At 34.5% G+C, this 55,654-nt stretch carries 66 protein-coding genes and 1 pseudogene (1 of these 67 cut by a window edge); 25 read left to right on the plus strand and 42 right to left on the minus strand.

The annotated features are described in order from the left end of the window. Positions 1 to 56 precede the first annotated feature (56 nt). The 3 genes from D778_RS07075 to D778_RS07085 form a co-directional block, all read right to left on the minus strand. The gene (locus D778_RS07075) at positions 57 to 1,097 is read right to left on the minus strand and encodes a retron St85 family RNA-directed DNA polymerase (RefSeq protein WP_007649144.1); all 1,041 of its coding nucleotides are present in this window, start codon (positions 1,095 to 1,097) and stop codon (positions 57 to 59) included. A gap of 181 nt (positions 1,098 to 1,278) precedes the next feature. After that, positions 1,279 to 1,635, minus strand: a complete 357-nt coding sequence (locus D778_RS07080; protein ID WP_040491795.1) for a hypothetical protein — start codon at positions 1,633 to 1,635, stop codon at positions 1,279 to 1,281. Next, the gene (locus D778_RS07085; RefSeq protein ID WP_007649150.1) at positions 1,635 to 2,492 is read right to left on the minus strand and encodes a phosphoribosyltransferase-like protein; all 858 of its coding nucleotides are present in this window, start codon (positions 2,490 to 2,492) and stop codon (positions 1,635 to 1,637) included. Before D778_RS07085 ends, D778_RS07080 begins: the two co-directional genes overlap by 1 nt. Positions 2,493 to 3,148: 656 nt before the next feature. On the opposite strand from D778_RS07085, the pseudogene D778_RS07090 reads away from it, so the two are divergent. After that, positions 3,149 to 3,550, plus strand: a pseudogene (locus tag D778_RS07090) (GDSL-type esterase/lipase family protein); the annotation flags it as partial. A gap of 93 nt (positions 3,551 to 3,643) precedes the next feature. On the opposite strand, the gene D778_RS07095 reads toward D778_RS07090, so the two are convergent. From D778_RS07095 to D778_RS07105, 3 genes are all read right to left on the minus strand, one after another. Beyond that, entirely contained in the window at positions 3,644 to 3,835 is a 192-nt protein-coding gene (locus D778_RS07095) for a cold-shock protein (protein ID WP_040491837.1), read from the minus strand. Positions 3,836 to 3,921: 86 nt separating this feature from the next. Further along, a complete protein-coding gene (locus D778_RS07100) occupies positions 3,922 to 5,019 on the minus strand; it encodes a fatty acid desaturase family protein (RefSeq protein ID WP_007649156.1) in 1,098 nt (365 codons plus the stop codon). Between the two features lie 361 nt (positions 5,020 to 5,380). Continuing rightward, on the minus strand, positions 5,381 to 6,250 hold the full coding sequence (locus tag D778_RS07105; protein WP_007649158.1) for a winged helix-turn-helix domain-containing protein: 870 nt from the start codon (positions 6,248 to 6,250) through the stop codon (positions 5,381 to 5,383). 131 nt (positions 6,251 to 6,381) lie between these two features. On the opposite strand from D778_RS07105, the gene D778_RS07110 reads away from it, so the two are divergent. From D778_RS07110 to D778_RS07125, 4 genes are all read left to right on the plus strand, one after another. Next, on the plus strand, positions 6,382 to 6,954 hold the full coding sequence (locus tag D778_RS07110; RefSeq protein WP_040491796.1) for a hypothetical protein: 573 nt from the start codon (positions 6,382 to 6,384) through the stop codon (positions 6,952 to 6,954). A 249-nt stretch (positions 6,955 to 7,203) separates the two neighbouring features. Next, entirely contained in the window at positions 7,204 to 7,680 is a 477-nt protein-coding gene (locus D778_RS07115) for an Hsp20/alpha crystallin family protein (protein WP_007649161.1), read from the plus strand. 112 nt (positions 7,681 to 7,792) lie between these two features. Next, entirely contained in the window at positions 7,793 to 8,026 is a 234-nt protein-coding gene (locus tag D778_RS07120) for a YodC family protein (protein WP_007649163.1), read from the plus strand. 44 nt (positions 8,027 to 8,070) lie between these two features. After that, positions 8,071 to 8,562 carry a hypothetical protein gene (locus tag D778_RS07125; protein ID WP_007649168.1) on the plus strand — a complete coding sequence of 164 codons (492 nt, stop codon included), beginning with the start codon at positions 8,071 to 8,073 and terminating at the stop codon, positions 8,560 to 8,562. A 56-nt stretch (positions 8,563 to 8,618) separates the two neighbouring features. Here D778_RS07125 and D778_RS07130 read toward each other — a convergent pair whose 3' ends face one another. From D778_RS07130 to D778_RS07150, 5 genes are all read right to left on the minus strand, one after another. Next, on the minus strand, positions 8,619 to 9,224 hold the full coding sequence (locus D778_RS07130; protein WP_007649169.1) for a peptidase associated/transthyretin-like domain-containing protein: 606 nt from the start codon (positions 9,222 to 9,224) through the stop codon (positions 8,619 to 8,621). A 176-nt stretch (positions 9,225 to 9,400) separates the two neighbouring features. Further along, a complete protein-coding gene (locus D778_RS07135) occupies positions 9,401 to 9,883 on the minus strand; it encodes a CIA30 family protein (protein ID WP_007649170.1) in 483 nt (160 codons plus the stop codon). A 14-nt stretch (positions 9,884 to 9,897) separates the two neighbouring features. After that, entirely contained in the window at positions 9,898 to 10,380 is a 483-nt protein-coding gene (locus D778_RS07140; protein WP_007649171.1) for an SRPBCC family protein, read from the minus strand. Positions 10,381 to 10,399: 19 nt separating this feature from the next. Then, the gene (locus D778_RS07145) at positions 10,400 to 10,861 is read right to left on the minus strand and encodes a TspO/MBR family protein (RefSeq protein ID WP_040491797.1); all 462 of its coding nucleotides are present in this window, start codon (positions 10,859 to 10,861) and stop codon (positions 10,400 to 10,402) included. Then, positions 10,858 to 11,340, minus strand: coding sequence for a glutathione peroxidase (locus tag D778_RS07150; protein WP_007649173.1), 483 nt, complete (start codon positions 11,338 to 11,340; stop codon positions 10,858 to 10,860). Before D778_RS07150 ends, D778_RS07145 begins: the two co-directional genes overlap by 4 nt. 388 nt (positions 11,341 to 11,728) lie before the next feature. Here D778_RS07150 and D778_RS07155 point away from each other — a divergent pair, with 388 nt between their 5' ends. Beyond that, the gene (locus D778_RS07155) at positions 11,729 to 12,628 is read left to right on the plus strand and encodes a peptidoglycan DD-metalloendopeptidase family protein (protein WP_040491799.1); all 900 of its coding nucleotides are present in this window, start codon (positions 11,729 to 11,731) and stop codon (positions 12,626 to 12,628) included. Between the two features lie 6 nt (positions 12,629 to 12,634). Here D778_RS07155 and arsB read toward each other — a convergent pair whose 3' ends face one another. From arsB to D778_RS07175, 4 genes are read right to left on the minus strand one after another with little or no spacing between them, the layout of a single operon-like run. Next, positions 12,635 to 13,672, minus strand: a complete 1,038-nt coding sequence (arsB, locus tag D778_RS07160) for an ACR3 family arsenite efflux transporter (RefSeq protein WP_007649176.1) — start codon at positions 13,670 to 13,672, stop codon at positions 12,635 to 12,637. A gap of 1 nt (position 13,673) precedes the next feature. Next, the gene (locus tag D778_RS07165) at positions 13,674 to 14,285 is read right to left on the minus strand and encodes an arsenate-mycothiol transferase ArsC (RefSeq protein ID WP_007649178.1); all 612 of its coding nucleotides are present in this window, start codon (positions 14,283 to 14,285) and stop codon (positions 13,674 to 13,676) included. Between the two features lie 26 nt (positions 14,286 to 14,311). Continuing rightward, positions 14,312 to 14,779, minus strand: coding sequence for a DUF6428 family protein (locus D778_RS07170; RefSeq protein WP_007649180.1), 468 nt, complete (start codon positions 14,777 to 14,779; stop codon positions 14,312 to 14,314). A 44-nt stretch (positions 14,780 to 14,823) separates the two neighbouring features. Then, positions 14,824 to 15,156 (minus strand): ArsR/SmtB family transcription factor, encoded by a 333-nt coding sequence (locus tag D778_RS07175; protein ID WP_007649182.1) that lies wholly within the window; start codon positions 15,154 to 15,156, stop codon positions 14,824 to 14,826. A gap of 147 nt (positions 15,157 to 15,303) precedes the next feature. On the opposite strand from D778_RS07175, the gene D778_RS07180 reads away from it, so the two are divergent. Beyond that, a complete protein-coding gene (locus D778_RS07180; RefSeq protein ID WP_007649183.1) occupies positions 15,304 to 17,613 on the plus strand; it encodes a DNA topoisomerase 3 in 2,310 nt (769 codons plus the stop codon). Between the two features lie 31 nt (positions 17,614 to 17,644). On the opposite strand, the gene D778_RS07185 is transcribed toward D778_RS07180, so the two are convergent. After that, a complete protein-coding gene (locus D778_RS07185; RefSeq protein ID WP_007649184.1) occupies positions 17,645 to 18,811 on the minus strand; it encodes a porin in 1,167 nt (388 codons plus the stop codon). 261 nt (positions 18,812 to 19,072) lie between these two features. Here D778_RS07185 and D778_RS07190 point away from each other — a divergent pair, with 261 nt between their 5' ends. From D778_RS07190 to D778_RS07250, 13 genes are all read left to right on the plus strand, one after another. Further along, positions 19,073 to 19,687 (plus strand): TetR/AcrR family transcriptional regulator, encoded by a 615-nt coding sequence (locus tag D778_RS07190; RefSeq protein ID WP_007649185.1) that lies wholly within the window; start codon positions 19,073 to 19,075, stop codon positions 19,685 to 19,687. 1 nt (position 19,688) lies between these two features. Further along, positions 19,689 to 20,942 carry a TolC family protein gene (locus tag D778_RS07195; RefSeq protein ID WP_040491803.1) on the plus strand — a complete coding sequence of 418 codons (1,254 nt, stop codon included), beginning with the start codon at positions 19,689 to 19,691 and terminating at the stop codon, positions 20,940 to 20,942. 2 nt (positions 20,943 to 20,944) lie between these two features. Continuing rightward, on the plus strand, positions 20,945 to 21,832 hold the full coding sequence (locus tag D778_RS07200) for an HlyD family secretion protein (protein WP_007649187.1): 888 nt from the start codon (positions 20,945 to 20,947) through the stop codon (positions 21,830 to 21,832). Positions 21,833 to 21,858: 26 nt separating this feature from the next. Continuing rightward, complete coding sequence (locus tag D778_RS07205; RefSeq protein ID WP_007649189.1) at positions 21,859 to 22,371, plus strand: hypothetical protein; 513 nt, start codon at positions 21,859 to 21,861, stop codon at positions 22,369 to 22,371. Positions 22,372 to 22,387: 16 nt separating this feature from the next. Then, on the plus strand, positions 22,388 to 22,846 hold the full coding sequence (locus tag D778_RS07210; protein WP_007649191.1) for an OsmC family protein: 459 nt from the start codon (positions 22,388 to 22,390) through the stop codon (positions 22,844 to 22,846). A gap of 6 nt (positions 22,847 to 22,852) precedes the next feature. Beyond that, positions 22,853 to 23,788: an ABC transporter ATP-binding protein gene (locus D778_RS07215; protein ID WP_007649193.1), complete on the plus strand. Its 936-nt coding sequence runs from the start codon at positions 22,853 to 22,855 to the stop codon at positions 23,786 to 23,788. Positions 23,789 to 23,801: 13 nt separating this feature from the next. Further along, positions 23,802 to 24,530, plus strand: coding sequence for an ABC transporter ATP-binding protein (locus D778_RS07220; protein WP_007649199.1), 729 nt, complete (start codon positions 23,802 to 23,804; stop codon positions 24,528 to 24,530). Further along, a complete protein-coding gene (locus tag D778_RS07225) occupies positions 24,527 to 25,633 on the plus strand; it encodes an ABC transporter permease (protein WP_007649200.1) in 1,107 nt (368 codons plus the stop codon). The genes D778_RS07220 and D778_RS07225 overlap by 4 nt, the downstream gene beginning before the upstream one ends. A gap of 92 nt (positions 25,634 to 25,725) precedes the next feature. After that, the gene (locus D778_RS07230) at positions 25,726 to 26,847 is read left to right on the plus strand and encodes an ABC transporter permease (protein WP_040491806.1); all 1,122 of its coding nucleotides are present in this window, start codon (positions 25,726 to 25,728) and stop codon (positions 26,845 to 26,847) included. 10 nt (positions 26,848 to 26,857) lie between these two features. Next, positions 26,858 to 27,607, plus strand: a complete 750-nt coding sequence (locus D778_RS07235; protein ID WP_007649202.1) for an LOG family protein — start codon at positions 26,858 to 26,860, stop codon at positions 27,605 to 27,607. A gap of 5 nt (positions 27,608 to 27,612) precedes the next feature. After that, complete coding sequence (locus D778_RS07240) at positions 27,613 to 28,026, plus strand: hypothetical protein (RefSeq protein WP_040491808.1); 414 nt, start codon at positions 27,613 to 27,615, stop codon at positions 28,024 to 28,026. Between the two features lie 165 nt (positions 28,027 to 28,191). Next, positions 28,192 to 29,034, plus strand: a complete 843-nt coding sequence (locus D778_RS07245; RefSeq protein WP_238307609.1) for a phospholipase A — start codon at positions 28,192 to 28,194, stop codon at positions 29,032 to 29,034. Between the two features lie 12 nt (positions 29,035 to 29,046). After that, on the plus strand, positions 29,047 to 29,886 hold the full coding sequence (locus D778_RS07250; RefSeq protein ID WP_007649206.1) for a restriction endonuclease: 840 nt from the start codon (positions 29,047 to 29,049) through the stop codon (positions 29,884 to 29,886). A gap of 60 nt (positions 29,887 to 29,946) precedes the next feature. On the opposite strand, the gene D778_RS07255 is transcribed toward D778_RS07250, so the two are convergent. Together D778_RS07255 and D778_RS14175 are read right to left on the minus strand one after the other, a co-directional pair. Then, positions 29,947 to 30,408 carry a cold-shock protein gene (locus D778_RS07255; protein ID WP_007649207.1) on the minus strand — a complete coding sequence of 154 codons (462 nt, stop codon included), beginning with the start codon at positions 30,406 to 30,408 and terminating at the stop codon, positions 29,947 to 29,949. Between the two features lie 302 nt (positions 30,409 to 30,710). After that, on the minus strand, positions 30,711 to 32,057 hold the full coding sequence (locus tag D778_RS14175) for a T9SS type A sorting domain-containing protein (RefSeq protein WP_007649209.1): 1,347 nt from the start codon (positions 32,055 to 32,057) through the stop codon (positions 30,711 to 30,713). A gap of 232 nt (positions 32,058 to 32,289) precedes the next feature. Between D778_RS14175 and D778_RS07265 the strand changes: the two genes are divergently transcribed. Beyond that, positions 32,290 to 32,580, plus strand: coding sequence for a DUF3817 domain-containing protein (locus D778_RS07265; protein WP_007649211.1), 291 nt, complete (start codon positions 32,290 to 32,292; stop codon positions 32,578 to 32,580). Continuing rightward, complete coding sequence (locus D778_RS07270; RefSeq protein WP_007649213.1) at positions 32,580 to 33,827, plus strand: mechanosensitive ion channel family protein; 1,248 nt, start codon at positions 32,580 to 32,582, stop codon at positions 33,825 to 33,827. Before D778_RS07265 ends, D778_RS07270 begins: the two co-directional genes overlap by 1 nt. On the opposite strand, the gene D778_RS07275 is transcribed toward D778_RS07270, so the two are convergent. Then, positions 33,820 to 34,215, minus strand: coding sequence for an acyl-CoA thioesterase (locus D778_RS07275; protein WP_007649215.1), 396 nt, complete (start codon positions 34,213 to 34,215; stop codon positions 33,820 to 33,822). The two genes, D778_RS07270 and D778_RS07275, sit on opposite strands and share 8 nt — an antisense overlap. Before the next feature lie 183 nt (positions 34,216 to 34,398). Between D778_RS07275 and D778_RS07280 the strand changes: the two genes are divergently transcribed. Beyond that, positions 34,399 to 34,800 (plus strand): hypothetical protein, encoded by a 402-nt coding sequence (locus D778_RS07280; protein ID WP_007649217.1) that lies wholly within the window; start codon positions 34,399 to 34,401, stop codon positions 34,798 to 34,800. A 3-nt stretch (positions 34,801 to 34,803) separates the two neighbouring features. Next, positions 34,804 to 35,250 (plus strand): GreA/GreB family elongation factor, encoded by a 447-nt coding sequence (locus tag D778_RS07285; protein ID WP_007649219.1) that lies wholly within the window; start codon positions 34,804 to 34,806, stop codon positions 35,248 to 35,250. Here the strand turns inward: D778_RS07285 and D778_RS07290 are convergent. The 5 genes from D778_RS07290 to D778_RS07310 all read right to left on the minus strand — a co-directional run bounded on the left by D778_RS07290 (position 35,243) and on the right by D778_RS07310 (position 38,386). After that, positions 35,243 to 35,920 (minus strand): DUF2461 domain-containing protein, encoded by a 678-nt coding sequence (locus tag D778_RS07290; RefSeq protein WP_007649221.1) that lies wholly within the window; start codon positions 35,918 to 35,920, stop codon positions 35,243 to 35,245. The two genes, D778_RS07285 and D778_RS07290, sit on opposite strands and share 8 nt — an antisense overlap. 78 nt (positions 35,921 to 35,998) lie before the next feature. After that, a complete protein-coding gene (locus tag D778_RS07295) occupies positions 35,999 to 36,547 on the minus strand; it encodes a hypothetical protein (RefSeq protein WP_007649223.1) in 549 nt (182 codons plus the stop codon). A 45-nt stretch (positions 36,548 to 36,592) separates the two neighbouring features. Further along, positions 36,593 to 36,796: a hypothetical protein gene (locus D778_RS07300; RefSeq protein ID WP_007649224.1), complete on the minus strand. Its 204-nt coding sequence runs from the start codon at positions 36,794 to 36,796 to the stop codon at positions 36,593 to 36,595. Positions 36,797 to 36,936: 140 nt separating this feature from the next. Then, positions 36,937 to 37,443, minus strand: coding sequence for a Dps family protein (locus D778_RS07305; RefSeq protein WP_007649226.1), 507 nt, complete (start codon positions 37,441 to 37,443; stop codon positions 36,937 to 36,939). A gap of 160 nt (positions 37,444 to 37,603) precedes the next feature. After that, positions 37,604 to 38,386, minus strand: a complete 783-nt coding sequence (locus tag D778_RS07310) for a tRNA pseudouridine synthase A (protein ID WP_007649228.1) — start codon at positions 38,384 to 38,386, stop codon at positions 37,604 to 37,606. Between the two features lie 98 nt (positions 38,387 to 38,484). Here D778_RS07310 and D778_RS07315 point away from each other — a divergent pair, with 98 nt between their 5' ends. Beyond that, the gene (locus D778_RS07315) at positions 38,485 to 38,922 is read left to right on the plus strand and encodes a hypothetical protein (RefSeq protein WP_007649230.1); all 438 of its coding nucleotides are present in this window, start codon (positions 38,485 to 38,487) and stop codon (positions 38,920 to 38,922) included. Positions 38,923 to 38,958: 36 nt separating this feature from the next. Here the strand turns inward: D778_RS07315 and hisIE are convergent, their stop codons facing one another. The 18 genes from hisIE to lpxD all read right to left on the minus strand — a co-directional run. Further along, a complete protein-coding gene (gene hisIE / locus D778_RS07320; protein WP_040491812.1) occupies positions 38,959 to 39,555 on the minus strand; it encodes a bifunctional phosphoribosyl-AMP cyclohydrolase/phosphoribosyl-ATP diphosphatase HisIE in 597 nt (198 codons plus the stop codon). Between the two features lie 62 nt (positions 39,556 to 39,617). Next, positions 39,618 to 40,373, minus strand: a complete 756-nt coding sequence (gene hisF / locus D778_RS07325; protein ID WP_007649232.1) for an imidazole glycerol phosphate synthase subunit HisF — start codon at positions 40,371 to 40,373, stop codon at positions 39,618 to 39,620. 1 nt (position 40,374) lies between these two features. Then, entirely contained in the window at positions 40,375 to 41,106 is a 732-nt protein-coding gene (gene hisA, locus D778_RS07330; RefSeq protein WP_007649233.1) for a 1-(5-phosphoribosyl)-5-[(5-phosphoribosylamino)methylideneamino]imidazole-4-carboxamide isomerase, read from the minus strand. A 1-nt stretch (position 41,107) separates the two neighbouring features. Then, positions 41,108 to 41,704 carry an imidazole glycerol phosphate synthase subunit HisH gene (gene hisH / locus D778_RS07335; RefSeq protein ID WP_007649234.1) on the minus strand — a complete coding sequence of 199 codons (597 nt, stop codon included), beginning with the start codon at positions 41,702 to 41,704 and terminating at the stop codon, positions 41,108 to 41,110. A 104-nt stretch (positions 41,705 to 41,808) separates the two neighbouring features. Beyond that, complete coding sequence (hisB, locus tag D778_RS07340; RefSeq protein ID WP_007649235.1) at positions 41,809 to 42,942, minus strand: bifunctional histidinol-phosphatase/imidazoleglycerol-phosphate dehydratase HisB; 1,134 nt, start codon at positions 42,940 to 42,942, stop codon at positions 41,809 to 41,811. Beyond that, positions 42,939 to 43,970 (minus strand): histidinol-phosphate transaminase, encoded by a 1,032-nt coding sequence (gene hisC / locus D778_RS07345; RefSeq protein ID WP_007649237.1) that lies wholly within the window; start codon positions 43,968 to 43,970, stop codon positions 42,939 to 42,941. Before hisC ends, hisB begins: the two co-directional genes overlap by 4 nt. Then, complete coding sequence (gene hisD, locus D778_RS07350) at positions 43,967 to 45,250, minus strand: histidinol dehydrogenase (protein ID WP_007649239.1); 1,284 nt, start codon at positions 45,248 to 45,250, stop codon at positions 43,967 to 43,969. Before hisD ends, hisC begins: the two co-directional genes overlap by 4 nt. Position 45,251: 1 nt before the next feature. After that, the gene (gene hisG, locus D778_RS07355; RefSeq protein ID WP_007649241.1) at positions 45,252 to 46,109 is read right to left on the minus strand and encodes an ATP phosphoribosyltransferase; all 858 of its coding nucleotides are present in this window, start codon (positions 46,107 to 46,109) and stop codon (positions 45,252 to 45,254) included. Between the two features lie 279 nt (positions 46,110 to 46,388). Then, the gene (locus D778_RS07360) at positions 46,389 to 47,204 is read right to left on the minus strand and encodes a prohibitin family protein (protein WP_007649243.1); all 816 of its coding nucleotides are present in this window, start codon (positions 47,202 to 47,204) and stop codon (positions 46,389 to 46,391) included. A gap of 14 nt (positions 47,205 to 47,218) precedes the next feature. After that, positions 47,219 to 49,252 (minus strand): hypothetical protein, encoded by a 2,034-nt coding sequence (locus D778_RS07365; RefSeq protein WP_007649244.1) that lies wholly within the window; start codon positions 49,250 to 49,252, stop codon positions 47,219 to 47,221. A gap of 5 nt (positions 49,253 to 49,257) precedes the next feature. Next, a complete protein-coding gene (gene fabG / locus D778_RS07370) occupies positions 49,258 to 50,004 on the minus strand; it encodes a 3-oxoacyl-[acyl-carrier-protein] reductase (protein ID WP_007649246.1) in 747 nt (248 codons plus the stop codon). A 178-nt stretch (positions 50,005 to 50,182) separates the two neighbouring features. After that, positions 50,183 to 51,055, minus strand: coding sequence for a succinate--CoA ligase subunit alpha (gene sucD, locus D778_RS07375; RefSeq protein WP_007649247.1), 873 nt, complete (start codon positions 51,053 to 51,055; stop codon positions 50,183 to 50,185). A 70-nt stretch (positions 51,056 to 51,125) separates the two neighbouring features. After that, positions 51,126 to 51,533, minus strand: coding sequence for a nuclear transport factor 2 family protein (locus D778_RS07380; RefSeq protein WP_007649248.1), 408 nt, complete (start codon positions 51,531 to 51,533; stop codon positions 51,126 to 51,128). Beyond that, positions 51,534 to 52,469 (minus strand): UDP-3-O-(3-hydroxymyristoyl)glucosamine N-acyltransferase, encoded by a 936-nt coding sequence (locus D778_RS07385; protein ID WP_007649249.1) that lies wholly within the window; start codon positions 52,467 to 52,469, stop codon positions 51,534 to 51,536. A gap of 88 nt (positions 52,470 to 52,557) precedes the next feature. After that, positions 52,558 to 53,124, minus strand: a complete 567-nt coding sequence (gene efp, locus D778_RS07390; RefSeq protein WP_007649250.1) for an elongation factor P — start codon at positions 53,122 to 53,124, stop codon at positions 52,558 to 52,560. A gap of 57 nt (positions 53,125 to 53,181) precedes the next feature. Then, positions 53,182 to 53,967 carry an acyl-ACP--UDP-N-acetylglucosamine O-acyltransferase gene (lpxA, locus tag D778_RS07395; RefSeq protein ID WP_007649251.1) on the minus strand — a complete coding sequence of 262 codons (786 nt, stop codon included), beginning with the start codon at positions 53,965 to 53,967 and terminating at the stop codon, positions 53,182 to 53,184. A 26-nt stretch (positions 53,968 to 53,993) separates the two neighbouring features. Beyond that, entirely contained in the window at positions 53,994 to 55,400 is a 1,407-nt protein-coding gene (locus D778_RS07400) for a bifunctional UDP-3-O-[3-hydroxymyristoyl] N-acetylglucosamine deacetylase/3-hydroxyacyl-ACP dehydratase (RefSeq protein ID WP_007649252.1), read from the minus strand. Then, positions 55,387 to 55,654 carry the end of a UDP-3-O-(3-hydroxymyristoyl)glucosamine N-acyltransferase gene (gene lpxD / locus D778_RS07405; RefSeq protein WP_007649253.1) on the minus strand. 761 nt of this gene lie beyond the right edge of the window, so only the last 268 of its 1,029 coding nucleotides appear in the window; its start codon lies beyond the right edge, outside the window; its stop codon occupies positions 55,387 to 55,389. The genes D778_RS07400 and lpxD overlap by 14 nt, the downstream gene beginning before the upstream one ends.

The following is a 55,654-nucleotide window of genomic DNA, read 5'->3' on the forward strand; positions in this document are numbered from 1 at the left end:
TGTTTTTATAAAATCATGGGGTTGTGCAACGGTTACCATTGTTGTGCAAAGTGTTTTTAACTATCAAGTTGTATTGAATAGTCTTTTAGTTTTTTTAATGACTCCTTTACATACTTATTATTTGGTTCAACCGAATGCCAAAAATGTAAATAGCCAATCATTCTTTCTGTATAAATAGGGTCATTGATTCTATTATGTTCTAAATGTTTAGATAATCCATTTTTCAATAAATAATGAACATTCTTTCTCAATTCCCTTTTAGTTTTTCTAGGTATTGTCATTTTACCTGAAGAAATTGAAATACCTGTAACTATTTTTTGACGCTTACTGCCTATCATTTTAGTTTTACTATCTTTTATTTTAAATCCTTCATTAGAAACAATGGATTTAATATAATCTATAATCTTAATAGGTAGATATTCACCTGAGAATGTAAAATCGTCAGCATATCTGGTGTATTTTAAATCAAATTTTGATGCCAAACCATTTAATCTGTAATCTAAACGTTTAGTTATAATATTACTTAGACTTGGACTTGTTACTCCACCTTGGGGAAGTGCTCCTTTGTAGCAACATATTGAAGCTAGATAATAGGATATTTTCTTAGTATAACCCAACACGCGGAAAACTGAAATTACTCTGTTTAATTTTATTGAAGGGAAAAAATCTTCAATATCCATTTTAAGCAATATTTTTTGATTTAAATGAACTTTTGCATTGTCGACAATAGATGTATTTTTTTTGAATCCTTTTGAACAGTCATGAATAGGTTGCTTACTTAGAATATTTTTGTAAATCCATCTTTGAGATTGCAATAGAACAGGATATGGTGCTGAAATATTTCTTGATTTACCATCACGTTTTGGTATTTCAAAGTCATAATAAAATGACTCTGAATGAGATGTTATTCTTGCCAAAACGTCCACTTCAATTCCTAGCAAAAGTGCCAAATGGTTAAAGTCTAGAATTACAACAGTATTATTGCTAATTAATTTATTGACATAGGTCTTGACAGCAATTTGAGTTTTAGCACCTCTTATATTCTCGGATATAAAGGCATCCCATTCTTTGACCAGTATGTTTTTATTATCGTTCATTAAGTAATAAAAAAGAGGATGGGAAAACTACTTTCATTGTAATTTATTCTAACTGCTAAATACTACGAAGTAGATTTAGTAGTATAGTTCCGTTAGGAACTATACTAGTGCCTTTTAAGGCACTAGTATGGTTAACGCCAGCGTTAATCTAAGAGGCGAATACACCTCCAACGTGCTAGTTTCATTCCCCATCCTCAAATATTTCAAATAATTCTGAATCTAAATTTTTTCTAATAGGTTTGTATACTTCATTTATTTCAAGAGGTTCTTGCTGCATATATTCAGGAACTTGTTTCCAATATTTGTTAGATTTCATGAATATTTTCTTCCTATTTCCAATTATCCAAGATTCACCTGTTTTCGTCAAGACAGCCTCATCATCATTAAATTCAATTACTTCTAAATTCAAAAATTTTCTTAGCGTCCTAGCCATTTGCGCAGGTGACAGCAAATACTTTTGGTGAAAATGATATGGTGATATCTTTTTTACCTCAAATATCTCTCGTAAGAATTCTATGTCTTCACTAAAAAAAATCATTACACTCGTTTAAAAATAGTTTTTCGTGGAATTCCTCCTTTTAAAAATGGCCACCAGAAAATCGGGAATACATTGTTAGGAACGTTGTATGATTCTAGTGCAAACAAACTTTCTGATTTTTGATAACCAAATTTTGGCAGGTATTTTCCGTGATACTTTCTTTTGAGTTTTTTTTCAAGGGCTTCCATCGATTTTACGGCATCATCTCTATTTTCTTCAGGATGCGATTCACTGATACCTTTTTTTAACCAGTATACACTAAAATACTCAACATTTAATTTGTCAAGAGCCTCTTTTGCAAAAAGCATGGAAGCCAAACTGACTATCTTTATGTCTATGTTTTTTAACTTTCTTTCAGTGATAACTTTATTGACATAATTAAGCTTACGATTTATTGTATTCCCTGTTCCTATAAAGTCATCAACAAGAATAATAGTTGAATCATCAGGTACTTCATGGACACCAGTGGGAAGAGAATTGTAAAAATTCGATGCTTTCCATTCCACTGAAAATTTATTCTTTAAATTCTGAATTAGACTTTGTGAACCATCGGGTTCTTTGTCATCGCAAGTCGCTAATAAAAATGAATTTTTAGAGCTTAATTTCCATTCATTTTGAATGTGCTCAGAAATAGTTTGGCAACCTTTTGTTAGTTTCTTTGAATCTATATATTCATAATTGTTAATCAAGAATTCAATAAGCTGTTTTTGATTTTCCTCGTCACTAAGACACCACAACTCAAATAAAGCATCTGGTTCATATGTCAACCATTCATGGTCTAAATGTAGGCTGGTCAGTCGCCTGAAGTCATCTACATCTATTGTTGAATCAGCTCTATTTAAAATTTTTTCATTCATTTTTTACATTTTGCACAACTCCTTATACCTTCTCAAATATAATTATATAACGGTTAAAATTCCTGGATAACAACAGGTTTTTATTGCTTTTATCCTTTGCGTTAAGTTTCAAACCTAGCTATTTTTTAGCAGCTTTGCAATACGTGGTACTACGTATATCTACTAACTCCTGCCCTTTTGTTTGCGGGTTTGTTTTGTAAAGAAAAGCAAACTTTTGGTGGCATCCTTACGGCTTTCCGTAAAACCCAACTAGCTTATAAAAAAAACCCATAAAAAATGTTTCTTCACTTCACACCTGTTTCAATAAAATGAAGCTCATAATAACAAAACGTCTTAAAAAAACAAGTCAAATGTAGTACATTACTTACGAAAAAACGCACCTCAAACCTAATTTCCCATAGGGTCTCCTTCGGGTCTAGTTCGGGTTTCCTTCGGTGTTTTACCTGCAAGTACTAGTATCTTTGTCGGAATTGGTATTGTGTTTTACCAGGATGCTAATGGCGAATTGTATGAGTTGGCACAAGGTAATACCATGATTATTCCTGTTACCGGTTAAACTGGTATTACATAAGCATAAAACCCTACTCTGGTTTCTTGGGAGAATGTCTGGAGTAGGGTTTTTTCTTTAGTGTTGTTTCCCTCTATGGCTCCTGCACGGAGGAAAAAGCCGTATTACCTGGGTTATCAAGCAGGCACCCGACATTTTTTTATTGGAACTGGGTGCAAATGATGGTCTAAGAGGTGTGCCTTTAACCGAAACCCGAGCTAACCTTCAAGCCATTATTGATGAGGTACGGGAACAAAGCCCCAAGACCCTTATAGTTTTGGCTGGAATGGAATTGCCTCCAAATATGGGCGAGGATTATACCACAGAGTTCAGACAACTTTATGCTGATTTAGCAGAAATAAACAAGTTGGCTTTTATCCCTTTTATCTTAAAGGATGTTGGTGGTATCCAATCCTTAAACCTCAAAGATGGCATTCACCCCAACAAAGCAGGACATAAAATCGTGGCAGACAATGTTTGGGAGGTGATTGGCCCTTTAATCAAATCCTAATTTGCCACATCAAATAAAACCTGATATCCCTAACAAATATTAATAAAAAAACCATCCGTGTTAGGATGGTTTTTTTTCAAAGTAGCCTATAACTTAGAGCAAACTAACCCTTACGGCATTAAAGCCTTTGTCCCCTTTTTCCACGTCAAATGTTACAAGGTCATTTTCCTTGATGTTATCTATCAGATTTGTGGAATGCACAAAAATCTCTTCTTCAGAATCCTTTACGGTAATAAAACCAAATCCTTTGGCATTGTTAAAAAACTTTACGGTACCTTCTTTCATGTTATTTACTTTATTAGTGTTCATTAATTTATCAATCATTCTTTTTATCATCATTTCTATGGTTTTATAGGTTGTAATATTATTGGTTATACTCTGCTTAGGTTTTGTTGTTTGCCCAATGCTTTAAGCATTTTCATATGATCCTTAATGGCATGCAGGATGCTTTTTTTTACATGATAGGGCATGCCAAACTCTTTGGCTGTTGCAACTACTATACTGTTTATTTTTTTATAATGCACATGGCACACATCTGGTAGGACATGATGTTCCACTTGATAGTTCAACCCTCCAATCAACCAAAACAGGAGTTTGCTTTTGGGCGCAAAATTACTGGTAGTAGCCAACTGGTGTTTGTACCATTCGTTGTCCATAACACCCTGTTTATTGGGTAATGGGAAATCGGTTTCAGGCATGATGTGTGCAATTTGAAAAACCACACTAACCAATAAGCCTGTAATAAGATGCATGCACAAAAACCCCAATAAAACTATCCACCAAGCCAGTGGCACCATGATCATGGGAAGTACCAATGCATAAGAATAATAAAAAAGCTTCCAGCTGGTCATGCTAAGCAATACGCGTTTAAATTCATTTTTTTTGGATAGGAAACCCATGTCCCGATAACGTTTTAAATTCACGAAATCCTTGACTGTAATCCATAGTAAGGTTGAAATACCATAAAAAAACCAAATGTATATATGCTGGAATTTTTGAGACCAATGGTGTTTGGCATGAGGGGAAAAACGCAAAAAAAATGGCGTGTTTATGTCATCGTCTGCATGCTCAATATTGGTATAGGTATGATGTAAAATGTTGTGCTGTATGTTCCAGATTTTTGCATTGGCCCCAATAAGGTTGAAAGTATAACCCAATAAGGTATTGACCCTTTTGTTTTTAGAATATGCGCCATGTATGGCATCGTGCATAACACCCATTCCTATACCAGACATGCCTAAACCACAAATCACATACAAGGTGAAAAGCAGCCAAACACTGGTAACCAAACCTGTGGAAAGTAACATTAAAGGACCAAAAAACAGCGTAAGCATGACAATGGTTTTAACAACCATTGTGGCATTGGCTTTTTTACTAATGTTATTTTCTTTAAAGTAACTGTTTACCCGACGTCTTAAAGTTTTGGAAAAATCCTTATCAGTTGCTCTTGAAAATCTAAGATGCTCCATAGTGTGCTATTATTGAAATTATAAACTTACTGCACATGACATCTATTTTTTTAAATTTTATGTAACCAAAAGATGCGTGGCAATCCTGTTTGAGCATAAGCCTGATATTTTTAAAGTATCACAAGGAATGGTTGGGGTTTTATTTCCTTAGTACACTTTGACAAATAGTCTGTGATTATACTACAGTTTTAAAGTATTGAAGAGAGCAAAGAATTAATTAAGATTGAAAGGAAAATTAAAAAAAGAAAAGCAGTCCAAATAATTTATCATAAAGATAAGCTAATTAAAACCAAGCAAGCACAATTTAGTGTTAAAGTATGGAAAACATAAACACTTTATAACATATGCATCATCGGGCTTATTAAGTATTTATTTCTAGCTTATACCCTACGCCATGTACATTGATGATTTTAATAGAGCTATCTGCTTCCAGTTTTTTACGTAATTTAGAAATGTACGTATCCAAACTCCTACCTACAATGACACCATGGTCTTCCCACACTTTTTTAGTGAGTTCGTCACGTTTAATGACTTGGTTGGGTTTGGCTGCAAAAATTTCCAGAAGCTCACATTCTTTTTTGGAAAGACTGATTTCTTCAGCCTGTTTCACCAATTTATTTTGTTCAGGATAAAACCGGAAACTGCCTATGGTTTCAAAAGCAGGAGTATCCAAGGCCTTAGACTTTTCATCTTGCGTTTTCTGTTTAAAACCCAGTAACAACAAAACAAAACCACATAGCATTAAAGCATAAGAAATATATTCTTTGTTTATGGATTTTGTACCTAAAGGTTTAAAACTTAAATGAATGGCATAACAGTTTTCCGGAAGGATCCTGCCTGCACAAGGCACAATATTATTTTCCACTTGATTGACTATCTGATAACTGTAAGCTACCTCCTGGGCTTCACAGGCAAGCGTTTCCACCAAATAATCTTTAGGCAATTCTGCTTTTTGAAATACCGAATCGATAACAACTACCAAAGCGCTTGGATCCAAACTTAAGGGTTTTTGAAAAGAAAGTTGGTAGGTGTTTTCGGTTAAGGATGTAACAGGCATGACCAAGGATGTAGAGTCGCCATGTGCCAATAACAATTGATGACCCACAGCCCGTAAAGCCACTTTCACCTTTTGTGAAAACAGCTGGTTTGGTTCTTCTGACGACATCAAAAACCAAAAAGAAAACGCCAGCACACTTAAGCCACTTAATATAAAAAAGATTCGTTTTTTCATTCCAAGTGTAAAGAACTCAATTTTTCATGACTTTTTACAGGAGTTGACACTTCTTTTGCATTTTTTTGACATTCTTTAAACATGTTTCATCTAATTTTATCCTTGCTAATAATTTTAAAATCAATTACATAATGAACAAAATCGTTTTAAGTTGCTTCTTGCTCTTATGCTTGAACTGTTCCACCAACAGTCAGCAAGCAATGAAGGACACAGCCGTCCCTGAAGTTATGTTACCATTAAATCCTTTTGAAACCATCTCATACAAAGAACCTTATAATCCCCACAGTCCATATCATTTAGACTTAAAGATGGAAACCACGGAAACAGGCACCAAACAGCTTAACTTATTCATCACCTTAAAAGATAATGCTTATTTTGTGTCTCCACATGCCAAAAAGGATTTTAAAGGAAAATTCAGCATGACCATAGAAGACTCCAACAAACTAAGCATGACCGATGATATTATTGAAATACCCCGTTCGGTGGAAGAAATGGACACCCATCCGTTTGTAGATGGCAAGGTGAATTGGGTAAGGGAAAATACCTTATATAAACAAAATTTAAACATATTGACAAAAGATGACTTTGAAGTCACAGGCTTTATTAGGTTTACCATAGAACCCCGTTGCACTTATGAGGAAATTCCTTTTAAAGTCACACAAAACTCTGGTGTGTTACAGGTAACACTTGCTGCAGGCTGCTAAGTGTTTTCCTTAATTAAAAATTGTCAGCAAGCAACTGTAAAAATTTCAGTTTTAAAATGTCAATTTGACATTATAAAAAGTATTTGACCTTTTTTTAGACAGGGTTTTTAACGAAAAAGCCAACAAATCTTTAAAGATTCGTTAAAAATATTCCCATATTTTTATTTGGTATTTTATTTGCAATATAACTATCAGAATCGTTAAGATTGAAACTTTTGATTTATTGTTTAACTTAAAATTTTTATTATTATGAGCACTTTAGTAACTGTTCCTAAAAATGGAAGTTTAGCAAGCACTAATTCAAATACAAACTTCCCAAGTTGGTCCAATTGGATTGAAGACCTATTCAATAGAGATTTACCAAGTGTATTTACCTCAAACTTCAACACAGGCATGTCTTTGCCAAAGGTAAACATTAAAGAAACCACAGATGCATTTGTGGTGGAAATGGCCATACCAGGTCTTAAAAAATCCGATTTACAAATAGACCTAGATAATGACACCCTTTCCATTTCAACAGAAATGAAAGAGGAAAAAGAAGAAAAAGAAGCGAATTATACCCGAAGAGAGTTTGGTTATTCTTCTTTTAAAAGAACCTTTACACTTCCAGAAAGTGTAGACGACAACAAGATTGACGCCAGCTATCAAGATGGCATACTTAACATCCTGTTGCCTAAAAAAGAAGAAGCCAAGAAAAAGCCTATCCGATCCATTAAAATCTCTTAATTTTTGTAGGCTAAATAGTTGAAGATAAAAGTTGAGGCTGTACTTACAGCCTCTGCTTTTCATTGTTTGTTTGCTGTTTAAACCAATGTTTCACCTAAAAAATTATTTTACCATGATGTCTAGAAAATTTAAACCTGGAGATTGGGTAAAAGTTAAAGGGACACCCAACAACCAGAAAATGGAAGTTTTAAAATACATAGTTAAAAAAGATCCCTTTTTTGGAACTACAAACAACCATAGCTACTTAGAATGTGTTTGGTATAAAAATGGCGAACGCCTGTCCGGTATTTATCACCAAAACAAGTTGTTGAAACTAAAGGATACTGGAGGCATTTACAAAGCCTAAAACAATAGGAATTTATTAATAAAACCCTTAAAAAATGAAATGTTATGAAAGCTTATCTATTTTTAATGTTGCTGTGTTTGTTACACACAGGTTGTCGTGGTCAAAATAACGATTCCAACACAACAGATAGTCAAGAAAAGATAGCACAGAACAACAAGCAACCCAAAGGCTCCTGGACCGTAAATAAAGCGTTTGACGAAAACGGAAACCTTATTCAATACGACAGCATCTATTCCTGGTCTTCCAACGAAACATACAAAGATTTAAGTGCCGAAGACATGGACAGTGTGCTGGAATCGTTTAAATCGAAATTCTTTAAACACTACTCGCATTTTGAAGACGAAGGTTTTGATGATGTATTTAGCAAAGATTCCTTATTTAGCAAACGCTTTTTTAATGATGATTTTTTTAACAGTGACTTTGGGCAGGACTTTATGGACATTGACAAACTGACCCAACAAATGCTTGCCAGACAAAAAGCACTTTTGGAAAAGTATCAACCAAAACTTATAGAACCTGTGGAACCACAGGAATAACAAATTTATGATGTACTTGAGTTAAAAAAAAAAGACCAGATAATGGTCTTTCTTTTTTATTTTAAAACAATATTGTAGTTGGCCACATACATATCTTCCTTTTTCAAGGTCGTAAGGATGCTGTCTATCCCTTTTTTCTTGAGTTTCTTTCTACAGGCTTTGGTTAAAAATGGATCGTCTTCAAACATCAAGGAATTTAATTTGTATTCTGGTTTTCCAGCCTCTTTCACCACTGGATGAATATGTCTCAATTCTTTACTGTGCCTGTATGAACCAGGAATAAAGGTATAGAAGGTATATTGACCCTGTTCGTTGGTTTTAACCCAAGCCCTATGTGTAACAAATCGTTTGTTGTTTTCAAACTGCAAATCGTATTCGCCATCTTCATTGGGCTGTTCTATAAACAAAATAACACCTTTAGCAGGAGTGACACCATCACTAAGATAGATGGTTCCTGTAAGTTTTAATTTGTTTTCCTGGGTTTCAAAACCAGGAATAGTATCAGTAGCGTTTAGGTTTTTTTCAGTAAAATCGTAAAGAGGGCTTCTGGTCAAGTAATCAAAAGGGATTTCTTCTAAAACATCGGCAGAATCCTGTGCTTTTAAAGAGTCACTAAAACCAAAAACGGTTATCAAACAACTAATAAAAAAGAGCTTTTTCATAAGGCTTTACATATATAATTTGCTTAAAACTATATATTTAGCCCTATTGCTTCATAAAAAATCTTATGAACTATAAAATTTTACGATAAACTGAAAAAAAAATGCAAAAGCATCGATGTAATGCACTCTTAAATTGTGAGTTGCGAAGTTTGAAATGAATTTATGAAATAAACTTTTTAAAGAAGACGTATTTGTGCTATTTCCAATTTAAAATCCTGTGCTTTCTTATTGGCAATCATAAAACCTAATTCTTCCATTTGCTCACCCGGAAAATTTGGGAGTTCCAAACGTCTGCCACGATACGTTGGATAGAAATCAGCAAATAGAAACTCAAGTTCTTGCCATAAACCAGAGGTTTCGAAGTAAGTTATGTAACTATGCGCATCCAATTTATTGGTTTTTAAGCGCAATTGATACCTTTTGTTGTCTCCTTTAATTTTTATAACCAGTTTGTTAAAGTTAGTGATATCTATTGGGCTTAATGGATATTTTACACTGGAAAAACCACCATTGTTTTCCAAGGACACGTGACCAGAAAACTCAGCAAACCCCTGATTGTTAACACCAAAATTGGCTTGAGAGCGACCTCCCATCACCACATCGTTAAGTACTTGCCATTGGGATAGATTGCTGTTGTTTTGAGAATGAAATAGAACCATGACACATTAAGGGTTTACAGGAATTGACCAAACAGTTCGGAAAGTTTTTGTCTGCGATAATTAAAAATTTCGGTCAGCTTGGGTTTCACTAAAATAGGATGCAACCACCTACCTAGAAAACCAAACGGAAGTTTGTAGTCGATTACATCTTCCATTTCCACACCACCTTCCACTTCCCTAAGAAAATGTTTGTGGTGCCACAAAGCATAAGGGCCAAAACGTTGTTCGTCCACAAAATAGGTCTTATCAACCACATGTGTAATTTCGGTTACCCAATGGGTTTTAATACCAAAAACCGGTGTCACGATGTATTGAATGATTTGTCCTGCAAACATGGGTTTCTCTGCTCCTGAAAGAATATGAAATCCCATATAATCTGGCGTGATGGTTTTCAGGTTTTTGGGACTTGACAAAAATTGCCAAGCCTCTTCCAAGCTGATGGGTAACTTTTGTTTGGACGATAAGGTATAGACCATGCCTTTTGTGGAGAAATTCATTGGAAACTAAAATTAATATTTAATTGTTAAAAAGGATGTAGGCATTTAAACTGGTAGCGATTAAAAGCCAAACTGCATACGGAACAAGCAGCCAGGTTTTGGTTTTTAAAGCGTCTTTGAACCTAAACAGAACATAAGTGACCACTAGTGTTAACAATACAATGTTTATTAAGCCCAATGCCACTAAATGCTGATTGAAAAAAACATAATTCCAAGACACATTTAAAAGAAACTGAACTGTAAAAAGACTGAGTACCAAGGTCTGCTTTTTCAATTGTAGCAAATGAGCCATGTAAAAGGAAAAACAAATCATAATGGTTGTCCAAGCTGCACCAAAAACCCAGCCTGGAGGAGTCCATGGGGCTTTGTTTTGCTCCAAATACCATGACGAACTTGGACCATTGCCCATGAACCAACTTCCAATTCCCAAAGCTGCAAAGTTTATGACCAAGAACAGAATGACCAGTTGGTACTTTTTCATTTTAAATGTTTTGTTATTTTAGTACTGGTTGGACTGGTTATGGAATAATAATAATCTATAAGATTCCCTTTTTCATCAATGAGGTATTTTTGAAAATTCCATTTTACGGAAGAACTGCTTACTCCATTTAATTCTTTAGATGTTAACCATTTATACAATGGATGTTGATTCTCTCCTTTAACATCCACTTTTTCTGTCATTAAGAAAGTAACCCCATAATTCTGTTTGCAAAACGATTGAATTTCGGTAGCTGTTCCTGGTTCCTGACCACCAAACTGATTGCAAGGCACGCCAATAACCACCAACTTATCTTTGTAGGTGTTATACAGTTCCTGTAAACCTTCGTATTGTCCTGTAAAGCCACATTCGGAAGCTGTGTTTACAATTAGGATTTTTTTCCCTTTAAAAGAACTTAAATCAATAGGTTCGCCTGTTAGACTATTGATGGATATGTCATAAAGAGAAGCTGACGCTTGCATAGACTTATTGGTTTTAAGATTGTTAAAAAATATCAGGCTAATCATAATCAATACTATTTTATACATTATTCAAGTTTTAAGTAAAGAAATTTTTGTTCAACTTATAATGTTGCAAAGTTAGACAAAATAAATGTTTTAAACTACAAGTTCTAAATAAAGTTTAGACTAAAAAAGCAAAATCCATAAAAACCAAGTTCCTAGGAACGAAATAGGCATTTAAAAAGTAGCCATTAACATTAAAAATGTTAAAGTTTAGCAAAAAACAACATTGAGTTGCAATACACAATCCATTTAATCGTTGTTTTTATTATTTTCGACGACAAGAAAAGTTTAACCCTAAGACAAATCATTCAAAAATATCAAATAATGATTTGACAATGAATAATTTATGAAGTTAGTTTTTGCCCTATTATTTTTGTGTGTAACCTACAGTTCCATCGCACAAAATAAATCACCTGAAGTCTACTCACCAGAATCAACCCAATTTATAGATGATTTGGAGGCCTATTTAACCTCCATCCACACTGAAACGGAAACTATGGATATTACTTCTGAGTTTTGGGATACCAGTAAAATAAAAATAGATTATGATACTGAGGTTGCATATCCCATACATATCCAATTTAAAGACACAAATTATGTGTCCCCTATTCCAAGGAACAAAGTAATTACCTCTAGATATGGTTGGCGCAAAGGCAGAGCCCATAAAGGTATTGATATCGATTTGATTACAGGAGACAGTTTATACGCCATGTTTGATGGTGTGGTTAGGTTTGCCAATTACAGTTCAGGACATGGAAGGACTGTTGTGGTTAGACATTTTAATGGCTTGGAAACCGTTTATGCACATTTATCCAGATATGGTGTTAAGGAAAACGATACGGTTGTCGCTGGGTCTTATTTAGGTAAAGGTGGCACATCTGGAAACGCAAGGGGAAGTCATTTACATTTGGAAATGAATTATAAGGGCATCCCTGTAAACCCAGAGTATCTTTTAGATTTCAATGAAAATAATGAGATCAGGGCAAAAGATATTTGGATTACCAAAACCTGGACACGTCCTGAACTGCACAGTAGCAAACGCCAAAGCAAACTGGAGATATTTTCTACTGAAGAAGAAGCCATAGCAAGCATGAATAGAGAGCCTAAGGTTTATATTGTAAAAAAAGGGGATACATTATCCAAAATCTCTTTAAGAAACAATACCAGTATTACTGCCATTTGCAAAAGCAACCACATGAAACGCAATAGCACTTTGCGTATAGGACAAAAATTGATAATAGAATAACATGTATCAAGCGTAGTATTTTTTACGCAACCAAAAAGCAACACGAACCAACAGAATTAAAGCTGGTACTTCTACCAAGGGACCAATAACACCTGCAAAGGCTTGACCTGAATTCAAACCAAACACCGCAATAGCTACAGCTATGGCTAATTCGAAGTTATTTCCTGCTGCTGTAAAGGCAATGGCTGCATTTTTATCGTAAGTTGCTCCCATGGCTTTACTAACAAAAAAGCCAATTACAAACATCAAGGTGAAGTAAATTAACAATGGAATTGCAATAATGACAACATCCATAGGGATTTCAACTATTAATTCACCTTTCAAAGAAAACATGACTACAATTGTGAACAATAAGGCTATCAAAGTTATTGGTGAAATTCTAGGAATAAACACTTCGTTGTACCATAATTCTCCTTTTAATTTCACTAAAATTTTTCTACTTAAGTATCCTAATAAAAATGGAATTCCTAAATAAATAGCTACACTTTCAGCGATGGTAGCTATAGAAATATCAACAATGGCTCCTTCAAAACCAAAATAAGGTGGCAATATTGTAATAAAAATCCAGGCATAAAAACTATAAGCAAATACTTGAAAAATACTATTTAAAGCTACTAAACCAGCTCCATATTCGCTGTTACCTTCAGCTAAATCGTTCCATACTAAAACCATAGCAATACATCTGGCTAGACCAATCAATATCAAACCTACCATATATTCTGGATAATCCTGAAGAAATGTAATGGCCAAAATAAACATTAAAACAGGTCCAACAATCCAGTTTAAAACCAAGGAAATAGATAAGATTTTTATATCCTTAAAAATCTTTGGTAATAAAGCATAATTCACTTTTGCTAAAGGTGGATACATCATTAAAATGAGTCCAATAGCAATTGGAATATTGGTTGTTCCACTACTAAAAGAATTGATATAATCTGGAATAGATGGCATTAAATAGCCAAGTCCTACTCCAATTCCCATGGCAATAAAAATCCAAAGGGTTAAATAACTATCTAGAAAACTTAATTTTTTGGTTGATGACATCTTATTTTTTTATTTGAGAAAAAACATAAAACATTTCTGTTGCAATTTGCAAACTTCTGTTTGAATAAACTTCTTTTTGGCCTGGTGAACCATCTGATACTTTAGGATCTTCATAAGTTATAGGAATGCGTTTTTCAGCTCCTGCAATAAATGGACATCCAGCATCTGCCTGAGAACAAGTCATAATGGCTACAAATTGTGTTTCCGGATTAAAAACATCATCAAATTTTTTAGAAAAGCCAATAATTGGATGTTCATTTTCTGAAAACTTCATGCTATAAACCGGATTATTCCCTTCTGATAATTTCTGAATCTGAAACCCTGTTTCCTCCAAAGTTGTTGCAACTACAGGATATAAAGCTGTTGCTTCTGTGCCTCCTGAATAACAGGTTACTTGTTTAATTTGAAAATAATACGCCATAACCTGAGCCCAAACCTGTGTTAAATGACTGCGTCTTGAATTATGCGTACAAATACAATTTATGCGAATGGCTTCTTTGTTAGAAACTTTTCCTTGAATGAAATCGGTTAGACTATTAAGAACCTCTTGACGCTCTTTAGGAATACTTGAAACATCTATGGTTTCTATAAAATTTACTAAAGTTTTATACATCTGAATATATTATTATCGTTTAAAAATTAACAACAACCAGATTCTGGTGTACAACAAGATGCGTTTTGCAGTTCTGCAAGTTTTACTTTTGGTTTTTCTGCAGGAATCCCACATTTATCTTTAGCTAAACAGTCTGTTTGCTTATTCGTTAATAAAAAATGTTTGCCATCAAAGTCTAAATTGAATTTCCCAATAGTTTCTCCTTGATATTCTACTTCTATTTCCAAATCTTCAAGTCCTAAAACTTTTTCAGATAATTCTATAATATGAACCAATTTTTCTGGATGCAATCTGTGGTCGTAATCGTTTTCTTCCCATAATTGGAAATTAATTACAGACTCTTTTCTAACGGTTCCTCCACAATCGATGAAGTGTTTGTCTATTTTCCCAACTTCTGTTACATGAAAATGACTTGGAACCAATGTTCCGTTTGGTAATTTAAAAGCAATGGTTTCTAAAGTACTTAAATGTTGTTTAATTTCTGAAAGTTTCATAATATCAATGAATTATTGAATAAATGTTATAATGATTTATTGCTTTAACAACAGGTTCCATCGTCAATTAGTTCTTGATCTAAAAACTGGGAGAACATGTGTTTTATGTTTTGCCATTCCTCTTGATTGATGCAATAACAAACACTGGTTCCTGAAATATCTCCTTTTATAATTCCTAAGTTTTTTAGTTCTTTTAAATGCTGGGAAATGGTTGGCTGTGCCAATCCTATCTCATTTACCAAATCGCCACAAACACAGCTATTCAGTTTAAACAAATGTTGCAAAATAGCTATTCTAGCAGGATGTCCAAAAGCTTTGGCCACTAAGGCTAGCTTGTTTTGTTCTTCAGTAAATATTTCAGATTTTGTGAGTCCCATAATATGTTATTGATTTGTTTATTGCAATATTACGATTAAGTAAATTATCATACAAGGATTATTTAAAAATAATTCATAATTGATTAGAATTATAGGTCATCCTTTTTATAAAAAAATGTATTTTGCATCACTCTAAAAAAGTAATAAATGAAAGTATGCATTGCCGAAAAACCTAGTGTTGCCAGAGAAATTGCTTCCGTTCTTGGAGCAAATAATAAACATGATGGTTACTATGAAGGCAATGGTTATGCAGTAACTTATACATTTGGACATTTGTGCACACTCCTGGAGCCAAACGATTACAAACCACACTGGAAAAGCTGGGATTTAAACAATTTACCCATGCTTCCAGAAAAATTTAAAACCAAGGTAGTTAGCAATTCGGGAATACAGAAACAATTTAAAATTGTTAAGAGCCTTTTTGATAAAGCTGAAGTCGTTATAAATTGTGGTGATGCTGGCCAGGAAGGTGAACTTATACAACGTTGGGTTTTAGATCAGGCCAACTATAAAGGCAAAGTACAGCGTTTGTGGATTTCTTCACTAACTACCGAAGCCATTAAAGAAGGTTTTGAAAATTTAAAACCATCTGAAAAGTATGATAACCTGTATTATGCCGGTTTTTCCAGAGCTATTGGAGATTGGTTGTTAGGTATGAATGCTACCAGACTTTATACAGTAAAACATGGTGGCTACAAACAAGTGCTTTCTGTTGGGCGTGTGCAAACGCCTACGCTTGCTATGGTTGTCAACCGTTTTAAAGAGATAGAAAACTTTAAGCCACAACCTTATTGGGAATTACAGACCATGTATCGTAACACCTTGTTTGCTTATGAAGAAGGTCGTTTTACCAAGATGGAAGATGGCGAAGTTTTGGCTAACAAAGTCAAAGAACACGACTTTGAAATTGTTTCAATAGAAAAAAAGAAAGGAAAAGAATATGCACCAAAACTCTTTGATTTAACGGGTTTACAAGTGTATTGTAATACGAAGTTTGGTTTCTCTGCAGATGATACTTTAAAAATAGTTCAGAAGTTATATGAAATGAAAGTGGTTACCTATCCAAGAGTTGACACCACCTTTTTACCAAATGATGTGTATCCTAAAGTAGCTGGAATTCTTCAAAAACTGACTAATTATGCGACTTTAACACAACCACTTTTAGGAAAGAAAATTAAAAAATCGGCTAAAGTATTTAACGATAAGAAGGTAACAGATCACCATGCCATTATTCCAACAGGTATTCAAACCAATTTACAATACAATCAGCAACAGGTTTACGATATAATTGTAAAGCGTTTTATTGCTGTATTCTATCCAGATTGTGAGGTTTCAAACACAACTGTTATAGGTCAAGCAGCTGATGTTAACTTTAAAACCACAGGAAAAGAAATTCTGAAAAAAGGATGGCGAGAAGTTTTTGACACTTCGACTGCGCTCAGTGTGACAGAAAAAGAGAAGAAAGAAGCTGACATACTACCAACCTTTGTTAAAGGAGAAAAAGGACCACATGAACCAAGTTTTTTAGAAAAACAAACCAAACCACCTAATCAATTTACTGAAGCTTCCCTCCTACGTGCTATGGAAACAGCAGGAAAACAGGTAGATGATGATGAACTACGCGATTTAATGAAGGAAAATGGTATTGGAAGACCTTCCACAAGGGCCAACATTATTGAAACGCTTTTTAAGCGTCAGTATATCAAACGGAATAAAAAACAAATTCTACCAACAGTAACTGGCATAGCATTAATAGATATCATACAAAACGATCTATTGAAATCGGCAGAATTAACCGGTTTGTGGGAAAAACAATTAAAGGACATAGAAAAAGGGGAATTCAGTGCCAGTCAGTTTATCATTAATATGAAAAAAATGGTGGATGACTTGGTGTATGAAGTACGAAGCGAAACCACCAGAGCGAACATTTCACAGGTAGCCATAGTGAAACACCGACAAGCTAAAAAAGAGCAAAAAAAGAAAGCTGGTTTGACAGCAGAAACCTGTCCCAAATGTCAAAAGGGAACCCTTTTAAAAGGAAAATCGGCTTATGGTTGCAGTGCATACAAGGAAGGCTGTACGTTTATACTTCCGTTTAAGGTTTATGAAAAAAAAGTATCTGACAAGCAATTTTTAAGATTGCTCCAAAAAGGATCTACTGTCAATTTAAAAGGATTTAAAAAAGATGGTCAAGAAGTTGAAGGTTTGTTGAGATTTAACGACCTGTTCCAACTTGTTTTGGAACCTAAGAAAACAAAGCTTAAAACTATTCCAGACACATTGGCTTGTCCTAAGTGCCAAAAAGGTACTGTAATTAAAGGTAAAACAGCTTATGGATGTTCAGCCTATAAAGATGGTTGCGATTTTAGGTTTTCATTCGATGATTTAAGAAAAAAAACTGGAGATAAAAAGTTAACCAAAGAGTTGGTTTATACCATTTTAAAACAAGGTTTGTAATTTGTTTTAAAAAACACAACAACCTCACCATTTAAAAGGAAATATCCCATTGTAAGCGAAATCGCCATTCACTTGGGTTTTGCCCATCAGCTCCTTGAAACGTAAAGTTGGTACATTCCATAGACAATTTGTTTCTATGTTCCTTAAAAAACCAATTAAAAACCATACCCAATTCTCTTTGGTAATTATTGCCTATATCAACATCTGGTCTGTATTTTGTATAAATACCAGCAATTTCAAGAGGTTCTGGAACAAAACTCCACAAATTAGAAAAGAAATAACCTGCTTGAAAATAATGTCCAGAGAGCTTTCTTGTATTATCATTTACATTATCTTCTATAGTTTTTACATGAAACTCATTTTGCCAAGAAAAGCCTTTATATTTAAAAGCAGTTTCCACCAATGCCTGTTTTACATGATATTGTCCTGGAATACCTTGCTCATAGCCAAATAATTCTCCACCTCCAGATTGAGAAAAACGCGTGTAAGGGCTTCTATTGGTAGCTGCTGCCAAAGCAAGCAAGCCAGTAGGTTTGGTGTGATATTTTAAATCAGATCCAGTCATTTCCAATTCCCTACCAAACATGTTCCACTGTAAACGTCCCACATACATTAAATGTCCATCATCATTTTCTGTGGCACCTCTTCCAGCTCCAGTCAATATGGATATATGGTATGTAAAATCTGCCAAGGTTTGAGGAAACACTCGACCATAGAATTCAATACCTTGCTGTCTATCTAAAGTAAAAGGCCTATTAATAATAGATCGATCCACCATTTGTTGCTTTCCAGAAGAAATTACACGTTCTCGGTTATAGTACGTTTTCCATTGACCAACCTTGATTTTAAAAAAATCCCAACGTTCAATCATAATTCGAAAATCCAATAAGTTACCTTGTGAAAGTTCGTATTCAAAAAAATATTTTAACCAAGGTTTATAGGCATGACCACCAATTTTTAAACGCGCTCTATTAATCTTGAACGTAGTTTGTTTTCCTTCATGAAAATCATCAATCGTTACTGGATTTTGGTCATTAGGTGTTGCAAACCTAAATTGTAATCTAGACTCTATATGTAGCAAATACTTATTGTCTGCAGTACTAAATGCAAAGCCTTTATCTGTATACTTCACATTGATTTTACTTTCAGATATCGTGTCGTTTTGCGCTTTGGTTTGATTACTACCAAAAAATAACATCAAAAGTGTTATATATAATATACTTGTTTTAATAAAGCTGTTTTTTTTGCTAATATAATAATAACTCTTTTTTAAAACTTTTTAAATACTATTTATTGATGTTAACTGAAATAAGGTCTTTAATGTAATTCCAAACAGCTTAAATCCCTTTATTTAATGCATGTATTCATAGAGTAAATAAAAATTAATCTCATAACCCTGTTTGCGATTGAAATAATTTGCTATCTTTGCTAACCAAATGGTTAAACTTTATAGTTAATTATGACAAAGACTAAAGATAAAAACACTGAGGAACAGATATTAATGGCTGCTAAAGACGTCTTTCAAACCAAAGGAATGGATGGTGCCAGAATGCAGGAAATTGCAGATAAGGCTGGAATTAACAAAGCCATGCTACATTATTATTACCGAAGCAAACAATTGCTTTTTGAAGCTGTGTTTAAAAATGCCTTTTCTTTATTGGCTCCACAGCTCAATAAAATTTTGAACGACAACTCTTCCATTGAAGATAAAGTGAAAAACTTTAGCTCCAATTACATTTCATTCATCATTAAGCATCCCTATTTGCCAAATTTCATCATTCAGGAACTTAACAGAAATCCAGATTTCATTAAAAACATTCAGGAAAACAATAGCATCCTGAACATAGATAAGTTTAAGGCACAAGTAGCGCTGGAGGTTGAACAAGGAATCTTGAAACCAACCAAAGGCGATCAGTTGTTTATCAACATCCTGGCCTTGAACATATTTCCATTTGTTGCAAAACCTTTGGTTAAAGCATTTGTTAAAACAGACGATCAAGGGTTTAAAAAACTTATGGAGCAACGTAAAACAGAAGTTTCAGAATTTATTATTCATTCCATAAAACAACATTAAGATGAAAACAACATGTAGCATCTTGATTTTCTTTTTAATAAGCACAATGGGCTGGTCTCAACAGCAAATAACGCTTGAACGCTGTTATGATTTGGTAACAGAAAATTACCCTTTGGCAAAACAAAAAGCCTTATTGGAAAATAAGAACGATTTGGAAATTGACGCTATAGAAACTGCCAAGTTACCACAGTTGCATCTGGATGCGCAGGCCTCATACCTATCGGATGTAACACAGGTACCAATACCAAATAGCGGTATTGAGCCTCCAAACAACGATCAATATCGAGCAACCTTATCGGTTAATCAATTAATTTATCATGGTGGTTCCATAGAGGCTTCTTCCAAAGCAAAACAAGCACAGTTAAAAACACAGCAAAAAGAACTGGAAGTCACCTTGTATCAATTAAAACAACAGGTAAACCAGCTCTATTTTTCCATTTTGCTTAACAATGAATCTTTTGATTTGCTCAAAGCAAAACAAACCCAATTGGAAAGTAAGTTACAGGAAGTGAAATCTGGCATTAAACATGGTTCCATGCTTCCTTCTTCCGATAAAATACTTGAAGCCGAGTTGTTAAAAATCCAACAACAATTTTCTGAAATAAACAACAACAAAACTGTATTGGTAGAAACCTTAGCTACATTAATAGGCAAACCCTTGGATGTTTCCACAGAGTTTCAAAAACCAGAAATTGCCATCAGTCTCACGCCTACTGTACAGCGTCCGGAAATGGCCTTGTTTCAGTTAAAAAAAGAAGAAATAGAAAGTCAGGAACAACTTTTGCACAAAGAAAACATTCCCAAAGTACTTGGTTTTGCAACAGGAGGCATTGGAAATCCGGGATTGAACATGTTGGACAATTCCTTCGAGCCCTTTTATACCGTTGGCATTAAATTGAATTGGAATGTGTTTGATTGGAATTCAAACAAAAAGAAACGGGAGTCTTTGCTAATCAATAAAGATATTGTAGATAACGAAACCGAGATTTTTCAGCTAAACAACAACATACAACTCAATCAGCATCAAAAGGAAATAGACAAGATTGCAGAACATATTGTTATAGACACAGAAATCATCACACTCCGTAAAGATGTGCTGTTGGCAACCGAGTCTCAATTAAGGCATGGTGTAATTACAGCATCTACTTACATTACCGAATTAACCAATTTATACGAAGCAGAAAACATGCTTATCACACACAACATTCAATTGGAATTAGCTAAAGCAAATTACAATATAACTCAAGGACATTAAAAATGAAATATACACACAGCTATATATTAGGTTTTGCCATATTGACACTTATTTCCTGTGGTCAATCCAACGGAAAAGCAGATGGATATGGTAATTTTGAAGCAACAGAAATTACGGTTTCAGCAGAAAACAACGGCAAACTCATGCAGTTTGATGTTCAAGAAGGCAACAAACTGCAACAAAACACTTTTGTTGGTTATATAGATACTATTCCTTTAGCTTTAAAACGCGAACAGTTATTGGTCTCCAAGGATGTAGTTAGCAGCAAATCCAAAGGTGTGTTGTCTCAAATTGCTGTTTTAAAGGCAAAATTGAAGACAGCAAACACCAATAAAGAGCGAACAGAAAACCTGATTCGTGACCATGCTGGAACCCAAAAACAATTGGACGATATATTAGGTGAAATAGATGTGATAAATCAACAAATAAGAAGTGTTGAAATCCAAAATGCGCCTGTTGTAAATGAACTAAAAAGCATTGATGTTCAATTAAAGCAAATAGAAGACCAGATAGAAAAATGTAAAATCGTAAATCCAATTACAGGAACAGTACTAACAAAATATACCGAACCTAATGAAATTACAGCGTTTGGGAAACCTCTTTACAAAATAGCCGATTTAGAACATATGGAATTGCGTGTGTATGTTAGCGAAACCCAATTGGCCAACTTAAAGATTGGTGAAGAAGTAACAGTAAAAATAGATGATAAGGATGATATGAAAGATTATCCTGGAACCATTACCTGGATTGCTTCGGAAGCTGAATTCACACCTAAAATCATTCAAACCAAAGAAGAGCGCGTTGCATTGGTATATGCCGTAAAAGTGACCGTTAAGAACGATGGTAGCCTTAAAATAGGCATGCCTGCCGAAATGTGGCTCAACAATTAAAAATCAACCCTTTAAATATTCATATTATGAAAAAATCAATTTTATCTATTGCCATCTTGGCATTGCTTTTTACAAGTTGTAACAACAGTAAAAAAGAAACACAAAACACAGAACAAAACAATACAGAAGAAGTAGAGACTGTATCGCATGACAATCATGAGTCACATGAGACGCATGATGCACATTCTGCAATTAGCAACAACTGGATGGAAGAAATACAGTTGGACAATGGCAATAAATGGGTAGCCAATGAGGAAACCAATATAGGTGTTGAAAAAATGAAAGATATCCTAAAGACCCAACAAACAACCACCTTGGAGGGTTATCACCAATTAGCAAAAGAACTTACAGAAGCCAAAAACTATGTTATAAAAGAATGTACCATGAAAGGACCATCTCACGACAATTTACATGTGTGGTTACTTCCATTGATGGAAAAAATTGATGCCCTTTCAGAAGTTGACAACCTGGAGGAAGCTTCAAAAATAAAAAACAGTATTCAGGAAAATGTAGAAGCTTACAATAGGTATTTTAAATAATTTAACAAAGCACACCATGGAAAAACATGAATATCAAGTAGATATCACTTGGACACAAGACCGAAAAGGCACCATGTGTTCACCGGAATTGTACAACAAAGAAACTCAGGAATCCAACTGTTTGGAAGTAGCAACTCCACCAGAGTTCCCAAATGGCATGCCCCATATTTGGTCGCCAGAGCACTTGTTTACAGCAGCTGTTAGCAGTTGCTTAATGACCACTTTTTTAGCCATTGCTGAATATTCAAAATTGGAATTTATCAGTTTTAAGTGTCCATCAAAAGGTGTTTTGGAAAAAGTAGATGGCAAATTTGTAATGAGTGAAATTCATGTATTTCCAGAGGTTGTTGTTTCAGACGAAAAGCAACGCGATCGTGCAGAACGTATTATCGAGAAATCTGAAAAAGCCTGTCTTATCTCAAATTCCATTACCTCTAAGGTTGTTTTAGAATCTAAAGTCATTGTACAAAATTAAAAGGCTTTGGGAATAACAGTTTCAAACATATCAAAATCTTATAAAGGAGTAAAAGCCTTACAGGATATTTCCTTTGAAGTAAAACCCAATGAGCTTTTTGGGCTCATTGGTCCAGATGGAGCAGGAAAAACAACGCTTTTTAGAATCCTCACTACCTTATTGATAGCCGATAAAGGCCAAGCAAGTGTTGCTGGTTTTGATGTGTTGAAAGATTTTAAAGACATTAGGAAACATGTTGGGTATATGCCTGGAAGGTTCTCTTTATATCAAGATTTAACCGTTGAAGAAAACTTGGAATTCTTTGCGACCATTTTTGGGACTACCATAGAGGAAAACTACGATTTAATTAAAGACATTTACGTACAGATAGAACCGTTTAAAGACAGAAGAGCCGGAAAACTCTCTGGAGGCATGAAACAAAAACTGGCTTTGAGTTGTGCTTTAATACACAAACCCAAAGTATTGTTTCTGGATGAACCTACAACTGGTGTGGATCCCGTTTCCAGAAAAGAATTTTGGGACATGTTAAAACGCTTGCAGCAAAAAAACATTACCATATTGGTGTCTACACCATACATGGATGAAGCTGCCTTGTGCGATAGAATAGCTTTGATTCAAGATGGACAGATATTACAAATTGACACACCAGAGGCTATTGTAAAACAATATCCTAAAACCATTTATAATGTAAGTGCCAACAACATGTATCAATTAATTAACAGTCTAAAGGACTATCAATATCAACATAGTGTGTATCCTTTTGGAGAATTTGTGCATTACACAGATGTACGAAATGATTTTAAAATCAACGATTTAAAAATGTATTTGGAAGCTGAAAAACTTTTAAATATTAAAATAGAAAAAACCCAGGCTACCATTGAAGACAGTTTTATGGAATTGGCAAAATATCCAAACAGAACCTGCAAGCTTTCAAAAACCTAGTAGGGTTACAACAATGAAAAAAACCAACGTCATACAAGTAGAAGACTTAACCAAAATGTTTGGCGATTTTAAAGCTGTAAACGGCATTACTTTCGAAGTTAAAAAAGGAGAGATTTTTGGTTTCCTTGGTGCCAATGGTGCCGGAAAAACCACTGCCATGAAAATGCTTATTGGTATTTCCATTCCAACTTCTGGAAAAGCACACGTAGCCGGTTTTGATGTGTTTACACAAGCTGAAGACATTAAAAAGAACATTGGTTACATGAGTCAGAAATTTGCGTTATACGACGATTTAACGGTTAAAGAAAACATTAGCTTTTTTGGTGGCATTTATGGGTTAACAAAAGCTAGGATTAAAGAAAAAACCAAGGAACTTATTGAAGATTTGGGTTTGCAAGAGGTATCCAATCAATTGGTTGGATCCTTGCCTTTGGGTTGGAAACAAAAAATATCCTTTTCCGTGGCTTTGTTGCACGAACCTAAAATTGTGTTTTTAGATGAGCCAACAGGTGGCGTGGATCCCATTACCAGAAGACAGTTTTGGGAAATGATTTACAAAGCAGCCCATGATGGCACAACCATTTTTGTTACCACACATTATATGGATGAAGCCGAGTATTGCGATAGGGTTTCCATTATGGTAAATGGAAAAATAGAAGCTTTAAATACCCCAAAAAAATTAAAAGAACAATTTCAGGTTGATAATATGAACGATGTGTTTCTAAAATTAGCTAGAGGATGAAACGTTTTGTAGGCTTCATTAAAAAAGAATTTTACCATATTTTTAGGGATACACGCTCGTTGTTTATCCTATTTGGCATGCCCATCGTTCAAATTTTACTGTTTGGTTTTGCCATCACCAACGAAATCAACAATGTGGACATGGCCATTCTAGATCATTCCAAAGATGCTACAACCAAAGAAATCATTAATAAAATTTCGGCTTCAAAATATTTTAGCATCAAGCAAATATTGGAACGTGAAACAGATATAGAAGCTGTTTTTAAAAAGGGAAAAGTAAAAGCTGTATTGAACTTTGAAACAGATTTTGGCAAGAACCTTATCAAAAACCATCAGGCAACGGTTCAAATCATTACAGATGCCACAGACCCAAATACAGCCAATACCATTAGCAATTATATAAATTCCATTTTACAGAATCATCAACAGGAGCAAAATAAGGCCATCCATATTGATTATGTGATTGTGCCAGAACCACGAATGGTTTACAATCCAGAATTAAAAAGCGTGTATATGTTTGTGCCTGGAGTTATGACCATTATTTTAATGTTGGTTTCGGCCATGATGACCTCTATTTCCATCACCAGGGAAAAAGAACTTGGAACCATGGAAATTTTATTGGTATCTCCCATAAAACCCTTTCAGGTGATTATTGGCAAGGTGTTCCCATATATTTTTCTGTCTGTAATAAATGCTGTAGTTATAGTTTTATTAAGCATCTTCATCTTTAAAATGCCAGTACAAGGGAGTTTGTTTTTATTGGCGCTGGAAAGTGTGCTCTTTATTATTTCGGCATTGGCTTTGGGGATTTTAATCTCAACCATATCTGCAACGCAGCAAACAGCAATGATGATTTCGTTAATGGGACTCATGCTTCCTGTTATCTTATTATCTGGTTTCATTTTTCCAATATCCAGTATGCCATTGCCTCTTCAGGTTTTAAGCAACATTATTCCGGCCAAATGGTTTATCATCATATTAAAAGGAATTATGTTAAAAGGTGTTGGATTGGAATTTATATGGAAAGAAACCTTGATTTTACTTGGAATGACCATCCTGTTTATAGGATTGAGCGTAAAGAAATATAAAATTAGGTTGGAGTAATTATAGACTAGAGAACTTTATCCTGCACAGGTTTTTTAAAATCTTGTAGGTTTCAGGAATTAAAAAAGAAGTTTCCACTTTGTGGAAAATATATGAAAACAATAAGATACATTATACAGAAGGAGTTTAAGCAAATCTTTAGAAATAAAGGCATGTTACCTATTATTTTTGTGTTACCACTACTCCAACTCATCATATTGTCCAATGCAGCAACCTTTGAAGTTAAAAACATCAAATTTGCCTATATAGACAATGACCATAGCGCGTCTTCCAGGGCTTTGATAGATAAATTTGAAGCATCCACCTATTTTGATGTACTTACTGTATTTCCATCAGAAACTCAAGCAAGTTCTGCTATGCTGAAAGGAGAAGTGGATGTTTTCCTGGAAATCCCATCACATTTTGAACGCGATTTACAAAAAAACAAAACAGCAAGTTTAGGGGTTACCATCAATGCCATTGATGGAGCTGCAGCTGGTGTTGAAAACGTATATGTTACACAAATCGTACAGAGTTACAACAAACAAATTAAAACAGATTTAATGCAGGTTTCAGATGCCCAAATCCAACCTGTAACCATTACCAGCATTCCACTGTTTTGGTATAATGAAACCCTTAACTACAAAACGTTTATGGTTCCCGGAATTTTAGTGTTACTGGTTACCATGATTACTTTGTTCCTTTCTGGAATGAATATCGTAAGAGAGAAAGAAATTGGCACTTTAGAGCAGATAAATGTTACTCCTATCAAAAAAAGTCAGTTTATTATAGGAAAACTTTTTCCATTTTGGGTAATTGGAATGGGATTGTTGACCATAGGTTTAATTATTGCAAAACTTATTTTTAATGTTCCCATGATTGGGGATTTGTTGCTCATGTATTTTTATACTTCCATTTATATTTTAGTGATACTTGGTATGGGCTTGTTTATCTCCAATTTTACAGATACACAACAACAAGCCATGTTCATAGCTTGGTTCTTTACGGTTATTTTTATTTTAATGAGTGGTTTGTTCACACCTATTGAAAGCATGCCAGGATGGGCACAAACCCTAACGGAATTCAATCCTATTAAGTATTTTGTTGAAGTGATGCGTATGGTTATGCTAAAAGGTTCTGGGTTTGTGGACATACTTCCCCAACTTGTTAAAACCCTTGTTTATGCAATTATAATGAATGGCCTGGCTGTTTGGAGCTATAAAAAAACCACTTAAACTTACTATCATGAAACGCCAAAAAAACTTTAAACTTGCAACAGACGAATCCTTGTTTGTAAGAGGGCCTTTATCGCGATTCAAAGAACTGACCTTTGCTTTTAAGGTGTTTTTCAATTTTATAAATGCTTTTAGAAAAATGCACTTTATTGGGCCTTGTGTTACCGTTTTTGGTTCTGCACGATTTACCAAAGAATCTGAACATTATAAACATGCTGAAAAAATTGGGGCAGAATTGTCCAAACTGGGATTTACTGTGATGACAGGTGGTGGTCCTGGCATTATGGAAGCTGCAAATAAAGGTGCTTTTGAAGCTGGTGGCTATTCGGTTGGTTGCAACATCATTTTACCCTTTGAGCAAAAACCAAACCCGTATCTTCATAAATGGATAAATATTCCTTACTTCTTTATACGTAAAGTTATAATGGTAAAGTATTCTTATGCTTTTGTAATCATGCCTGGAGGAATTGGTACGTTAGATGAGCTTTTTGAGGCGTTAACCCTAATCCAAACCAAAGTTATTCAAAATTTCCCTGTGGTTATTTTCGATTCAGAATATCACAAGGAATTATGTGAACACATTGAATTAATGGCAAAAAATGAGAGCATCAGCCCTGAAGATATGGAGTTGTTGTTTGTTACGGATTCTGTTGCTGAAGTGATAACACATATTGAATCTCACGCCATTAAAAAATTTGGGTTGATCAACCAAAAGGACAGACCAAAATGGTGGTTGGGAGAACGTAAAACAAAAACATAACTTTTATGAAAAAAAACATGATTACAGTTTCTATGCTAAGCGCCATCATATTGCTCATATTTGCTTTACTTACATTGTTCATGAGCAGTTCGGTTATTTTCGATTGGTTTAATATAAGAGCCAAAGAAGGCAATTATGTGCTTTTTATTGTTTGGATCAATTTTATTTGTAGCTTTTTATATCTCTTGGCTGTTTACGGATTTGTTAAAAGTAAAACATGGACCTTTTATGTGTTGCTATCAGCTTTGGTCCTTTTAATACTTGGGTTTGTGGTTTTACTGTTTCACATTAAAAATGGAGGCATTTATGAAACAAAAACCATAACTGCAATGCTATTTAGAATGATGTTCACCCTTACTTTTTCAATTATAGCTTATTTTAAACTCAATAAATCCCAATGGAAAAAACGGTCGTCATAAGTTTCGTTTTAATGACAAACCTATTTGTTATTGTCCAACAGAACAAGCATAATTTAACCTTAACATCGAAAAAGATACCAGCATAACAATTAAAGCAATTTATAAATAGTGATGTTGTATAGAATCCTTATATTGATATCTGTTACCATAACCCCTTTCCATTTCATGGCACAGGAAACCGATTCCCTTTTGCCCAAACTTACCCTGGAAAAGGTAGCCTTAATCAATCAAAGTGACAGTTATATAACCTTGCCCACAGATATAGGGAATATAGAACCTTTGTTGTTCGAAGCCAATATCAACCCTTCGTTTGTTATCAGGAAACGAAAAGATTCCAAATTGATGGCTGTTTTAACGCCACAGATAATTTTAAGAATGTACAACGAAGAATCTTTTCCCATAAGAACCCCAAGTTACATCCCTCAAATTTCGGCGTTTTATCTTTTAAACAAGAAAAACATACTAGAATATACAGTGTTGTTTGGCCGACTTGCGCATCATTCCAATGGACAGGATGGCGATTTTTACAGGGACGATGGTTCCATAAATTTAGAGTCCGGGAATTTTTCAACCAATTTTATAGAATTGGGCCTCATTCAAACAGGTTACAGTAAAAAATTAAAAGCCCTTAAGTCCTTTAAAAGTTCTTTTGAAATTCACCCAAAATATTGGATGCAGAAAGAACTGCAAGGGCTGTATAGTGGTTTAAGGTGGCACAATGCCTTTACCTCCCTTAAATTTCCCATCAACAGAGCTGCCAATCAGGACAGGGCCAAATTTTCCTTGAAGGCAGAAACCGTATTTATGCTGGATAATTACAACGATTTAAAGATGTTTGATTTAGATAGGATCAACGCCAAGCTTACTTTTTATTACCATCCCAAGTTTTTTGAAGATATTGGGTTTTTCATTCAGTTTTATCATGGTATGGATTATTACAACATCTATTTTCAACATCAGGTCTCTGTGATCAGGCTTGGTATAATGACAGAGATTTTAAGATTTTAAAAACAGTACCTTATGGAAAGACAAATTTTTATTCAAAAAAGCAATGGTGAAACAGAGCTGTTTAAATTTGAAAAATTACGCCAATCGCTGCTCTCTTCTGGAGCAAACAAAGACACCGTTGATACCATAGTGGCGAAAATACAAAAGGAGGTCTATGATGGCATGTCGTCCAACAGCATCTATAAAAAAGCCTTTGCATTATTAAAAAAACACAATAAAATATCTGCTTCCCGATACAGTTTAAAGCGTGCCATTTTCGATTTGGGACCTACAGGTTACCCTTTTGAGAGACTGGTAGGAGCTTTGCTAAAGGAAAAAGGCTTTCAAACCCAAGTGAGCGTGATTTTAAATGGGGAATGTGTTACCCATGAGATAGATGTTTTGGCAGAAAAAGAGGGCTTTGTGTATGCCATAGAATGTAAATTTCATTCAGATCCCAAAGGCAGCAGTAACGTAAAAGTACCTTTGTACATAAATTCCAGGTTTCTGGACATACAAAAGCAATGGAACAGCAATCCAAATAACAAGACCCACTTAAAACAAGGTTGGTTGGTTACCAACACCAGGTTTACCGAAGATGCCATAAACTATGGCAGGTGCATTGGGTTGACTTTGTTAAGTTGGGACTATCCGAAAAACAATGGCTTAAAAGCGAATATAGATAGCTTGGCACTTTACCCTGTAACAGCTTTAACAACCTTGACCAAGAAGGAAAAGCATCTGTTAATGGACGAAAACATAATTTTAGTAAAAGAATTAAAACACGGAAAAAAAACCATGCAAAAAATTGGGATTTCAGAGCTTAGAATGCAACGTGTTTTAAATGAGGTTGAAAAGCTATGCCATTTATAATTAAAAAATCCCATCAAAAAATAAATTGATGGGATTTACACATGCAAATTGAAATTCTGTTTATTCCACTAGTTTCACTCGAACGGCATTCATGCCTTTCATGCCCTTTTCAAGCTCAAAAGAAACTTTATCGTTTTCTTGTATATCATCTATCAAACCACTGACGTGACAGAAGTATTTTTCTTGATTTTCTGAATCCAAAATAAACCCAAATCCCTTAGAGTTATCAAAAAACGAAACTTTACCTTGTCTTACAGGATCAAAAGCTTCAACTTCGCTGTCGTCGCGCTTTGGGATGGACACCTCAATACTTTCGGCATCTACTTTTACTTTCATGGATGGGTCTGGAGGAGTATCGGTTAGGTTCCCATTGTAATCCACATAAGCAAACTGGATACCTTCGTTCCCTCCTTCTTCTTTTTCAAGTTTACGGGCTTCCATTTTCTTACGCTTATCTTCACGTTTTTTTAAACGCTTTTTTTCTTTTTCACTTTTATTAAATGTTTGTTGTGATTTTGCCATTCGTTGTTTTAAAAATTAATTGATAATGTATTGCATAAGAAGAAGTTAAAATACTAAACGAATGTTTCGATAAGAACCATGTAAATTATTAAAGAACCTAAAGATATGATATGCAATACCTGTGTTATGCAATTAGGTATATCTTCTCTAACTCCTACAAAGATAAGGCTTTCATTTTAATTTATTTAAAGAATGGCCTGTCTTTTTTGGAAGCCTCAAAATAATCTCTCTGTTCATTGTAAAGCTACGCAGTGGTATAGAAACATTTTACAGTAGCTTTCCTGTAAATTTAAGCGACAGATTTAATTAAGCAGAAGTTTTTTGGTCTCTGATGTACTTTCAGTCATTATTTTAACCAAATACAACCCAGAGCTTAATTTATTTAATGGTACGTAATTGGTACCAAAACTTAATTTTTGGCTATGAATCAATTGTCCTTTAATGGAGTATAACTCGAAAGTGGCATTTTTGGTTTTAATGGAAACAGTAATTTGTTCTGTGGCTGGATTTGGAAACATTTGAAAAGTAAATTCATTTGCTTCATAAACCGATAATGCTTCACAATCCGATTCGTTCTCCACAAATGCACTTACATCGTCTATGATCCAATTATCGAGAAAGCTTGCTTCGGCATCATCCACATAAATACAACTTAAATTGTTGTTTTGTGACATTACAAATTCTGAAATATGGCTATTATTGCCATTTCTAAAATCGACCATGGATAAGTTATTGCCTTCACATTTTATCCATTGTAAATAGGAATTGTTTGAAATGTCCAAGGAAACTAAATTATTGAATCTGGCATAAAACAACAATAATCCTGGAGCATTGGAGAGGTCTATTTCACTGATATTGTTATCACTAATAAACAATCTTTTTAAATCGGTATTGGTAACAATATCCAAGTTGGTAAGATTGTTGTTTCTACAGTCCAAATAGCTAAGTTCTGTATTTGGTGCAATAGGTAAGTTGTTTAAATTGTTGTTACTGCAAGACAGTGTTTTTAAATTAAAATTTTGTGATACATCCAGTTCATCCAATGCATTAAAATCCACATGTAAATATTTTAATTGTGAATTGTTTAAAAGATCCAAAGTTTCTAATTGATTTGCATAACATCCTAAAAACTCCAAACTTGAATTGCCTGACACATCCAAAGCAGTTAAATTGTTTAAGCTAACCGATAATTCTTCCAAACTAAAATTAGCAGAAACATCTATGGCAGTTAATTGGTTTGCACTTATTTGTACTTTATGTAATTTGGTATTCTGACTTAAATCTATGGAATTGATATTATTGTCATTGGCATTGAGTTCTTCCAAGTGGCTATTTTGGGAAATATTCAAGCTACTTAAAAGGTTGTAAGAACAATTTAATTTTTTCAAACTTGTAAACGCTTCAATACCTGATAAATCTTGAATATACTGATTGCTTACGTTTAGATAGTAAATACCTACTGCATCGCTATTCAAGATAGTTCCATTTAGACCATTGGTATCTATGTTCAGGTTAATCAAGGCCTGTTCAAAATTCGTATCTGGAACAGCTGTTGTAGCTTGGGCAAAGCTATTAACCTGACCAAAAAATAAAAGTAAGATAAAAGATGGTATAACCTGTTTGTATATGCCTTTAATGGTAGGTTGCATATTTTAGTGTTTAGTTTTTAATATTGGTTGCTTACATAATTATGATATAAAGGTATTACAATAATAAAATGAGCAATCATTTTATCGTTATGATTTAAATTTTTCCGATAACTTACTGTTTTTTACTTCTATAAGTATTTTTTTAAGCTAAAATTCCATTCGTTAAAAACATTTTAAAAATGCTATAATTTATCTTTGGTATTGTATTTTTGCCAATTAAAATAATAAGCATATGTTTTCATTATTAAACATTTTTAGACTAGTGGCGCTTTTAGAAGGGATTTCCTATATATTATTGTTGTTTATAGCAGTGCCAATTAAATATTTTGGCAACGATCCACAATATGTAAAAATGCTGGGCATGCCACATGGACTTTTGTTTGTGGCCTATATTATTTTGGCCATTGTTTTAGGTTCAAAATTAAAATGGAAATCTAAATCTTTGTTGTTTGTTTTGGCAGCATCCATAATACCTTTTGGAACTTTTTATATAGATAAAGTTTATTTAAAACAAGTATCCTAATGAACGAATTGCAATGTTTTTTTTACGATTATTTTGTTTCGCTTCAGGTTTCTGAAACAGCAGCAAAGTATCTAAACATGCTATGTTTGGTACTTATTTTGGCTGTTGTTATTTACATTACAGATTATGTTGCACGCAGGATATTGGTAAATGCGTTCACTAAATTCTCAGCTAAATCCAAAACCAATTTCGACGACTTATTGGTGAACCATAAAGCACCAAGGAACATTGCTCATATAGTTCCCTTAATTATTACCATTAAGATTTTTCCTGTTGTATTTTACGATTTTCCACATTTTGAAAGCTACATAGTAACCATTTTAAAGGTTTATGGAGTATTCTTAACCATTTGGATCATTAAAAGTCTTTTAAAAACCTTTGAATCCTATTTTAAAACCTTACCACGATTAAAGGATAAACCCATAGACAGTTACATACAGGTAGCCATGTTGTTTGTATGGATTATAGGTATTGCTTCCTGTCTTGCCATTTTAATAGATCTGTCCTTTATCAAGTTTTTTACAACTCTTGGTGCTGCATCTGCTGTTTTATTGTTAATCTTTAAAGACACCATTCTGGGTTTTGTAGCCAGTATTCAGCTATCCATAAACGATTCGGTTAGAATTGGGGATTGGATTACCATGGAAAAGTTTGGTGCAGATGGAGATGTTATTGAAATTAACCTGTCTACCATTCAGGTTCAAAATTTCGATATGACCATTACACACATTCCTACCTATGCTATTTTAACAGATTCCTTTAAAAACTGGAGAGGCATGCAATCTTCTGGAGGAAGACGTATTAAACGTGCGTTGGTTTTAAAAGCGAAAAGTGTACACTATTTAAAGGATGAACAAATAGAAGCGCTTAAAAAAATAGAGTTGATTTCTGATTATTTAACCCAGAGACAAAAAGACATTACAAGTTATAATGACACTCACAATGTAGATAAATCCACCTTGATAAACGGGAGAAACATGACCAATTTAGGAGTGTTTAGAAAGTATTTGTTAAGTTACATTCAAAATCATTCAGCCATTAACAAAGACATGTCCATCATGGTTAGGCAATTGGAGCCTACACCTCATGGGTTGCCTTTGGAAATTTATGCTTTTAGTAGCGATAAACGTTGGGAAAACTACGAGTACATCATGTCTGATATTTTTGATCATGCCATTTCTGCTGTGCCGTATTTTGAATTGGAGCTATTTGAATACCCAACCGATTTCCCAAAGTTCACTACGTAGTTTTTTTCAACCTGTCTTTAACATATTCCAACCTCTTTTTTCCATGAGGTGTTGGTTTGCCTTCTTCATCTAGATTTACCATCACAATATTATCTACTGTTAAAATGGTTTCTCGGGTCATTTTGTTTCGTGCCTCACAATTTAATGTAATGGATGTTTTTCCAAATTTCACAACGCTCATTCCCAATTCAACAATATCCCCTTGTTTTGCAGAGCTATTGAAGTTAATTTCAGAAATATACTTTGTCACAATTTTAGAATTTTCCAATTGAATGTTTGTGTATAAAGCAGCTTCTTCGTCTATCCAAGCCAACAAACGGCCACCAAACAAAGTGCCGTTTGGGTTTAAATCTTCGGGTTTTACCCATTTTCTTGTATGGAATCTCATATTAAATCTGTTTTTTAGGGTCTTTCAAAGATACCTAATAATAGCATGATAACTGCAAAAAGGACATTATTTACTTCTATGTGCATATGCTTTTTCTCTATTTGTTAATAACCCTGTTAATATTGAAAATGGGTTCCATGAAATTTCCATGTCAATATTTATAAATTTAAGAAAACTTATAAAATGAACAGATCTACAGACCTATTAGAGTGTCGTCCTCAAATCTCTTCAGCTTTGTTTTCAGATTCCATGAGCGATGACGAGCGTTTTCAAAACGCTACTTTAAGACCCATAATAAAACTTCAAGGAGATTTATTTGTTGAAGTTTTTAAAAATTATGTCAACAAGCATAAAAATGTATTTTTTGGTTTATCGGTTGAAAAACAAATAGATTACATAGAAAATGCCATCCAAAAAGACATGAAATTCCGAAACTCCTTAAAAGGGATGGTTATTGGGCAGTTTACGGTCGAGGAATATCGGTTTTACATTACCAATTCTTCAGCTTTAAACAAACGTATGATGCATTTGGTTAAAGAAAAATTAATTAGCAATATTCAAGTTTTTCATCCTATCTTTGTGTAAGATATGAAGGTAAAAGAACAATTATTACAAGCGTGTTACAGCTATGTAAACAAGCGTATTGCTAGTTATAAAGACGAAATAGAAACCATAAAGGAATCTATTGAGAGCAATGATAAAGCAAATGATGAAGGTGACGATTCTGGCAACGGAAAACTGTTTAATGACTTAGAGTTGAATTTGCAGTATTTAAACGATGCCAAAAAAATGCTGGACACCTTACATGTAATCAACCCAAAAACAATGAATACCAATGTGGTTTTAGGAAGTTTGGTAAAAACCACCTCCAATCATTTTTTTATTGCCATAAGTATGGGCAAAATTGAACTTGATGATTCAGACTATTTTAGTATTTCTCTAGGTTCTCCCATTGGGCAACTGCTTAAAAACAAAGTTGTGGGAGATGTTATTGTTTTTAACAACAATACGTTTACCATTACAGATATTAAATAAGCAATTCGCCATTTAAGTTGGTTGTAAGCACGTCACTCATATAATCAAAATAAGGTCTTACCGCTTTAAAGGATGTATTGACCTCTTCAAGGAACGTTGAAGAAAGCACTTCTTGGTCTGTGAACTTTTTAGTGAAAATATATTGTTTTTTACGAATCAAATCTATTGCAGGATGGTCTTTATCAAAATTCCTTGGAGCTGTTTTCAATTCATCTCCCACAAGATCTCCCCAAACATTTTTAAACGATTTATTTGAAATTATCTGTCTTATTTCCGTATCGTCCATCTCAAATTCCTTCCTAATCCTAAGCAAGTCCGCTTTATTGGGTTCCCAAAAACCAGTAGCAATAAACGATTGATTGTTGGGAGCCAAATGCAAATAGTAACCACCTCTCAATTCTGGTTTTCTTCTGTGGAACGACCCTCCAAAATGGGTTTTGTAAGGTTGTTTGTTTTTAGAAAAGCGCACATCTCTATAAATTCTAAATAATTTAAGTTTATCTATGTCGTCGTGGGTTCTCAAGGCATCCAACACCAAGTTATAAAAGGCTTTGGTTTGCTTTTCAACTTGTTTGAATTCCTGTTTATGTGCATGAAACCAATCGCGATTGTTATTTTTCTCGAGTTTGTTTAAAAAACTGAACAAGTCTTCAAAAATAATGGGCTTCATGCTTTAATGTATTTTAAGTTAAAGGTACAAAAAAGTCCTGCTATATTGCAGGACTTTTCTTTAGTGTTTTAAAAAGTATTATCTGGTCATTTTAAATACTTTCTTAACAATGGCATTGCTATCAGCATCGTAATACTCAACTATAAAATTGTTGTTGGCATCAAAATACCCAATACCATTATAGTCTTTAGAGCTGAACACATAGTTGTTGGCTCTGCTGGTACTCATTCCATGACCATATTTCATTCCAGCATCTGCTCCTACTTCCGATACGATAAATCCGTTATCATTTCTTTTAAAGATATAGTTATCGTCGTTATAGGTGTAATAAACAGACTTGGTTTTGGAATCGTAAAAGGGATCCATGTCGTTGTCCACCTCAATGGTTTGTGTCACTTTTGAAGGGGAATCCACAACATCTTGATTTACTTTGTGTTTATCACTTTCAGCCAATTTAATTTGTTGTTCTTCCCGTGTTGTTACTTTTACTTTTTTCTCTACCACTTCCCTTCCATCATCTACTGTAACGGTTTTGGTTGTGGTTTCTTCAGATACATTTGTAGGCTTTTCCTGTGCAAAAAACACGGTAGGCACTAGAAATGTAGCTATATATATTAAATGTTTCATTTTCTTATGGTTTTAAAGGTTACTAAATCTTTACTGGACTTGGGTTTAGTTGCCATCTACTGCATCTTCAACTTCGTCTGCAGCGTCTTCTATGCCGTCGCCAACCTCATCTGCAGCTTCTTCAACATCATCTCCTACTTCGTCCATTGTTTCTTCAATTTGTTCGTCTACTTTTTTTTTGTCTCTACAACTGGTAAACACGGTTGCAAATGAAAATAAAAGGGCAAATATCAATAAGATTCTTTTCATGATTATAAATTTTATGGTTATACTTAAAAAATTGATTATCAAATTTCTATATACAAATATGATATAAAATATGCATTTGGATTAGCTTTAAAGAAAAACATCTTAACTCAAATAACACATTTTAAGTTTTTTGAAGTGGTTTAAGAGGCTTCCATAACATTTTCCTTAAGGGTATCTGTGGATTCCTTACTCCAAGCATCCAACATCCAACTGGATTTTTCAAGTTCGCGAATGTAAGCTCCAATCAAATCTATGGTACCTTCATCGGTTACTGCATCTGCTTTTTCTATAACCAAATTCATTTGTTTTAAAAGTATTTTATGATCGTTTATAATATCCAAAACCATTTCTTTATCAGTTTGTAGAGCTGAGGCTTCTTTAATGGAGGAAACTTTAAGATAATCGCTATACTTGCTCATAGGATGGTATCTTAAGGTAAGAATGCGTTCTGCAATTTCATCAATCTTCACTCTTGCATCTGTATAAAGTTCTTCAAACTTATTGTGTAAATCGAAGAAATTTTTACCCAAAATATTCCAATGATTACTTCTTAATTTTTGATAGTATAAATGGTAATCTGCCAGTAGGTTGTTTAGTTCCATTACTACTGGTAATAATTTTTCGTCTTGCATGTTTAAATAGCTCATGTGTTATATTTTTTTGGTTCACTATATAAACTATGGCTTAGAAGCACATTACCAAGTTGTTTAACAAGGTTTAACGGATTTAAGTTTTAATTAACTTAAATTATGTTAAAGAAATTTTGAAGTGTTAAAATTATTAGGGATTCCAGAGGTGCGATGTAGCTTATTGAAATTCGATGTCGTTTAAAATCAAACCGGAAGCTGGAGCAATATAATCCATAACTTCGGTGCTTTCTGGTTTTAAAGTTGCTTTTATATATTCTAAAGAAATATCGCCTCTACCAAGTTTTATTAAAGCTCCCATCATGAGCCTAATTTGATTTCTCATAAAACCTTGTCCCCTAACACGCAACATGTAAGATGTTTCCGGAAAGAAATTGGCAGTAAACAAGGTATTTTCAACAATTTCGCAAGTAAGGATCTCTCTATCGTATATACCATTATTGGTTGCTTTATAACAATAGGTTTTGTAATTATGACAACCCTCGAACAATTTGGCACCTTGTTTCATAAGTTCAACATCCAACTCTTCCAGAATGGTTGTCATGATTGGGGCACAAAATGGATGGTATTTTCCTCCATGGGCAAACACATATAGATATTCTTTAATTTTGGCATGATTGATAATATTAAAATTTTCATCTACTTCCCGAACCGAAAGAGCCCGAATATCTTGTGGTAAATTATGGTTAAACAAAGCCAAAAAACCTTTCAAATCTTCTAAGGGTTCATAAACAAACAGCTCAAAAGCAGCTTCCTGCGCCGAAACCATGGCGTCTGTTCTTCCAGATCCCAAAGTTTTAAAACGTTTACCCTCAAAAATAAAATTTAAGGTCCTGTCTATCATTAAATGAACCGTTTTAATTTTTGGCTGTTTTTGCCAACCATGAAAACGGTACCCTAAATATTGAACTTTTATTAAGTAATAATATTTTTTATTGAACACGGCTTTGCTTGATTTGATTGTCGAAAATAATCCATTTTAAACAACTGCCAAATTTTTTATACCTTGTAATTCTATTAACCACTAATTCAAACCAATTTATGACAGACATTTCAACAAACAAACCACCATTATGGTTTTGGATAGTAAGTATTGTTGCTTTAATCTGGAACCTTATGGGTGTTATGGCTTACCTAGGACAAGCCTACATGACAGATGCTGACCTGGCAGCCTTACCAGAAACCGAACAAGCGCTATATGCCAATGTGCCTGCATGGGTTACTGCTGCTTTTGCCATTGCTGTATTTGGAGGTGCATTGGCATCCATCACCTTGCTACTGAGAAAAAAAATAGCTAAAACCCTTTTTATTATTTCTTTAATTGGAATCGTGGTACAAATGAGCTATAACTTATTTATGAGCGACGTTATGGAAGTATATGGTCCTGGAGGTATGATCATGCCAATAATGGTACTTATTATTGGAGTGTACCTAATTATGTTTTCCAACAAAAGTATTACCAGAAACTGGATTTCCTAATGCAACATGAAATTTTCACAAAGGCATTGGATCATTCTAATGCCTTTGTTTCAATTTGTTTATCACATCTTGTAATTGAAATCCCTTGGCCTGCAATAAAATTAGATAATGAAACAGTAAATCGGCACTTTCGTTTAAAAACAAATTATCATTGATATCTTTAGCTTCTATCACGACTTCTATTGCCTCCTCTCCTACTTTTTGGGCTATTTTATTGATACCTTTATCAAATAAGGAAGCTACATAAGAATCCTCAGGCTTCCCATTTTCTTTTCTGTGTTTGATTATATCTTCAAGTTGAGAAATAAACCCGAAGGACTCTGTGTTTTTTTCTTGCCAACAGGTATCTGTTCCCTTATGACAGGTAGGTCCAGAGGGGTTCACCTTTACAAGTAAAGCATCATTGTCACAATCCAACAGCATGCTCACTAAGTTCAAATAATTCCCACTTTCTTCCCCTTTGGTCCATAAACGCTGTTTGCTCCTGCTATAAAAGGTCACTTTTCCCAACTTATTGGTTTTGTTTATAGCCTCTTGATTCATAAATCCCAACATCAACACCTTGTTGGTGGAAGCATCTTGAACAATGGCTGGCACCAAGCCATCTTTATATTTATCAAAATCAATTTTCATGTCTATATTCTGTAAAGCTGAAATATGTTGTCTCCCAATAAGACTGAATATCTTAAAGGGCACTAAAGTCTTACTTCAATATTGTTTTTTTTCAATTCTTTTTTTAAATCTAAAATATCTATTTCACCAAAATGAAATACACTGGCAGCCAAAGCTGCATCTGCTTTTCCTTTTTGAAAGGCATCAATAAAATGTTGAGGGTTTCCTGCTCCACCAGATGCTATGATGGGAATATTCAATTCTTCGGAAAGTTTTTTTAAAGCGTTATTGGCAAAGCCTTTTTTGGTTCCATCGTTGTTCATGGAGGTGAACAAGATTTCACCTGCACCTCTATTTTCTGCTTCTTTTGCCCAATGGAACAAATTCCATTTGGTAGGAATACGTCCTCCAGCAAGATGAACCATCCATTGTCCATCAATTAGTTTTGCATCTATTGCAACTACAATACATTGACTGCCAAATTTAGCAGCTAATTCGTTGATTAAATCTGGACGCTTTATTACCGAGGAGTTCAATGATACTTTATCGGCTCCACATTTTAATAGCTTAGCCACATCATCAATGGAAGTAATGCCTCCACCAACAGTAAAAGGAATATTAATTTGTTCGGCTACTTGTAATACCAGTTCAAAAATGGTTTTTCTGCCTTCCACTGTTGCAGAAATATCAAGAAAAACAAGTTCATCGGCACCATTTTCTGCATACAATTTCGCTAAGGCCACTGGGTCTCCAGCATCTTTTAAATCAATAAAATTGACACCTTTAACTGTTCGTCCATTTTTAATATCCAAACACGGAATAATTCTTTTTGTAAGCATTTTAAACGTGGGTTTCTAAATCTTTAAGTCTGATTTTTCCTTCGTAGAGGGCTTTCCCGATGATAACTGCCTCACAGCCAATATCTTCCAGCAAATTAATGTCTTCTATACAGGAAACTCCTCCAGAAGCTATTAGTTTTATGGCTTGACCGTTACTATTGGAACAGGAATTAATAATGTTTTTATATAAATCTATAGAAGGCCCTTCCAACATGCCATCTTTGGATATATCTGTACAAATAACATATTGGATGCTTTTTTTCTGATAGTTTTTAATAAAAGGAATTACTTCCAAAGTGCTTTCTTCTTGCCAACCACTGATGGCTATTTTTTCATTTTTACAATCTGCCCCAAGAATAATTTTTGTGCCTCCATATTTTTCCAGCCAACCCTCGAAAGTTTTGGAATCGTTAACTGCGATACTTCCTCCTGTAATCTGTTTTGCTCCAGAATTAAAGGCTATATGTAAATCTTCATTGGCTCTAATACCTCCTCCAAAATCTATTTTTAAGTTGGTTTTGGATGCAATTTGCTCCAAAACCTTATAATTGACGATATGTTGAGCTTTAGCTCCATCCAAATCCACTAAGTGCAAGTATTCTATGCCTGCAGCTTCAAACTGTTTGGCCACTTCCAAAGGGTTTTCGTTATATATTTTTTTGGTGTCGTAATCCCCTTTTGTGAGTCTTACGCACTTTCCATCTATAATATCAATTGCTGGTATGATTCTCATATTATAATTCAATAAAATTCTTTAATATTTTTTCTCCTGCGAGACTGCTTTTTTCTGGGTGGAATTGGACACCATAAAAATTGTTTTTTTGCAATGCTGAAGCATAAACCAAACTGTATTGCGTTAAAGCAATGGCATCTTTGCAATTTTCAGCATAATAACTATGTACAAGATACATATATTCATTTTCAGAAATACCATTAAAAAGCTTAGATTTTAAATTAGTTATGGTATTCCAGCCCATTTGTGGCACTTTTACTTGATTTGAAAAGCGTTTTATTGAAACATCAAAAACGCCCAACCCTTTGGTATTGCCTTCTTCGGTGTGGTTACATAATAATTGCATGCCCAAACAAATGCCTAAAACAGGTTGCTTAAGCTGAGGCAGCAACAGATCCAAACCTTTTTTCTTAAGCATATTCATGGCACTACTGGCTTCTCCAACACCTGGAAATATAATTTTGTCTGCTGTTAAAATTTCGGTTGGTTTATTGGAAAGCAATGCCTCTACACCTAACCGTTTTAACGCAAATTGTATGCTTTTAATGTTTCCTGCGCCATAATCAATTATTACGAGTTTTAAAGTTTTTTTGTTCATTTACTTTTTCTTTTGCTTGAAATTTGTTGTTACAAATTCCAAAAATTCTAAAGACATCTTCCAAAAATCAGCCTTTTGGAATTTACCATATTTTTTATAGGATATTACAAAACACCTTTTGTTGAAGGCAAAATCATTTTATTTACATCTCTTTTTACAGCCATTTTTATAGCTTTTGCAAAAGCTTTGAAAATAGCTTCTATTTTATGATGCTCGTTTGTCCCTTCTGCTTTAATGTTTAGGTTGCATTTAGCTCCATCTGTAAAAGACTTAAAAAAGTGCATAAACATTTCTGTTGGCATATGGCCTATCATTTCACGTTTAAATTGTGCTTCCCAAACCAACCAATTTCTACCTCCAAAATCTATAGCTACTTGTGCCAAACAGTCGTCCATGGGCAGACAGAAACCATATCGTTCCATCCCTAATTTATTCCCTAAAGCTTTTTCAAACAAGTTGCCCAGCGCAATAGCAGTATCTTCTATGGTATGGTGTTCATCTACTTCCAAATCTCCTGATACCTGAATGTTTAAATCCAATTGACCATGTTTTGCAATTTGGTCTAGCATGTGATCAAAAAAAGGAATCCCTGTTTGAATATTGCTTTGTCCCGTACCATCAAGGTTCAATGCCATTTTAATTTGAGTCTCCTGCGTAGTTAGCTCTAAATATCCAGTACGATCCCTTGTTTTTAAAAATGTATATATTTGTTCCCAACTATTGGTTTCCAGAGCTATATACGCATTTAAATCTTCTTGGTTTACCGAGATTTCATTAGTTCCAAGATAAGTTTCATCGTTGATAAATATTCCTTTGCAACCTAAATTTTTAGCAAGTTCCATATCTGTCAATCGGTCTCCAATTACAAAAGAATTTGCCAAATCATATTCCGATGTAATATAGGAAGTCAACATTCCCGTATTTGGTTTTCTTGTTGACGCATTGTCTTTCGCAAAAGTTCTATCGATACATTGTTCTTTAAAGATGATGCCTTCAGCCTGAAAGGTTTTAATGATGAAATCATGGACTGGCCAAAAGGTGTTTTCTGGAAATGCCTCTGTACCCAGACCATCTTGATTGGTAACCATCACCAATTCAAAATCCAATTCCTTGGCAATTTTACTTAAATACTGAAATATATTTGGGTAAAAATCCAATTTGTCAAAAGCATCTATCTGCTCATCTTTGGTTTCTTTTATAAGGGTTCCATCCCTATCTATAAAAAGTACTTTTTTCATTGTAAGTCTTTTAAGGTGTTAATTAAATTTTGGTTTTCTTTTGGTGTGCCAACGGTCAATCGTAAACAATTTTCACATCCAAATTGAGTGCTTCTATTTCTTACAACTATGCCCTTCTCAACCAATTGTTTGTATCGCATTTGGGCATCATCCATTTTTACTAATAAAAAATTAGCCTGAGAAGGATAGACCTTTGAAATGAATTGTATGGTCTTTAATGTTGAAGTTAAAAGTGCTCTCTCAGATTTAATCAGCTCTATTTCAGAAGCAATTTCAGTTAGGTTTTTCAGTCTTTTTAAAGCTGCTGATTGCGTCAAGGTATTTATGTTGTAAGGTGGTTTGATGTTATTTAATATGGACACAATATCTTTTGAAGCATAGCAAATTCCCAATCTAATTCCTGCCAAACCAAAGGCTTTGGAAAATGTTTGAGTGATTACCAGGTTGGGAAATTCCTCCAGTCTTTGCAACCAGCTTTTTTGTTCAGAAAAATCTATATAAGCTTCATCCAAAACCACGATTCCCTGAAATGCCCTTAGCAACCTTTCCATGTCCAATGGATTAAAACTGTTACCTGTTGGGTTGTTTGGAGAACACAAAAACAAGACCTTTGCATTGCTTATCTTGAGAATCTTGGATACTTGAAGGTTAAAAGAGGCTGTTAAAGGCACTTCAACAACTTCCAACGCATTTATGTTTGCCAACACTTGATACATGCCATAAGTTGGAGGTAAAGTAATGACTTTGTCTTTGTTGGGTTCACAAAAAGCTCTCAAAATCAAATCCAATGCTTCATCGCTACCATTTCCCAAAAGAATGTTTTCTGGAGCCACTTGCTTAATTTTTGAAAGTTCTGCTTTTAGAAGTTCTTGTTTTGGATCTGGATAACGGTTCATACCATTGTTAAAAGGGTTTTCATTGGCATCCAAAAATACCATCTCACCATTAATTTGCTGATACTCATCCCTTGCAGAAGTATAGGGTTTTAAGGCTTTTATATTGTCTCTAACTAAATTTAAAATATTCATGATATGTCCTTTAATCTTATGGAAACAGCATTTTTATGAGCTTGCAAGCCTTCGGCCTCAGCCATTAATTCAATGGCTGGCCCAATATTTTTCAAGCCTTGTTTTGAGATGTTCTGAAACGTGATACTTTTTGTAAAGCTATCTAAATTCACTCCTGAATACACATTACTGAATCCGTTTGTTGGTAAGGTATGGTTGGTACCAGAGGCATAATCTCCTGCACTTTCGGGTGTGTAATTACCAATAAAAACCGAGCCTGCATTAAGAATATTGTCAACAAAGTAATCATTGTTTTTTGTAGCAATAATCAAATGCTCTGGCGCATAGGCATTAATTAAATCCAATGCATCGGTCTCTTGCTGCATATATATAAATTTGGAATTGGATATGGCTTTTTCCGCAATCGCTTTTCTTGGCAAGTCCAAAAGTTGCTTGGATATTTCGTTTTGTACTCTTTTAATGAATGCTTCGGAAGAGGAAACCAAAACAACCTGACTATCCACTCCATGTTCTGCCTGACTTAACAAATCGGATGCCACATAAGCTGCCTGAGCCGATTGATCTGCCACCACAAGCAGTTCACTTGGTCCAGCAGGCATATCTATTGCAACACCATATTTTGTGGCCAACTGTTTGGCAACGGTTACAAACTGGTTGCCTGGTCCAAATATCTTAAATATTCGAGGCATGGTTTTGGTTCCAAAGGTCATGCCTGCAATAGCCTGAATGCCACCTACTTTATAGATTTTATCAATGCCACAAAGTTTTGCTGTATATAAAATTTCATTGGCAACCTTACCTTCTTTATTTGGAGGTGTGCACAGCACAATGTCCTTACATCCTGCTATTGTTGCAGGAATAGCCAACATTAAAACCGTGGAAAACAATGGAGCGGTACCTCCAGGAATGTACAAGCCTATCTTTTCTATTGGTCTTTTTTCCTGCCAACAAACCACACCTGGAGTGGTTTCAACTTCCAATTTATCGGTTTTTTGCGCTTGGTGAAATTTCTCAATATTGGATTTTGCAAGTTTGATGGCTCTTTTCAGTTCCTCTAAAACCAAATTGGAAGCCAATTCCATTTCTTCTTCAGTTACCATGTTGCATTGCTGTGAAGCACCATCAAAAAGTTCGGTGTATTTTTTTATGGCTGCATCTCCATGACGCTTAACATCATCAAAAATCTGATTGACGGTAAGCTCTATGTTTTCCATGTTTTGTGTGGGTCTTTTTAAAATTGAAGCCCAAATTTTTCTATTTGGATTTATTATTGTTTTCATATTAAATTACCATATTTTCTATAGGACAAACCAAAATACCTTCAGCTCCTTGAGCCTTTAGTTTGTCTATAATTTGCCAAAAATCATTTTTATTAATTACTGAATGTAAGGAGCTCCATCCTGCTTCTGCCAAAGGCAAAATGGTTGGGCTTTTCATTCCTGGAAGGATTTCAATGATGTCTGGAATCTTATTGTTAGGTGCATTTAAAAGCACATATTTGTTTTGTCTTCCTTTTAAAACAGATTGAAACCGAAATTTTAACTTGTTTAAAATATTTTTACTTTCATTGGAAATCAATGGAGATTCTGCCAAAACAGCTTCAGACTGTAAAAGCACATCAACTTCCTTTAAATTGTTTTTAAATAAGGTGCTACCACTGGAAACAATGTCCACAATGGCATCTGCAAGACCAATATTTGGCGTAATTTCAACAGAACCATTAATGATATGCAGATTGGCTTTAATTTGATTTTTGTTTAAAAAAGCTTGAACCGTATTGGGATATGAAGTTGCAATACGCTTGCCTTGCAAATCCTTTAAGGATTTGAACTGGATGTTTTTGGGAACGGCCAAAGACAGCCTACATGAGGAAAATCCTAATTTTTCAATAATTGGAATGTCTTGTCCCTTTTCAATCAACACATTTTCACCTATAATGGCTGCATCTACAATGCCATCCCTTAAATACTGAGGGATATCGCCATTGCGCAAATAAAACACTTCTAAGGGAAAATTTTTAGCTGAGGCTTTTAATTGGTCTCTGCCATTGTCTATGGAAATCCCAACATCTTTCAGGATTTTCATGGAGTCGTCGTGTAAACGACCCGATTTTTGAACTGCAATTTTTAATTTACTCATAATTATTCCCAACTAAATGGGCATTTGTTTAATTAGTAATCTAATTGTTTGAGTAAACCTTTTTGGGAAGACATTTTCAATGTCATGAAAAACAAAACCCGTTTGATTTACTCAAACGGGTTTTTTTAAATATCTTGATTTTATTCAATACATTTTCAGCTCGCTTGAGTGCCAGAATGAAAATGATGATGATGTAATTGAATAAATGTCATGTTTCTTTTTTTGTGAATACAAAGATTGTAAATAAAAATTTACAAATCCTAAACAAATTGAAAATTTTTATTGATTTCCAAGTATAATAGGCATTCCAGAGTCTCCTGAACCAATTACAATAACTTTACTGTTAGTAGATTCTGATAGTTTAATGGTGGCTTCAATACCTTTATCCTGTAAAATTTTATCGGTTAAAGAGGCGCTTAAAATTCTATTGGCATCTGCTTTACCTTGGGCTTCAATAATTTGTTTTTCTGCTTCTTTGGCTGCCGTAACCAATCTAAATTCGTATTCCAACGACTCTTGTTCCTGTTTTAATTTACGCTCAATGGCATCTTTTATAGTTGGAGGCAAAGTAACATCGCGAACCAAAACTTCGTTTAATTGAATGTATTGATCTTCCACAATTTTTTTGGTTTCCTCAAAAATTTCTTGTTGTATGGCATCACGTTTGCTGGAATATAATTGTTCTGGTGTATAACGACCTACAACACTTCTGGCTGCTGAACGTATGGCTGGCAATAAAACACGTTCTTTATACATTTCACTTTTTTCTTGGTGCAGTTTCCCCAAATTTGCATAATCTGGCTGAAACCATACAGAAGCTTCCAGTTTAATATCCAGACCATTGGAGGACAGCACATTCATTTTTTCCAAAATCTCTTGCTGGCGCACTTCATAAACAAAAACCTTGTTCCAAGGCGCTACAATATGAAAGCCTTCACCTAAGGGAGCTTCGTCTGTAACAACTCCTCCCCCAAATGTTTTATAGAGCACACCTGCTTCTCCAGACCCGATGGTTATGGCAGATTTAGCAAGTACAATAATTAAAACAATAGCAATAATAATAGTTGGCAAAGCCACTTTAGGTAATTTTTCCATATATCAATTAAAATTTAAATTAATCCGTTATATTTTCTAATAAACCATTCGGCCGAAAGGCTCAAAACAATCAATATCAGAAGATATTTCCAATCTATCAAAGGTACAACATTTTTATGGCTCTTTTGGATTGCTTTATATCTTTCGTCATTTAATAAGTCAGATATCAACTCATTGCTATTGGCAACAAAATAGCTCTTGCCATTGCTGTTGTTTGCAATTTGATGAAGTTTATAATGGTTTGCATTTAAGAATTGTTGCTCAATGTTGTAATCCAAGATTTTAAAAGTACCTGACTTGGATATTTTTTCGTTGGTGGCACTTACCACAAACTCGTACTCTGAAGCAGGTAAATTGCTTAAATCCACTTGATAATAGTTATTTTTTAAGATGAATGGAAACGTTTTACTTTCTTCTGATATTTTATCTGTAACTTTAATTGAAAGGGATTCTTTAGAATCAAACTCATAATTTTTATTGAAAAATTGCGCTTTGATCAATACACTGGAGTTTCCTTCATAAAAAGAGTTATAATCTAAACTGAGTCTGGTTTTTCTTTCTGTGGATGCCAGATACTGAACAAGTTTTCCAATAAAATTATCAAAATTGTTGAAAGATTTATCCATTAAATAACTTTGGGCACGCCATTGCCAGATGTTTTCACCAAACAATATAGCTTCCCTTCTTCCTTGATGTTCTAAAGTTGCCAGTAAGCTTTCTTGTGTGGCAATATTTCCAACTTTTTTAAACAAAACAGTTTGGAAAGGGACTTTAAACTGTGGTTCCCCAAAACTGGATTTTAGAGGTGGAAACGATTCAAATTCCAAATCTTCTACAATAAAGTTTGAAAACCCTGTGTTTAAAACAGCTTGATAATCTTCAGTTTGGTTTGTGATTTCAAGAGCAACATTCAAATTCAAACTGTTAAGATATCTCCAATTGGTTTTGGTTCCTGAAATTAAAAAATAATTATTGTTTGAATTCTTTAAAAAATCAAAAACCTGATTAAAGTTATTGTTTGGCTGATACAATATAACCAATTGAAATTCATTACTTTTTAAAATATATTCTTTCGGGTTTAATATATTGACCTGGCGCTGTTCGTTGGCTTCTATGCTCTTTTTTAACGCACCTAAATCTGGATGCAAAATATCTGAAACTATGGCCACATTTGTTTTTTGGTCTATTATTTCAACAGCAAATTCCTTTTGGTTGTTTACTTTGTTTTTCTCGTTTTCAAGCGGTTCCAAAACTGCTGTATAGCTTTGTACACCCACTTGATTTGCCGGTAAGTAAAAGTTTAAGATTTTGGAATTGTTTTCCTTTGAAAAACTTACTGTTTCGGAATACACTATGGCAGCACCTTGTTGTACTATAAAATTGGTGTTCAATGCAGCTTCACCATGATATACCAAAATCACTTCCACAGGAAATTTATTTTTTAAATAGGCATACTTATTGACATTTAACTGCTGAATCTTTAAATCTGAATATACAGTTGAATCACCCAAAACGACCGAGTAAATGGGCTGTTTGTATTTTTGAGCCGAAAAAACATAATCGTTACCAATGGTTTGGTTCCCATCTGTGATTAAAACTGTTGGCGAGATGCTTTGCTTATATATTTGATTGAATTCCTTGAACACCACATCCAGGTTGGATTGTTTTTGTTTAAAGTTTATAGAATCCGTTAAACTTACTTGATCGCCAAAAGCATATACTTGCACATCAAATTTTTCTTGCACTTGAGGGTGGGATATTATTTTATCCAACAAATTCAAGGCATTGTCATCTTGTTTTAAATAAGTTATGGAACTGGAATTATCTACAGCTAAAACCAGGTTTGGTTTTTCAAGATATACATTTTTGCTTTCAAATTTTGGGTTGATGAGCAATACCAACAACGAGAAAACAGAAACAAACCTCAATGCAGCGAGAACCATTTGCCTGTTGGACAATTGTTTCACTTTGTATTTATACTGAAAAAGCGCTACAAGTAGCGCTATGATTACAGATATAATAATATATATAATTGTTTCTGTTTGCATGTATATTACGTTAGCATACCACCATCCACATGAATGGTTTGTCCTGTAATGTAAGAACTCATATCACTAGCAAGGAACACGCACACATTGGCAATATCTTCAGGGGTTCCTCCACGTTTTAATGGGATACCATCTCTCCATCCTTTTACGGTTGCTTCGTCTAATTTGGCTGTCATTTCGGTTTCTATAAATCCAGGAGCGATCACGTTGCTTCTTATGTTTCTGGAACCCAATTCCAAAGCCACAGACTTAGAGAATCCAATAATTCCAGCTTTTGAGGCTGCATAGTTGGTTTGACCAGCATTTCCTTTAACACCAACCACAGAACTCATGTTAATGATAGAGCCACTACGTTGTTTTAACATGGTACGTTGTACAGCTTTTGTCATGTTAAACACAGATTTTAAATTGACTTCAATCACTTTATCAAAGTCTTCTTCTGTGATACGCATTAAAAGGTTATCCTTTGTAATCCCAGCATTATTGACCAAAATATCTATGGTTCCAAATTCTGCCACCACAGCATCTGCCAATTCCTGAGCCTCCTTAAAGTCCGCAGCATTGCTTTTATAGCCTTTGGCTTTAATACCAAGCGCATTCAATTCGTTTTCAAGTTCGTTGGCAGCTTCTACAGATGAACTGTATGTAAAAGCCACATTGGCACCTTGTTGAGCAAAAACTTGAGCAATCCCTTTACCTATTCCACGACTTGCTCCAGTAATTATGGCTGTTTTTCCTTCTAATAATTTCATTCTAAATAATTTTTGGCTACGAATCCGTTTGTTTTAAACAAGAAACACGAATGTTTATTTAGGTTGATTCGTTTGGTTGATTTCTATTTTCAAATATAACGATAAGAAGTTATAAGAAATAAAAAACCTCATAAAATTAAGATGAATTTATGAGGTTTTATGATGCATTATAAGGATATTATCCTAAAACTTCCTTTACTTTTTTTCCTATTTCGGCTGGAGAATCTACCACATGAATCCCACAAGCTCTCATAATTTTCTTTTTTGCTTGCGCTGTATCATCACTTCCACCAACAATGGCACCAGCATGACCCATGGTTCTACCTGCAGGAGCAGTTTCACCGGCTATAAATCCTACAATAGGTTTTTTACTTCCACTCGCTTTGTACCAATTGGCAGCATCGGCTTCCAACTGTCCTCCAATTTCACCAATCATCACAACTGCTTCAGTTTCTGGGTCGTTAATCAGTAATTCAACAGCTTCTTTGGTTGTGGTTCCAATAATTGGGTCTCCACCAATTCCAATAGCAGTTGTTATACCCAAACCTTGTTTTACCACTTGGTCTGCTGCTTCGTAGGTTAAAGTACCTGATTTAGAAACAATTCCTACTTTTCCTTTTTTGAAAACAAATCCTGGCATGATACCTACTTTGGCCTCTCCTGGAGTAATCACTCCTGGACAGTTAGGGCCAATTAACCTGCAATCTCTATTTTTAATATAGTTGGCAGCTTTTATCATATCTCCAACAGGAATACCTTCTGTAATGGTAATAATAACTTTTATTCCAGCATCGGCAGCTTCCATGATGGCATCTGCAGCAAAAGCTGGTGGCACAAAAATAATTGTGGTATCAGCACCTGCTTGTTCTACAGCATCCTGAACTGTATTGAAAACTGGCCTGTCCAGATGGGTTTGCCCACCTTTTCCTGGAGTTACACCACCTACCACATTGGTTCCATATTCAATCATTTGTCCTGCATGAAATGTTCCTTCGCTTCCTGTGAAACCCTGTACTATTATTTTTGAATTTTTATTAACTAAAACGCTCATTATTGATTAATTTTTTTATGTTTTTTAAACGTTGCAAAAGTATGTTTTTAAGTGCAATTTATAAAGTGTTTTAAACTTTAATTTCTGAAAAAGAATTGGACTGTATGGCTTTATCGTTAGTCAGCTGACTCATTTGATATCCTCTATAGAGCTTATTGTCCTTTACTTCCCAAATACTTATGTAATGTGCCAAAGGGGTTTCTTCGTCATCATTTTCAATGGTTCTGGCATAAACAGTATGTCTTGACGTTACATATGAACCTTCTTCCAAAAGGTGACTGACCTCGTATCGCAAAGACACGTAACTGTTGTTTATGTTCTTAAAAAAATCCAATATATCTTTATACTTCAAAATCTTAAAATCTTTACTGCTGTTCCAATGCAGTTCACAATCTTTATGATAAAACTGCTCGACAAGATCTAAATTGTTTACAATATCGGACTCATAAAACTGGATTAACAACTCTTTAGGGCTCATTTATTTTATTTTTAGTTTTTCCAAAATTTCAGGTATCATTCTAATGGATGCAATTTCTTTATATTTGGACCTAAAGTCATCTGCAGGCGTTCCAAAATAGCTTTTGTTTCCTTCCAGGGATTTACTGACACCAGATTGTGCCGAAATAACTGCTTTTTTTCCAATGGTAATGCCACTGGTTATGCCTACTTGACCCCAAATGGTCACTTCGTCTTCAACAACTACACAACCAGCAATACCAACTTGAGAGGCTATCAAGCACTTTTTGCCAATAACCGTATCGTGACCCACTTGAATTTGATTGTCCAATTTAGAACCTTCACCAATAATGGTGTCGCCTGTTACCCCTTTATCTATGGTACACAAGGCTCCAATATCCACATGGTCTTTTATAATTACCCGACCACCAGATTTTAATTGGTCGAAACCTTCTGGCCTGTTTTTATAGTAAAAAGCACTGGCTCCCAAAACCGTTCCAGCATGTATGGTTACATGGTTACCAATAACAGCATCGTCATAAATACTAACATTGGAATGAATGAGGCAATGGTCTCCAATGGTTACATTATTTCCTATAAAACAATTGGGTTGAATAATGGTGTTTTTCCCAATTTTAGCTGAAGGGGAAATGGAAGCGCTTGAGGATACAAAAGGTTTAAAATGTTGTGTTAATTTGTTGAAATCCCTAAACGGATCATCGCTAATAAGTAAGGCTTTACCTTCTGGGCAAGTGACTTCTTTATTGATTAGGACAATAGTAGCAGCAGATTCCAAGGCCTTATCGTAATACTTGGGATGATCTACAAAAACAATATCTCCAGCTTCAACCACATGTATTTCATTCATCCCCAAAACAGGGAAATTTTCGTCACCAACAAATTGACACTCGAGAAGGTCTGATATTTGCTTTAAAGTATGTGGTTTTGGGAATTTCATAAATATGTTTAAATATATATAGCAAAGTAGTTAAGGAAAGACATTGTGGTTTTTAAAAATTCCCACAACGCAAAACGAAATACTGCAATTAGTCCTTAATGCGTTCTTTGTAAGTTCCTTTTTCTGTTTCAATTTTTATTTTGTCTCCTTCGTTTATAAATAAAGGGACATTTACTTCGGCTCCTGTTTCCACAGTAGCAGGTTTTGTAGCATTTGTAGCAGTATTCCCTTTAACACCAGGTTCTGTATGGGTTACTTCAAGAATAACACTAGCAGGCATTTCAACAGATAATGGCATGTTATCTTCTGTGTTGATGATAACCGTAACCACTTCGCCTTCTTTCATTAAATCCGGTCTGTCCAAAGCTGCTTCCAGCAATCGAATTTGTGTGTAATCTTCGGTATTCATGAAATGATAAAATTCCCCATCGTTATACAAGAACTGAAACTTGTGTGTTTCCACACGTACATCTTCTAGTTTATGTCCAGCCGAAAAGGTGTTATCCAATACTTTCCCAGTTGTAACGCTTTTTAATTTGGTTCTAACAAAAGCTGGTCCTTTACCTGGTTTTACGTGTAAAAATTCTATGATTTTATAAATATCGTTATTATACCTGATGCATAATCCGTTTCTAATATCGCTTGTTGTTGCCATTTATTCTTTATCGTTTGTTGTTTGTTAAGATATTTTTTATTTAAGTTTTATTTGAAATCAATTCGATTTAAAATAACCTTTCATGATACCACGATGGGAATTCTTGATAAATTGCAAGATTTCATCCCTTTCTGGAGTTGCTTCCATTTCTGCCTCAATAATCTCTGAGGCTTGGGTATTGTTGTAGTTTTTTTGATATAAGATTCTATAGATGTCTTGTACTTCCCTAATTTTTTCGGTTGAAAAACCTCTTCTTCTCAAGCCAACAGAATTGATTCCTACATAAGACAGAGGTTCACGGGCTGCTTTTACAAATGGAGGGACATCTTTTCTTACCAATGAACCACCAGTAACAAAAGCATGGTTTCCAATGGAACAAAACTGATGAACAGCAGTCATACCTGCCAACACCACATAGTCTCCCACAGTAATGTGTCCTGCCAATGTACTGTTGTTTGAAAAAATACAGTTGTTACCAACAATACAATCGTGTGCAATATGGCAGTAAGCCATGATAAGACAATTGTTACCAATTACGGTTTTCATTTTATCTGTGGTACCTCTATTGATAGTTACACATTCCCTTATGGTTACATTATCCCCTATAATAGTAAGCGTGTCTTCATCATTGAATTTTAAATCCTGTGGTACAGCAGAAATAACAGCTCCTGGAAAAATATTGCAATTTTTGCCAATTCGAGCCCCTTCCATGATGGTAACGTTGCTCCCAATCCATGTTCCTTCTCCAATGATAACATTGTTATGGATGGTAGTAAAAGGATCTATAACAACATTTTTTGCTATTTTGGCTCCTGGATGCACATAAGCTAGTGGTTGATTCATTTTATATTAAGTTTTATTACTTACTTTTATTTTACTTTTGAAATTTGAGCCATTAGCTCGGCTTCTGCACATAATTTCCCATTGGCGTAAGCATAGCCTTGCATGTGGCAAATACCACGACGGATTGGGGAAATTAAATCGCATTTAAAAATTAAGGTATCTCCAGGAACTACTTTTTGTTTAAATTTCACATTGTCTATTTTCATGAAGAAAGTCAAGTAATTTTCTGGGTCTGGAACAGTACTTAGCACAAGGATACCTCCTGTTTGGGCCATGGCTTCCACAATTAAAACCCCAGGCATTACAGGAGCTCCAGGGAAATGGCCAGCGAAGAACGGCTCGTTCATGGTTACGTTTTTCATTCCAATAACATGACTGTCGGACAATTCAAAAATTTTGTCAATCAACAAAAAAGGCTGTCTATGAGGCAGCATGCTCATTATTTGATTCACGTCCATTAATGGCTCTTGGTTTAAATCTATTTTTGGAACATGGTTGCGTCTTTCGTTCTTAATAAGTTTAGACATTTTTTTTGCAAACTGTGTGTTTACAAAATGTCCTGGTTTGTTTGCTATCACCTTTCCTCTTAAACGCACACCAATTAGAGCCAAATCTCCAACTACGTCCAACAATTTATGTCTTGCAGCCTCGTTGGGATAATGCAAGGTTAAATTATCCAAAATGCCATTTGGTTTAACTGCAATGGCATCTTTTTTAAAAGCTACCTTTAACTTTTCTATGGTATTTGGTGAAATCTCTTTGTCTACATAAACTATGGCGTTGTTTAAATCGCCTCCCTTTATCAAACCATGTTCCAGCAGCATTTCCAGTTCATGTAAAAAACTAAAGGTTCTGGAAGATGCGATCTCCTCTTTAAAATCTGAAATATTCTTAAGGGTGGCATTTTGTGTTCCCAAAACTTTTGTGCCAAAATCCACCATGGTGGTTACCTGATATTCGTTGGAAGGCATCACTAGAATTTCACTTCCAGATTCTTCATCTGTATAAGAAATAACATCGGTTACAACATATTCTTCCCTAAATGCATCTTGTTCTACAACGCCGGATTTTTCTAAAACTTCAACAAAATATTTTGAAGATCCATCCATTATTGGTGGTTCGGAAGCATTTAGTTCAATTATAACATTGTCCAGATCCAATCCAACCAAAGCAGCCAATACATGCTCCGATGTTTGAATGGTAACGCCATTTTTCTCCAAACAGGTACCTCTTTGGGTATTGGTGACGTAATTTGCATTTGCTTCAATAACAGGTGTCCCCTCCAAATCAATACGCTTAAATGCAAATCCTGTGTTTACAGGAGCTGGTTTAAAAGTTAAGGTCACATTTTTTCCTGTATGTAGGCCAACACCATTTAAAGACACCTCGTCCTTTATGGTTTTTTGTTTAACTTCTGTATTAATTATTCCCATCTACTTTTTTTTCTAAATCGGTTATATTTTTAACAATTTTCGGTAAGTTCTTAAAATACACATAGGATTTGTTCCAGTCCCCATAGCTAAAAGCTGGAGACCCTTGCAAGGTTTCGTTGTCCTTGATACTTCTACCTATTCCGGATTGTGCTTGAATTTTAACATTATTACCTATGGTAATATGTCCTGCAAAGCCAACCTGCCCTCCTATTTGACAATTCTCGCCAATCTTGGTGGAACCTGCTATTCCTGTT

The organism is Xanthomarina gelatinilytica (genome assembly GCF_000348685.1).
GTDB lineage: Bacteria > Bacteroidota > Bacteroidia > Flavobacteriales > Flavobacteriaceae > Xanthomarina > Xanthomarina gelatinilytica.

What these genes read in the sequence shown, in the direction of transcription:
- D778_RS07075 (WP_007649144.1), bottom strand. Translation starts at nt 1,097, where the DNA reads ATGAACGATAATAAAAACATACTGGTCAAAGAATGGGATGCCTTTATA.
- D778_RS07080 (WP_040491795.1), bottom strand. Translation starts at nt 1,635, where the DNA reads ATGATTTTTTTTAGTGAAGACATAGAATTCTTACGAGAGATATTTGAG.
- D778_RS07085 (WP_007649150.1), bottom strand. Translation starts at nt 2,492, where the DNA reads ATGAATGAAAAAATTTTAAATAGAGCTGATTCAACAATAGATGTAGAT.
- D778_RS07095 (WP_040491837.1), bottom strand. Translation starts at nt 3,835, where the DNA reads ATGAAAGAAGGTACCGTAAAGTTTTTTAACAATGCCAAAGGATTTGGT.
- D778_RS07100 (WP_007649156.1), bottom strand. Translation starts at nt 5,019, where the DNA reads ATGGAGCATCTTAGATTTTCAAGAGCAACTGATAAGGATTTTTCCAAA.
- D778_RS07105 (WP_007649158.1), bottom strand. Translation starts at nt 6,250, where the DNA reads ATGAAAAAACGAATCTTTTTTATATTAAGTGGCTTAAGTGTGCTGGCG.
- D778_RS07110 (WP_040491796.1), top strand. Translation starts at nt 6,382, where the DNA reads ATGAACAAAATCGTTTTAAGTTGCTTCTTGCTCTTATGCTTGAACTGT.
- D778_RS07115 (WP_007649161.1), top strand. Translation starts at nt 7,204, where the DNA reads ATGAGCACTTTAGTAACTGTTCCTAAAAATGGAAGTTTAGCAAGCACT.
- D778_RS07120 (WP_007649163.1), top strand. Translation starts at nt 7,793, where the DNA reads ATGATGTCTAGAAAATTTAAACCTGGAGATTGGGTAAAAGTTAAAGGG.
- D778_RS07125 (WP_007649168.1), top strand. Translation starts at nt 8,071, where the DNA reads ATGAAAGCTTATCTATTTTTAATGTTGCTGTGTTTGTTACACACAGGT.
- D778_RS07130 (WP_007649169.1), bottom strand. Translation starts at nt 9,224, where the DNA reads ATGAAAAAGCTCTTTTTTATTAGTTGTTTGATAACCGTTTTTGGTTTT.
- D778_RS07135 (WP_007649170.1), bottom strand. Translation starts at nt 9,883, where the DNA reads ATGGTTCTATTTCATTCTCAAAACAACAGCAATCTATCCCAATGGCAA.
- D778_RS07140 (WP_007649171.1), bottom strand. Translation starts at nt 10,380, where the DNA reads ATGAATTTCTCCACAAAAGGCATGGTCTATACCTTATCGTCCAAACAA.
- D778_RS07145 (WP_040491797.1), bottom strand. Translation starts at nt 10,861, where the DNA reads ATGAAAAAGTACCAACTGGTCATTCTGTTCTTGGTCATAAACTTTGCA.
- D778_RS07150 (WP_007649173.1), bottom strand. Translation starts at nt 11,340, where the DNA reads ATGCAAGCGTCAGCTTCTCTTTATGACATATCCATCAATAGTCTAACA.
- D778_RS07155 (WP_040491799.1), top strand. Translation starts at nt 11,729, where the DNA reads ATGAAGTTAGTTTTTGCCCTATTATTTTTGTGTGTAACCTACAGTTCC.
- arsB (WP_007649176.1), bottom strand. Translation starts at nt 13,672, where the DNA reads ATGTCATCAACCAAAAAATTAAGTTTTCTAGATAGTTATTTAACCCTT.
- D778_RS07165 (WP_007649178.1), bottom strand. Translation starts at nt 14,285, where the DNA reads ATGTATAAAACTTTAGTAAATTTTATAGAAACCATAGATGTTTCAAGT.
- D778_RS07170 (WP_007649180.1), bottom strand. Translation starts at nt 14,779, where the DNA reads ATGAAACTTTCAGAAATTAAACAACATTTAAGTACTTTAGAAACCATT.
- D778_RS07175 (WP_007649182.1), bottom strand. Translation starts at nt 15,156, where the DNA reads ATGGGACTCACAAAATCTGAAATATTTACTGAAGAACAAAACAAGCTA.
- D778_RS07180 (WP_007649183.1), top strand. Translation starts at nt 15,304, where the DNA reads ATGAAAGTATGCATTGCCGAAAAACCTAGTGTTGCCAGAGAAATTGCT.
- D778_RS07185 (WP_007649184.1), bottom strand. Translation starts at nt 18,811, where the DNA reads ATGTTATTTTTTGGTAGTAATCAAACCAAAGCGCAAAACGACACGATA.
- D778_RS07190 (WP_007649185.1), top strand. Translation starts at nt 19,073, where the DNA reads ATGACAAAGACTAAAGATAAAAACACTGAGGAACAGATATTAATGGCT.
- D778_RS07195 (WP_040491803.1), top strand. Translation starts at nt 19,689, where the DNA reads ATGAAAACAACATGTAGCATCTTGATTTTCTTTTTAATAAGCACAATG.
- D778_RS07200 (WP_007649187.1), top strand. Translation starts at nt 20,945, where the DNA reads ATGAAATATACACACAGCTATATATTAGGTTTTGCCATATTGACACTT.
- D778_RS07205 (WP_007649189.1), top strand. Translation starts at nt 21,859, where the DNA reads ATGAAAAAATCAATTTTATCTATTGCCATCTTGGCATTGCTTTTTACA.
- D778_RS07210 (WP_007649191.1), top strand. Translation starts at nt 22,388, where the DNA reads ATGGAAAAACATGAATATCAAGTAGATATCACTTGGACACAAGACCGA.
- D778_RS07220 (WP_007649199.1), top strand. Translation starts at nt 23,802, where the DNA reads ATGAAAAAAACCAACGTCATACAAGTAGAAGACTTAACCAAAATGTTT.
- D778_RS07225 (WP_007649200.1), top strand. Translation starts at nt 24,527, where the DNA reads ATGAAACGTTTTGTAGGCTTCATTAAAAAAGAATTTTACCATATTTTT.
- D778_RS07230 (WP_040491806.1), top strand. Translation starts at nt 25,726, where the DNA reads ATGAAAACAATAAGATACATTATACAGAAGGAGTTTAAGCAAATCTTT.
- D778_RS07235 (WP_007649202.1), top strand. Translation starts at nt 26,858, where the DNA reads ATGAAACGCCAAAAAAACTTTAAACTTGCAACAGACGAATCCTTGTTT.
- D778_RS07240 (WP_040491808.1), top strand. Translation starts at nt 27,613, where the DNA reads ATGAAAAAAAACATGATTACAGTTTCTATGCTAAGCGCCATCATATTG.
- D778_RS07245 (WP_238307609.1), top strand. Translation starts at nt 28,192, where the DNA reads ATGGCACAGGAAACCGATTCCCTTTTGCCCAAACTTACCCTGGAAAAG.
- D778_RS07250 (WP_007649206.1), top strand. Translation starts at nt 29,047, where the DNA reads ATGGAAAGACAAATTTTTATTCAAAAAAGCAATGGTGAAACAGAGCTG.
- D778_RS07255 (WP_007649207.1), bottom strand. Translation starts at nt 30,408, where the DNA reads ATGGCAAAATCACAACAAACATTTAATAAAAGTGAAAAAGAAAAAAAG.
- D778_RS14175 (WP_007649209.1), bottom strand. Translation starts at nt 32,057, where the DNA reads ATGCAACCTACCATTAAAGGCATATACAAACAGGTTATACCATCTTTT.
- D778_RS07265 (WP_007649211.1), top strand. Translation starts at nt 32,290, where the DNA reads ATGTTTTCATTATTAAACATTTTTAGACTAGTGGCGCTTTTAGAAGGG.
- D778_RS07270 (WP_007649213.1), top strand. Translation starts at nt 32,580, where the DNA reads ATGAACGAATTGCAATGTTTTTTTTACGATTATTTTGTTTCGCTTCAG.
- D778_RS07275 (WP_007649215.1), bottom strand. Translation starts at nt 34,215, where the DNA reads ATGAGATTCCATACAAGAAAATGGGTAAAACCCGAAGATTTAAACCCA.
- D778_RS07280 (WP_007649217.1), top strand. Translation starts at nt 34,399, where the DNA reads ATGAACAGATCTACAGACCTATTAGAGTGTCGTCCTCAAATCTCTTCA.
- D778_RS07285 (WP_007649219.1), top strand. Translation starts at nt 34,804, where the DNA reads ATGAAGGTAAAAGAACAATTATTACAAGCGTGTTACAGCTATGTAAAC.
- D778_RS07290 (WP_007649221.1), bottom strand. Translation starts at nt 35,920, where the DNA reads ATGAAGCCCATTATTTTTGAAGACTTGTTCAGTTTTTTAAACAAACTC.
- D778_RS07295 (WP_007649223.1), bottom strand. Translation starts at nt 36,547, where the DNA reads ATGAAACATTTAATATATATAGCTACATTTCTAGTGCCTACCGTGTTT.
- D778_RS07300 (WP_007649224.1), bottom strand. Translation starts at nt 36,796, where the DNA reads ATGAAAAGAATCTTATTGATATTTGCCCTTTTATTTTCATTTGCAACC.
- D778_RS07305 (WP_007649226.1), bottom strand. Translation starts at nt 37,443, where the DNA reads ATGAGCTATTTAAACATGCAAGACGAAAAATTATTACCAGTAGTAATG.
- D778_RS07315 (WP_007649230.1), top strand. Translation starts at nt 38,485, where the DNA reads ATGACAGACATTTCAACAAACAAACCACCATTATGGTTTTGGATAGTA.
- hisIE (WP_040491812.1), bottom strand. Translation starts at nt 39,555, where the DNA reads ATGAAAATTGATTTTGATAAATATAAAGATGGCTTGGTGCCAGCCATT.
- hisF (WP_007649232.1), bottom strand. Translation starts at nt 40,373, where the DNA reads ATGCTTACAAAAAGAATTATTCCGTGTTTGGATATTAAAAATGGACGA.
- hisA (WP_007649233.1), bottom strand. Translation starts at nt 41,106, where the DNA reads ATGAGAATCATACCAGCAATTGATATTATAGATGGAAAGTGCGTAAGA.
- hisH (WP_007649234.1), bottom strand. Translation starts at nt 41,704, where the DNA reads ATGAACAAAAAAACTTTAAAACTCGTAATAATTGATTATGGCGCAGGA.
- hisB (WP_007649235.1), bottom strand. Translation starts at nt 42,942, where the DNA reads ATGAAAAAAGTACTTTTTATAGATAGGGATGGAACCCTTATAAAAGAA.
- hisC (WP_007649237.1), bottom strand. Translation starts at nt 43,970, where the DNA reads ATGAATATTTTAAATTTAGTTAGAGACAATATAAAAGCCTTAAAACCC.
- hisD (WP_007649239.1), bottom strand. Translation starts at nt 45,250, where the DNA reads ATGAAAACAATAATAAATCCAAATAGAAAAATTTGGGCTTCAATTTTA.
- hisG (WP_007649241.1), bottom strand. Translation starts at nt 46,109, where the DNA reads ATGAGTAAATTAAAAATTGCAGTTCAAAAATCGGGTCGTTTACACGAC.
- D778_RS07360 (WP_007649243.1), bottom strand. Translation starts at nt 47,204, where the DNA reads ATGGAAAAATTACCTAAAGTGGCTTTGCCAACTATTATTATTGCTATT.
- D778_RS07365 (WP_007649244.1), bottom strand. Translation starts at nt 49,252, where the DNA reads ATGCAAACAGAAACAATTATATATATTATTATATCTGTAATCATAGCG.
- fabG (WP_007649246.1), bottom strand. Translation starts at nt 50,004, where the DNA reads ATGAAATTATTAGAAGGAAAAACAGCCATAATTACTGGAGCAAGTCGT.
- sucD (WP_007649247.1), bottom strand. Translation starts at nt 51,055, where the DNA reads ATGAGCGTTTTAGTTAATAAAAATTCAAAAATAATAGTACAGGGTTTC.
- D778_RS07380 (WP_007649248.1), bottom strand. Translation starts at nt 51,533, where the DNA reads ATGAGCCCTAAAGAGTTGTTAATCCAGTTTTATGAGTCCGATATTGTA.
- D778_RS07385 (WP_007649249.1), bottom strand. Translation starts at nt 52,469, where the DNA reads ATGAAATTCCCAAAACCACATACTTTAAAGCAAATATCAGACCTTCTC.
- efp (WP_007649250.1), bottom strand. Translation starts at nt 53,124, where the DNA reads ATGGCAACAACAAGCGATATTAGAAACGGATTATGCATCAGGTATAAT.
- lpxA (WP_007649251.1), bottom strand. Translation starts at nt 53,967, where the DNA reads ATGAATCAACCACTAGCTTATGTGCATCCAGGAGCCAAAATAGCAAAA.
- D778_RS07400 (WP_007649252.1), bottom strand. Translation starts at nt 55,400, where the DNA reads ATGGGAATAATTAATACAGAAGTTAAACAAAAAACCATAAAGGACGAG.